The sequence below is a fragment of the Paenarthrobacter sp. JL.01a genome, from assembly GCF_025452095.1.
Lineage (GTDB): Bacteria > Actinomycetota > Actinomycetes > Actinomycetales > Micrococcaceae > Arthrobacter.
In genome coordinates this window covers 3,435,174-3,492,844 of the sequence record NZ_CP104877.1, presented here as the reverse complement: position 1 = coordinate 3,492,844, position 57,671 = coordinate 3,435,174, and the positions used below count along the sequence as shown (strand labels likewise).

General features: G+C 63.7%; 49 protein-coding genes (2 of these 49 cut by a window edge). 30 read left to right on the top strand and 19 right to left on the bottom strand.

What is annotated here, in order from left to right; genetic code table 11:
* The 8 genes from N5P29_RS16395 to N5P29_RS16360 form a co-directional block, all read left to right on the top strand.
* Nucleotides 1-164, top strand: the final stretch of a protein-coding gene (locus N5P29_RS16395) for a cytochrome c biogenesis CcdA family protein (RefSeq protein ID WP_144659159.1). 592 nt of this gene lie to the left of the window's left edge; 164 of the gene's 756 nt are visible here — the last part of the coding sequence; its start codon lies beyond the left edge, outside the window; its stop codon occupies nucleotides 162-164.
* Nucleotides 164-1,867: a cytochrome c biogenesis protein ResB gene (locus N5P29_RS16390; RefSeq protein ID WP_262275873.1), complete on the top strand. Its 1,704-nt coding sequence runs from the start codon at nucleotides 164-166 to the stop codon at nucleotides 1,865-1,867. Before N5P29_RS16395 ends, N5P29_RS16390 begins: the two co-directional genes overlap by 1 nt.
* A complete protein-coding gene (gene ccsB, locus N5P29_RS16385) occupies nucleotides 1,867-2,934 on the top strand; it encodes a c-type cytochrome biogenesis protein CcsB (RefSeq protein ID WP_262275872.1) in 1,068 nt (355 codons plus the stop codon). The genes N5P29_RS16390 and ccsB overlap by 1 nt, the downstream gene beginning before the upstream one ends.
* 178 nt (nucleotides 2,935-3,112) lie before the next feature.
* On the top strand, nucleotides 3,113-5,170 hold the full coding sequence (locus N5P29_RS16380) for an Hsp70 family protein (RefSeq protein ID WP_262275871.1): 2,058 nt from the start codon (nucleotides 3,113-3,115) through the stop codon (nucleotides 5,168-5,170).
* A 3-nt stretch (nucleotides 5,171-5,173) separates the two neighbouring features.
* Complete coding sequence (locus N5P29_RS16375) at nucleotides 5,174-7,219, top strand: LuxR C-terminal-related transcriptional regulator (protein WP_262275870.1); 2,046 nt, start codon at nucleotides 5,174-5,176, stop codon at nucleotides 7,217-7,219.
* A gap of 173 nt (nucleotides 7,220-7,392) precedes the next feature.
* Nucleotides 7,393-8,709 (top strand): IniB N-terminal domain-containing protein, encoded by a 1,317-nt coding sequence (locus N5P29_RS16370; RefSeq protein WP_262275869.1) that lies wholly within the window; start codon nucleotides 7,393-7,395, stop codon nucleotides 8,707-8,709.
* Nucleotides 8,710-8,821: 112 nt separating this feature from the next.
* Nucleotides 8,822-10,708, top strand: a complete 1,887-nt coding sequence (locus tag N5P29_RS16365) for a dynamin family protein (RefSeq protein ID WP_262275868.1) — start codon at nucleotides 8,822-8,824, stop codon at nucleotides 10,706-10,708.
* Nucleotides 10,705-12,183, top strand: coding sequence for a dynamin family protein (locus N5P29_RS16360; RefSeq protein ID WP_262275867.1), 1,479 nt, complete (start codon nucleotides 10,705-10,707; stop codon nucleotides 12,181-12,183). The genes N5P29_RS16365 and N5P29_RS16360 overlap by 4 nt, the downstream gene beginning before the upstream one ends.
* On the opposite strand, the gene N5P29_RS16355 is transcribed toward N5P29_RS16360, so the two are convergent.
* The gene (locus tag N5P29_RS16355) at nucleotides 12,164-12,754 is read right to left on the bottom strand and encodes a hypothetical protein (RefSeq protein WP_262275866.1); all 591 of its coding nucleotides are present in this window, start codon (nucleotides 12,752-12,754) and stop codon (nucleotides 12,164-12,166) included. The two genes, N5P29_RS16360 and N5P29_RS16355, sit on opposite strands and share 20 nt — an antisense overlap.
* A gap of 6 nt (nucleotides 12,755-12,760) precedes the next feature.
* Nucleotides 12,761-13,195 (bottom strand): PLD nuclease N-terminal domain-containing protein, encoded by a 435-nt coding sequence (locus tag N5P29_RS16350; protein WP_262275865.1) that lies wholly within the window; start codon nucleotides 13,193-13,195, stop codon nucleotides 12,761-12,763.
* 87 nt (nucleotides 13,196-13,282) lie between these two features.
* Between N5P29_RS16350 and N5P29_RS16345 the strand changes: the two genes are divergently transcribed.
* Nucleotides 13,283-13,594 (top strand): DUF4229 domain-containing protein, encoded by a 312-nt coding sequence (locus N5P29_RS16345; protein WP_262275864.1) that lies wholly within the window; start codon nucleotides 13,283-13,285, stop codon nucleotides 13,592-13,594.
* Between the two features lie 63 nt (nucleotides 13,595-13,657).
* Here N5P29_RS16345 and N5P29_RS16340 read toward each other — a convergent pair whose 3' ends face one another.
* The 6 genes from N5P29_RS16340 to N5P29_RS16315 all read right to left on the bottom strand — a co-directional run bounded on the left by N5P29_RS16340 (nucleotide 13,658) and on the right by N5P29_RS16315 (nucleotide 19,326).
* Entirely contained in the window at nucleotides 13,658-14,539 is an 882-nt protein-coding gene (locus N5P29_RS16340; protein WP_262275863.1) for a 1,4-dihydroxy-2-naphthoate polyprenyltransferase, read from the bottom strand.
* Between the two features lie 52 nt (nucleotides 14,540-14,591).
* Complete coding sequence (locus N5P29_RS16335; protein WP_262275862.1) at nucleotides 14,592-15,731, bottom strand: AMP-binding protein; 1,140 nt, start codon at nucleotides 15,729-15,731, stop codon at nucleotides 14,592-14,594.
* Nucleotides 15,732-15,739: 8 nt separating this feature from the next.
* Complete coding sequence (locus tag N5P29_RS16330; protein ID WP_262275861.1) at nucleotides 15,740-16,690, bottom strand: 1,4-dihydroxy-2-naphthoyl-CoA synthase; 951 nt, start codon at nucleotides 16,688-16,690, stop codon at nucleotides 15,740-15,742.
* Nucleotides 16,691-16,711: 21 nt separating this feature from the next.
* Entirely contained in the window at nucleotides 16,712-17,149 is a 438-nt protein-coding gene (locus N5P29_RS16325; protein WP_262275860.1) for a VOC family protein, read from the bottom strand.
* 122 nt (nucleotides 17,150-17,271) lie between these two features.
* A complete protein-coding gene (locus N5P29_RS16320; RefSeq protein ID WP_262275859.1) occupies nucleotides 17,272-18,000 on the bottom strand; it encodes a CPBP family intramembrane glutamic endopeptidase in 729 nt (242 codons plus the stop codon).
* 75 nt (nucleotides 18,001-18,075) lie between these two features.
* Nucleotides 18,076-19,326 (bottom strand): Nramp family divalent metal transporter, encoded by a 1,251-nt coding sequence (locus N5P29_RS16315; RefSeq protein ID WP_262275858.1) that lies wholly within the window; start codon nucleotides 19,324-19,326, stop codon nucleotides 18,076-18,078.
* A gap of 302 nt (nucleotides 19,327-19,628) precedes the next feature.
* On the opposite strand from N5P29_RS16315, the gene N5P29_RS16310 reads away from it, so the two are divergent.
* The gene (locus N5P29_RS16310; protein WP_262275857.1) at nucleotides 19,629-21,092 is read left to right on the top strand and encodes an amino acid permease; all 1,464 of its coding nucleotides are present in this window, start codon (nucleotides 19,629-19,631) and stop codon (nucleotides 21,090-21,092) included.
* A 73-nt stretch (nucleotides 21,093-21,165) separates the two neighbouring features.
* Here the strand turns inward: N5P29_RS16310 and N5P29_RS16305 are convergent, their stop codons facing one another.
* Nucleotides 21,166-21,894 carry a dienelactone hydrolase family protein gene (locus tag N5P29_RS16305; protein WP_262275856.1) on the bottom strand — a complete coding sequence of 243 codons (729 nt, stop codon included), beginning with the start codon at nucleotides 21,892-21,894 and terminating at the stop codon, nucleotides 21,166-21,168.
* Between the two features lie 141 nt (nucleotides 21,895-22,035).
* On the opposite strand from N5P29_RS16305, the gene N5P29_RS16300 reads away from it, so the two are divergent.
* The 9 genes from N5P29_RS16300 to paaZ all read left to right on the top strand — a co-directional run bounded on the left by N5P29_RS16300 (nucleotide 22,036) and on the right by paaZ (nucleotide 30,918).
* Entirely contained in the window at nucleotides 22,036-22,692 is a 657-nt protein-coding gene (locus N5P29_RS16300; RefSeq protein ID WP_262275855.1) for a pentapeptide repeat-containing protein, read from the top strand.
* Between the two features lie 131 nt (nucleotides 22,693-22,823).
* Nucleotides 22,824-24,050, top strand: coding sequence for a thiolase family protein (locus tag N5P29_RS16295; RefSeq protein ID WP_262275854.1), 1,227 nt, complete (start codon nucleotides 22,824-22,826; stop codon nucleotides 24,048-24,050).
* Nucleotides 24,050-24,877, top strand: a complete 828-nt coding sequence (locus N5P29_RS16290) for an enoyl-CoA hydratase/isomerase family protein (protein WP_262275853.1) — start codon at nucleotides 24,050-24,052, stop codon at nucleotides 24,875-24,877. Before N5P29_RS16295 ends, N5P29_RS16290 begins: the two co-directional genes overlap by 1 nt.
* Nucleotides 24,874-25,737, top strand: a complete 864-nt coding sequence (locus N5P29_RS16285) for a 3-hydroxyacyl-CoA dehydrogenase family protein (protein ID WP_262275852.1) — start codon at nucleotides 24,874-24,876, stop codon at nucleotides 25,735-25,737. The genes N5P29_RS16290 and N5P29_RS16285 overlap by 4 nt, the downstream gene beginning before the upstream one ends.
* 26 nt (nucleotides 25,738-25,763) lie before the next feature.
* Nucleotides 25,764-26,360 (top strand): GNAT family N-acetyltransferase, encoded by a 597-nt coding sequence (locus tag N5P29_RS16280; RefSeq protein ID WP_262275851.1) that lies wholly within the window; start codon nucleotides 25,764-25,766, stop codon nucleotides 26,358-26,360.
* Between the two features lie 8 nt (nucleotides 26,361-26,368).
* On the top strand, nucleotides 26,369-26,797 hold the full coding sequence (locus tag N5P29_RS16275) for a hypothetical protein (protein WP_262275850.1): 429 nt from the start codon (nucleotides 26,369-26,371) through the stop codon (nucleotides 26,795-26,797).
* A 368-nt stretch (nucleotides 26,798-27,165) separates the two neighbouring features.
* Entirely contained in the window at nucleotides 27,166-27,870 is a 705-nt protein-coding gene (locus N5P29_RS16270) for an SGNH/GDSL hydrolase family protein (protein WP_262275849.1), read from the top strand.
* 89 nt (nucleotides 27,871-27,959) lie between these two features.
* Entirely contained in the window at nucleotides 27,960-28,688 is a 729-nt protein-coding gene (locus tag N5P29_RS16265; protein WP_262275848.1) for a tyrosine-protein phosphatase, read from the top strand.
* A gap of 130 nt (nucleotides 28,689-28,818) precedes the next feature.
* The gene (paaZ, locus tag N5P29_RS16260; RefSeq protein ID WP_262275847.1) at nucleotides 28,819-30,918 is read left to right on the top strand and encodes a phenylacetic acid degradation bifunctional protein PaaZ; all 2,100 of its coding nucleotides are present in this window, start codon (nucleotides 28,819-28,821) and stop codon (nucleotides 30,916-30,918) included.
* 237 nt (nucleotides 30,919-31,155) lie between these two features.
* On the opposite strand, the gene N5P29_RS16255 is transcribed toward paaZ, so the two are convergent.
* The 3 genes from N5P29_RS16255 to N5P29_RS16245 are packed head-to-tail and all read right to left on the bottom strand — an operon-like array spanning nucleotide 31,156 to nucleotide 33,625.
* The gene (locus N5P29_RS16255) at nucleotides 31,156-31,758 is read right to left on the bottom strand and encodes a TetR/AcrR family transcriptional regulator (protein ID WP_144659187.1); all 603 of its coding nucleotides are present in this window, start codon (nucleotides 31,756-31,758) and stop codon (nucleotides 31,156-31,158) included.
* Between the two features lie 36 nt (nucleotides 31,759-31,794).
* Nucleotides 31,795-33,132, bottom strand: coding sequence for a phenylacetate--CoA ligase PaaK (paaK, locus tag N5P29_RS16250; RefSeq protein ID WP_262275846.1), 1,338 nt, complete (start codon nucleotides 33,130-33,132; stop codon nucleotides 31,795-31,797).
* Between the two features lie 10 nt (nucleotides 33,133-33,142).
* Nucleotides 33,143-33,625 carry a hotdog fold thioesterase gene (locus N5P29_RS16245; RefSeq protein WP_262275845.1) on the bottom strand — a complete coding sequence of 161 codons (483 nt, stop codon included), beginning with the start codon at nucleotides 33,623-33,625 and terminating at the stop codon, nucleotides 33,143-33,145.
* Nucleotides 33,626-33,733: 108 nt separating this feature from the next.
* On the opposite strand from N5P29_RS16245, the gene N5P29_RS16240 reads away from it, so the two are divergent.
* Nucleotides 33,734-34,312 carry a GNAT family N-acetyltransferase gene (locus tag N5P29_RS16240; protein WP_262275844.1) on the top strand — a complete coding sequence of 193 codons (579 nt, stop codon included), beginning with the start codon at nucleotides 33,734-33,736 and terminating at the stop codon, nucleotides 34,310-34,312.
* On the opposite strand, the gene N5P29_RS16235 is transcribed toward N5P29_RS16240, so the two are convergent.
* Nucleotides 34,305-35,843, bottom strand: a complete 1,539-nt coding sequence (locus tag N5P29_RS16235) for a putative bifunctional diguanylate cyclase/phosphodiesterase (RefSeq protein WP_410007928.1) — start codon at nucleotides 35,841-35,843, stop codon at nucleotides 34,305-34,307. The genes N5P29_RS16240 and N5P29_RS16235 overlap by 8 nt on opposite strands.
* A 17-nt stretch (nucleotides 35,844-35,860) precedes the next feature.
* A complete protein-coding gene (locus N5P29_RS16230) occupies nucleotides 35,861-36,913 on the bottom strand; it encodes a hypothetical protein (RefSeq protein WP_262275842.1) in 1,053 nt (350 codons plus the stop codon).
* Nucleotides 36,914-37,019: 106 nt separating this feature from the next.
* Between N5P29_RS16230 and N5P29_RS16225 the strand changes: the two genes are divergently transcribed.
* Entirely contained in the window at nucleotides 37,020-37,190 is a 171-nt protein-coding gene (locus N5P29_RS16225) for a hypothetical protein (protein WP_162239598.1), read from the top strand.
* Between the two features lie 157 nt (nucleotides 37,191-37,347).
* On the opposite strand, the gene N5P29_RS16220 is transcribed toward N5P29_RS16225, so the two are convergent.
* The gene (locus tag N5P29_RS16220) at nucleotides 37,348-38,988 is read right to left on the bottom strand and encodes an ATP-binding protein (protein WP_262275841.1); all 1,641 of its coding nucleotides are present in this window, start codon (nucleotides 38,986-38,988) and stop codon (nucleotides 37,348-37,350) included.
* A gap of 202 nt (nucleotides 38,989-39,190) precedes the next feature.
* Between N5P29_RS16220 and N5P29_RS16215 the strand changes: the two genes are divergently transcribed.
* Both N5P29_RS16215 and N5P29_RS16210 read left to right on the top strand, forming a co-directional pair.
* Nucleotides 39,191-39,574 carry a DUF7793 family protein gene (locus N5P29_RS16215; RefSeq protein WP_262275840.1) on the top strand — a complete coding sequence of 128 codons (384 nt, stop codon included), beginning with the start codon at nucleotides 39,191-39,193 and terminating at the stop codon, nucleotides 39,572-39,574.
* A gap of 19 nt (nucleotides 39,575-39,593) precedes the next feature.
* Nucleotides 39,594-40,397 (top strand): class I SAM-dependent methyltransferase, encoded by an 804-nt coding sequence (locus N5P29_RS16210; protein ID WP_262275839.1) that lies wholly within the window; start codon nucleotides 39,594-39,596, stop codon nucleotides 40,395-40,397.
* 79 nt (nucleotides 40,398-40,476) lie between these two features.
* Here the strand turns inward: N5P29_RS16210 and N5P29_RS16205 are convergent, their stop codons facing one another.
* Nucleotides 40,477-42,696, bottom strand: a complete 2,220-nt coding sequence (locus N5P29_RS16205) for a S9 family peptidase (RefSeq protein ID WP_262275838.1) — start codon at nucleotides 42,694-42,696, stop codon at nucleotides 40,477-40,479.
* Between the two features lie 269 nt (nucleotides 42,697-42,965).
* Here N5P29_RS16205 and N5P29_RS16200 point away from each other — a divergent pair, with 269 nt between their 5' ends.
* From N5P29_RS16200 to N5P29_RS16175, 6 genes are all read left to right on the top strand, one after another.
* The gene (locus tag N5P29_RS16200; RefSeq protein ID WP_262275837.1) at nucleotides 42,966-43,688 is read left to right on the top strand and encodes a glycosyltransferase; all 723 of its coding nucleotides are present in this window, start codon (nucleotides 42,966-42,968) and stop codon (nucleotides 43,686-43,688) included.
* Nucleotides 43,685-45,127: a glycosyltransferase family 4 protein gene (locus N5P29_RS16195; protein WP_262275836.1), complete on the top strand. Its 1,443-nt coding sequence runs from the start codon at nucleotides 43,685-43,687 to the stop codon at nucleotides 45,125-45,127. Before N5P29_RS16200 ends, N5P29_RS16195 begins: the two co-directional genes overlap by 4 nt.
* On the top strand, nucleotides 45,117-48,227 hold the full coding sequence (locus N5P29_RS16190) for a hypothetical protein (protein WP_262275835.1): 3,111 nt from the start codon (nucleotides 45,117-45,119) through the stop codon (nucleotides 48,225-48,227). Before N5P29_RS16195 ends, N5P29_RS16190 begins: the two co-directional genes overlap by 11 nt.
* Entirely contained in the window at nucleotides 48,228-49,364 is a 1,137-nt protein-coding gene (locus tag N5P29_RS16185) for a glycosyltransferase family 4 protein (protein WP_262275834.1), read from the top strand.
* Nucleotides 49,365-50,162, top strand: a complete 798-nt coding sequence (locus N5P29_RS16180) for a PIG-L deacetylase family protein (RefSeq protein ID WP_262275833.1) — start codon at nucleotides 49,365-49,367, stop codon at nucleotides 50,160-50,162.
* A gap of 248 nt (nucleotides 50,163-50,410) precedes the next feature.
* Nucleotides 50,411-51,505 carry a right-handed parallel beta-helix repeat-containing protein gene (locus tag N5P29_RS16175; protein ID WP_262275832.1) on the top strand — a complete coding sequence of 365 codons (1,095 nt, stop codon included), beginning with the start codon at nucleotides 50,411-50,413 and terminating at the stop codon, nucleotides 51,503-51,505.
* A gap of 16 nt (nucleotides 51,506-51,521) precedes the next feature.
* Here the strand turns inward: N5P29_RS16175 and N5P29_RS16170 are convergent, their stop codons facing one another.
* Nucleotides 51,522-52,433, bottom strand: coding sequence for a GGDEF domain-containing response regulator (locus N5P29_RS16170; RefSeq protein ID WP_262275831.1), 912 nt, complete (start codon nucleotides 52,431-52,433; stop codon nucleotides 51,522-51,524).
* Nucleotides 52,430-55,864, bottom strand: a complete 3,435-nt coding sequence (locus N5P29_RS16165; RefSeq protein WP_262275830.1) for a hybrid sensor histidine kinase/response regulator — start codon at nucleotides 55,862-55,864, stop codon at nucleotides 52,430-52,432. Before N5P29_RS16165 ends, N5P29_RS16170 begins: the two co-directional genes overlap by 4 nt.
* 440 nt (nucleotides 55,865-56,304) lie before the next feature.
* Between N5P29_RS16165 and N5P29_RS16160 the strand changes: the two genes are divergently transcribed.
* A complete protein-coding gene (locus N5P29_RS16160) occupies nucleotides 56,305-57,315 on the top strand; it encodes a LysM peptidoglycan-binding domain-containing protein (protein WP_262275829.1) in 1,011 nt (336 codons plus the stop codon).
* A 10-nt stretch (nucleotides 57,316-57,325) separates the two neighbouring features.
* Here the strand turns inward: N5P29_RS16160 and N5P29_RS16155 are convergent, their stop codons facing one another.
* Nucleotides 57,326-57,671 carry the 3' portion of an arsenate reductase/protein-tyrosine-phosphatase family protein gene (locus N5P29_RS16155; RefSeq protein ID WP_262275828.1) on the bottom strand. It continues 251 nt past the right edge of the window, so only the last 346 of its 597 coding nucleotides appear in the window; its start codon lies beyond the right edge, outside the window — the gene reads right to left on this strand; it ends in the stop codon at nucleotides 57,326-57,328.

The window sequence follows — 57,671 nt, the reverse complement described above, 5'->3', positions numbered from 1 at the left end:
GCATGGGTGTGATGTCCTTCTTCCGCAAGCACCGTCTGGCCATCCAGCGGATCGGCGGAGGCATCCTGATTTTGCTGGGTATCCTGATGGCCACCGGCGTGTGGGGCCACTGGGTGACCGAGTTGCAGTACTGGTTCCAAAACGACGTGAAGTTGCCAATCTGATGAGCGGGTCCGTGAAAGCCAACAAGAAGTCTCCAGCCGCCGAAAAGACAGCGGAAGGAAAGCTCCAGCAGGCCAAATCCGAGGCCGCGGTACCTGCGCTCGGAGTCAAAGGCATGCTCAGGTGGGCTTGGACGCAGCTGACCAGCATGCGCACGGCGCTGTTCCTGCTGCTCCTGCTTGCTGTAGGAGCGGTACCCGGATCGCTTTTTCCGCAGCGTGCCGCCAACCCTGTCACGGTCACGGAGTGGATCAAGAACAACCCCGCAACCGGGCCGTTCCTGGATGCCCTCCAGATGTTCGACGTCTACTCCTCAGCGTGGTTCTCGGCCATCTACATCCTGCTTTTCATCTCGCTGATCGGCTGTGTCACGCCGCGCGCCATCGCGCACTACAAAGCCATGAAGTCGCAGCCGCCCAGGACCCCGAAGCGCCTGTCGCGGCTTCCGGAGTACGGCACCCTGGCGCTGCCCGCCGACGCCGGGATCCCGGCGTCGAAAGCCATCAACGATGCCGCCGGGCTGCTCAAGAAGCGCGGCTACCGCGTTGAAGTGCGGGACATCGACGGCGCCCTGCCGTCCCTGGGTGCCGAGCGCGGCTTCCTGAAGGAAGTCGGCAACCTCGTCTTCCACACCTCATTGATCGGGGTGCTGGTATCCGTGGCCATCGGCGGTCTCTTCGGATACAGCGGCCAGCGCATTTTGGTGGAGGGCGAAACGTTCGTCAACACTCTTGTGGGCTACGACCAGTTCACCCCGGGGACCAACTTCCAGAGCAGCTCGCTCCAGCCGTACTCCCTCCGTTTGGACAAGTTCCAAGCGACGTTCGACCGGGAATCGCCCAAGAAGACCGGTCAGCCGATCGACTACACGGCCGAGGTCACCACCAAGGAGAACCCGGACGCCCCCGAACAGAAGCAAGTGCTCAAGGTCAACGACCCCGTTTCCCTGGGCGGAACCAGCCTGTACCTCACGGGCAACGGCTACGCGCCTGTGGTCACTGTCCGGGATGGCGACGGCAATGTGGCGTTCCAGGGACCTGTGACTGCCAAAGTGCAGGGTGCCAACTACTACTCCTCGGTTGTCATCAAGGTCCCGGACAGCAAGCCCGACCAACTCGGCTTCAACGGCTTCTTCCTGCCCACGGCTTTCCAGTCGGATCAAGGAATTTCCTTCAGTGCCGACCCGGCATTGGCCAACCCGCAGTTGACGCTGGACTCCTACTATGGCGACCTCGGCCTTGATGATGGCGCGCCGCAGAACGTCTTTGAACTGGACGTCAGGAACCTCACCCAGCTCAACGGGCGCAAGCTCGAGGCCGGCGGCATCGTGCTCGGACTGGGCCAGAGCGCCACGCTCCCCGACGGCAAGGGAAGCATCAGTTTCGACAGCGTCAAGAAATACATCGGCGTGGATATCCACCACAACCCGGGCCAGCTGTATGCCCTGATCTTCGGCCTGCTTGCCGTGGCAGGCCTGATGGTTTCCCTCTACGTCAACCGTCGCCGCGTCTGGGTCCGTACCGGGACGCATGAAGACGGCCGCACCATGGTGGAGTACGGCCTGCTTGCCCGCGGCGAAGACCACCGCCTTGCCGGTGAAGCCGCAGCATTGCGGGAACTCTTTGCCCGCGAATGGAACATCCCCGACCCGACGGAGCCCCCCGCACCGCGAACCGTCTCTTCCTCAACCTCGAAGGACCAGTAATGCCAGCCATAAACGAAACCCTGGGCCAGTACAGCGAGCTGTTCATGCTGTTGGCCGCCGGCACGTACACCGTGGCGTTCATCGCTTTTGCCTGGGATCTGGCCAAGAGCAGCAAGACCTTCCAGGCGGTGGACCTCAAGGCCGCAGCCAGTTCCACCAGCGAAAAGGTGACCGTGGCCGCCGGTCGCGTGGGGGCTGCTTTGTCAGGTCCCGACGCCGGTGGGCCGGCCGGGCGGGCCGAGCGGCCGACGTCGGGCCCCACCTACGCGGGCGGAACCGCCGCAGGTGACATGAAATACACAGCCGAACGACGCGTTCCGGCGCGTGTGGCCGTCGCCTTGACCGTCCTGGGCGTCCTGATCCATGGCGCTGGAGTGGTGACCCGGGCCCTGGGGGCCGGCCGTGTGCCGTGGGGCAACATGTACGAGTTCCTCACCACGGGTGCGTTCGTGGCGGTGGCCGTCTTCCTGATCACCCTGATCCGCCGCGACCTGCGGTTCCTGGGAACCTTCGTGCTGGGCCTGGCGATCATCATGCTGGTGGCCGCATCCGTGTCCTTCTGGACCCCTGTAGGCCACTTGGTTCCCGCTTTGCAGAGCTACTGGCTCATCATCCACGTCTCCATCGCCGTCCTGTCATCGGCCTTGTTCACCCTGACCTTCGCCATGTCCGTGCTGCAGCTGCTGCAGTCGTACAGGCAGAAGAACCTGGCCGCAGGACGCAAGGACAACCTGTCCTTCATGCGGGTGGTCCCCAACGCATTGAGCCTGGAGAACCTTTCCTACCGCATCAATGCGATCGCCTTCATCGGCTGGACGTTCACTCTCATGTTCGGTGCCATCTGGGCTGAGAAGGCATGGGGCCGCTTCTGGGGTTGGGACCCCAAGGAAGTGTGGACCTTCGTGATCTGGGTTGTGTACGCCGGGTACCTGCACGCCCGTGCAACGCGTGGCTGGACGGGAACCCGTGCGGCCTGGTTGTCGATCGTCGGTTATGCCTGCGTCATCATCAACTTCACCCTCGTAAACACCGTTTTCAACGGCCTGCATTCATACTCCGGGCTTTAGGGGCCAAACCCTGCCCTGAGCAGGAGCTTTACCTGGATAGTCATCACAGGTATCAAGAAATTGACAAATCGGTGTAGCAATTAAGCCTTTTGCCGTTCCGGAGCAGGTGCTAACTTGTTCAGGATCCGCAAGTGAAGCAGCCCGCTCGCGCCGTGCCATGTGAACTTTCGAGGTACCCATGAGCTATGTTCTCGCCATTGACGTCGGGACAAGTTACACAGCCGCAGCTCTTCTCAGGCCCTCCGGGAGTCCTGCACCCACTCCTGAAATCCTGCCGCTTGGGCTGCAGGGAAGCGCCGTGCCGTCGGTGCTTTACTACACAGCTGAAGGCCGGATATTGGTGGGGGAGGCTGCTGAGCGCCGGGGTTTGGACGATCCCGGGCGGATGGTCAGGGAGTTCAAGCGGCGCATAGGGGACGCAGTTCCGCTTGCCGTGGGTGAGTCGTGGTTGGCCCCGGAGGACGTGTACGCCACCCTGGCCCGATGGGTGGTGGACAGAGCCGAAGAGCGTGAGGGAAGCTCGCCGTCGTCGATCATCATGACGCACCCGGCATCGTGGGGCGGGCACCGCACCGCAACCGTCCTTGCGTCGCTGAACCTGGCAGGTTTGACGGACGTCACGCTGATCAGCGAACCCGTGGCCGCGGCCGTGCATTATGCGGCCCAAACCCGGGTGGAGGACGGCAGCACCGTCGCTGTGTACGACCTCGGCGGTGGGACGTTCGATACCGCAGTTCTGCGGAAGACGGCCGCTGGTACCTTCGAGCTCCTGGGCCGTCCCGACGGCATCGAAACCCTTGGCGGCGCCGATTTCGACGCCGCCGTGCTGCGCCACGTGATCGCCCATCTGGGGGAGGCCATGGATGGGCTTGATCCGGAGGACCCTGAAAGCAAGGCGTCGTTGTCGAGGCTGCGGCGGGAATGCAGGGAAGCCAAGGAAGCTCTCTCCATGGACAGCGAAACCAGTATCGCCGTCGCCCTGCCGGGAACCCAGCGGACGCTGCGGCTGGTCCGGTCCGAATTCGAAACGCTGATCGAGGCGCCTATCCGGGAAACGGTGCACGCACTGGAGCGAAGCCTGCGCAGCATCAACGTTGAGCCCGCGGAGCTGAGTGCTGTCCTGCTGATCGGGGGGTCATCGCGCATTCCCTTGGTAGCCGGGATGATTTCGGTGGAACTCGACCGGCCCATCGCCGTCGACGCTGATCCGAAGTCTTCCATCTGCCTGGGGGCAGCTATCGCGGGGGCCGGGATTTCGGCAGCCATGGACGCGCAGGCCGTTGCTTCGGCGGTTCCGGTTGCTGCTCCTTCCGCCGCTCCCGGGGCACCGCAGCCCCACGTCGTCGCCAGGCCCCATCTTGGCGTCATGGCTGCCGCTAAGTCTGCGGCCACACCCGGCCATGCACCCCGCGCCCGCCTCCGGTTGGCGGCAGCAGCCGTCACGGCAGCGACGGCGCTCACCATTGCCACCGCGACGGCAGCACAGACTCCTGAAGGCAACGGCCTATTGGCTTCCATGTTCGGCAACCAGGCGGCAGACGTCATGCGCGGCGACGGTACTACCGGTGCCGGGGCACACGCGAACGGCGGGGGTGGCGGAGCGCCGGGAGCGGCGCCGGCAGTTGGAAGCCCGACGGCGGGACTCGAGGCAAGCGCTGGGGCTGGGGTGACGCGGACGGGGACGGGAAAGAGCCCTGCCCGATCCGGCAAGACAGGAACAGGCGGGCCAGGCACAGGGGCGGGGACCGGCCAGGGTTCGACGGCGGGATCCCCGGCGGGATCCCCGGCAGGTTCGGCGGCGGGAACTGGCGGCGCGGCCGGCTCGGCAGGGACCGGCGGCACAAGCGGCACCCCTGGGACAGGCGGCAGCACCGGGACGAATGGTGCCCCGGCACCCGGAACGCCGGGATCGGGAACCACCACGCCAACTCCTGAACCCACCGGCGGAGCGGCCAGCGGTCCCACGCCACCTCCTGCCACCACTCCACCGACCGTGCCGCCACCTGCGTCGGATCCAACAACGCCTCCAGTCGTTACGGACCCGAGCGTACCGCCGCCGTCGACTGACCCCGTTGTTCCCCAGCCGGAACCGACGGCGCCGCAAAACCCGGTGCCGCCGTCGCCCGAGCCGACCGTGCCCCAGCAGGAGCCCACCCAACCAGCCAACCCGGACCCGGCCCCAGTGCCATCCGAAACCAGCCCGAACCCGGATCCCGCGCTGACCCCGGCGGTCTGACCCATGGTGGGACACGACCACCCGTCCAGACGGTTCCCGTCCGGACGGGACAATCACCTTCCCGGCGATCCTGCGCATGAAGGGGAGACCGCAGCTGAACTGACCGGCCAGCCGGAGGCCGTGCGTGAGCTTCTGCTGGCGTTGTCCGTGGGATTTTCCCTTCCCTCCCTTTTGCCCGGCAGCCTGGTGGATAGTGACCTGAACTCCATAACCGGCGCGGCAAAGGATGCCGGAGTGCTACTGCCGGACGGTTCCGTAGTGGGAACAGTCCAACAGGCCCTGCTGAGGGTGACACCGCCGGTGCGGATCCGGGAGCTGCAGAAGGAACTGTTGGACATGATCTCGGCGCAGGGCCGTCCGCTGGGCGTCCTGGCCCGCCAGCTGGCGCGCCACGGATATCAGGACCCGCGTGTCGTCGCGGACCTCGAACGGGCGGCAGAGGCCGCCGTGGATACCGACCCGGGCCTTGCAGCAGAAATCTATGCCGAGGCGCTGCTGGCCGGGGGTGAGGAGTCCGCCACAGCGGCCAAACGGGCGCAGGCGGCAGCAGCCCTGGGGGACCTGGATACCGCCGGCAGGATCGTGGACCGCCTCTTCGGTACTCCCGGCGCCCCGGACCTTCGCCTGGCTGTTGACGTGGCCGCGGCTGTATGGGCCCAGCGGGGCATGTTGGCCCGGAGCGCCGAAAGCTATGCGTGGTTGGGTCCGGACAGGATCGACAGCTCGGCCCCACTGGCGGCAGTGGCCATGATCGGTTCAGGCAACGTTGCCGGAGCCGAACAGTTGGCAGCTCTGGCATCCCCGCCAGGCTCACCTACTCTGCTGGCCGTGGCATTGTCCTTGACCCAGCAAGGACTGCTCCGGACGCTGGGACCCAGACCACAAACGGCACTTCCCGAATTGATCAGGGCCTCGGACATGATGAATGCCGCCCGGTCAGCAATCCCCCTGTCCGAGACGCCGGCGGCCCTTGCCGCCATATGTGCCCTGCACACGGGCGAACCCGGCATTGCCGAGACCGTGTTGAGTGCGGCACTGGCCGCCGGGCAGGGAGGAGATGTTGCCCGTCCCAGGCTTTTCCTGCTGCAGGCGTGGTCTGCCATGCAGCAAGACAACGCGGATGAGGCCCGTCTGTCCATCAATGCGGCGGTCAAGGCCAACCACTGGGCGCTCTCACCCCGGGACGACTTCCTCCTGGCCGCCCTGGACGTTGGTTTGGCACGCCGCGGCAGCGAAGTCCACGAGCTGGTGCTCGCCTGGGACCGCGCACGGGAGGCCATGATGCACGTCTCCGTGGACCTTTTCAGCCTCCTGCCATGGGGTGAGCTGATGATTGCTGCTGCACGGTTGCGCGAGACACGCAGGGTTGGGCATTACCTGGAGGGTGTGTGGCAGTTCCTCGAGCGGGTATCGGATGCTCCCTTGTGGTCCGTACCTGTGCACTGGGCCGCCGTGCAGGCTGCGCTCCTGGCTGAAAGCCCGGCCGAACTCGCACCACACGCAGCTGCGCTGGTCCGGGCGTCGGAAAACGGCCATGTGGCCGCCGTGCTCGCCGCGGCGGGCAAGGCGTGGGTTTCGGTCCTGGCCGGGCGGTTTGAAGCGTCCGACGTCGAATCTGCCGCCCGCGATTTGGCCACCGTTGGACAGCCATGGGAAGGCGCACGCCTGGCCGGTCACGCCGCCGCACATGCCGACGAGCGGCGGGACATGGTGAGGCTCTTGGCCTGTGCCCGCGATATCCATCCCCAAGGAACTGCCCAAGCTGCCTCTACCGAACGCGCCACCACGCCACCTGAAGTGTCTCCTGCCGGTGACGGCGGCGCTGCCGGGTTGCAGGTTCCCTTAGGGCTCAGCGCCAGGGAACGCAAAGTGGGCCGCCTCATCCTCGAGGGCAAGACCTACCGTGAGATCGGCGAGGCCATCTACATTTCGCCGCGCACGGCGGAGCACCACGTAGCCCGGATGCGCCGCCGTTTGGGGGCCGAAAACCGTTCCGAACTCCTGATCCGGCTGCGCCTGGCATTGGGGGAGGGGTACCCGCCTCCGTAACGGGTACCCCCCGACCCCCTAACGGAAATCCCCTCGATCCCCTAACGCCAGGGCAGCAGGTAGGGGGACCACCCCCGATGCCCGGCCCTTGGCGTCGGCAATACGTTGAATGCAAGCCCGGCAAAGGCGCCGGGCCAATCACCACCCACCACAGAATTTGAGGGAGCAGTCCAATGCCAACACTCGCACAACAGCTCGTGCAGTTCCTGATGAGCCTGTTCAACGACCCCGATGCCGCCGAAGATTTCGTCCGTGATCCGGAAGCGGCCCTCGCCGCCGCAGGGCTGCGCGACGTTTCCTCCGCGGACGTGGACGCCGTCCGTCCGGTGGTCCTGGACTACGCGCCCATCAATGCGCGGTCCTCGTTCGACCGTGAATACAACACCGGTGGCAACCACGCCACTACGGGCGGCGGACGCCCGGAGCACGACGGCGGCGGTTGGGGCGGGGGACGTCCCGAGCACGGCGGCGGCGGCGCCGGCGGTGGTTGGGGCGGTGGCCACGATGACCATGAGCACGACGACGATCACGAGCACGGCGGTGGCGGTGCCGGCGGTGGTTGGGGCGGTGGCCACGATGACCATGAGCACGACGACGATCACGAGCACGGCGGCGGCGGTGCCGGCGGTGGTTGGGGCGGTGGCCACGATGACCACGCCCACGCAGTCCAGCAGCTGGTCCACGTGGTGAACAACTACTCGTACACCACCACTATCGACGACCGCGACACGATCACGGACCAGTCGGTGAACCAGAACATCTGGGCCGATGGGGACGTGACGCAGTTCTTCAACCAGGATGCCGTAACTGCCTCCGGTGACGGTGCCATTGCTGCCGGTGACGACGTCACGAACTCGGGCAACACCACCACCACAACAACTACCACCAACACCGATGACCACTCGGTGGACAACTCCGTCCACGTCAACACCAGCGGCGACAACAACGACGTATCCGTGGGCAACGACTACTCGGACCACTCGGTCACCAAGGATTCGTACAACACGGAAGATTCCTACAACACCAAGGACTCCTACAACACGGACGTCGATGTGGATGTGAAGATCAGGGACTCCTTCAACGAGGACAGCTCCACGCACACAAACACCACCACCAACACGACAAACACCACCAACACCAACACGAACTCCTTCAACGACAACTCCACCGACGTGGATGTGGAGCTGGAGGACGTACAGGTCATCAACGACTCCGTGGTGGTCCAGGACAACGAACTGGATCTGGACTACTCGCCGGACTACTCCACCAACGTGGAAGTGGACGATGTCAATGTCATCAACGATTCGATCGTGGTGGCAGACAACGAGTTGACCTACACCGAGGACAACTCAACCACCGTTGGCGATGTGGACGTGGACTACACCAACGTCGAAGACAACGTTGTGGTGGCCGACAACGAACTCGATGTTGAGTACAACGACATCAGCGATTCGGTAGTGGTTGCCAAGAACGACGTCGAGATCGACTAAGAAAAGGCGCGATACCCCCAGCAGTGCCCGGCAGCCGGACCACGTCCTGCCGGGCACTTCGGGGCCTCCGGGGCATAGGGCAACAGCACATGAAGTGAGCAAAGGAAGAACTGTGGCGGAAACCGTACGCATGACCACCTTGTTGGAGCACGGAATGGCACTGGCGGGTGAGCGGAATGACCTCCGGCGGCGACTGGAGAACACCCACAAGCGCCTGCAGGATCCAAGCGTCAGGGTGATTGTGGTGGGCGAGTTCAAACAGGGAAAGAGCCAGCTCATCAATGCGCTGGTGAACGCCCCTGTCTGCCCGGTGGATGACGATATCGCCACCACGGTTCCCACAGTCGTCAGGCACGGTGATCCGGCGTCGGCTGTAGTCCTGGTTCCGGCGGCCACCGCGGGGGGATCGGACAGCGCCACGGGCGACGAACCGGGCGCCGAGCCGCGGGTGGACCGCCAGCCCGTGGACCTGGCCGCGTTGGCGGATTTCGTGTCGGAAAAAGGCAACCCCGGTAACACCCGGAACATCCTTGCGGCGGAGGTGGGCCTTCCCCGGAAGCTCCTGTCAGGCGGGCTCTGCATCGTGGATTCCCCGGGCGTTGGCGGCCTGGGCTCAAGCCATACCCTGACCACGCTCACGGCGTTGCCTTCGGCCCATGCCATGCTGTTCGTCTCGGACGCATCGCAGGAGTACACCGAACCCGAGATGAGGTTCCTTCGCCAAGCCATGCGCGTCAGCCCCAATGTGGCCTGCGTGCTGTCCAAGACCGACCTCTATCCGGCATGGCGGCAGATAGCTGAGCTGGACAAAGGACACCTTGCCGATGTCGGACCGGACATTCCCCTGTTACCCGTCTCGTCGGAGCTGCGGCTGCAGGCCGCGCGGCTTCAGGACACCGAGCTGAACAATGAATCCGGGTTCCCCGCCCTGATCTCCTACCTTCGGAACAGCATTGTTGGTGAGGCTGCCCTCCTGCAACGCCGTTCCGTGGGCAACGACCTCGCATCCGTCACCGGCAACCTCACGCTGGCATTGCGGTCCGAACTCGCTGCCCTGGAAAATCCTGAGGACACACCCCAGATGATTGCCGGCCTGACCGCGGCAAAGGAGGATGCGGACGCGCTCCGTAAGAAGTCCGCACGCTGGCAGACAACCCTGAATGACGGGATAGGCGACCTCATCGCGGACATGGAGTACGACCTGAAGGACCGCCTCCGCCGCATACAGCGAGAGGCCGAGATAGCAATCGACCAAGGGGATCCGGGCCCGGCCTGGGAGCAGTTCGCCAAGTGGCTTGAACAAAGCGTCGCCGCCGCGGTGTCGGATACGTTCGTGTGGACCAGCGAGCGTGCGCAGTGGCTGGCTGGCCAGGTCGCGGAGCATTTTTCCGAAGACGAAACTGGCCTCCCGGCCCTCCACGTCGCTGATACCGGGGGAGTGCTGGATCCTGTGGCAGAAATCCAAAGCATGGAAGATGGGCGCATGGGGCCGGTGCAGAAGATCCTGATCGGCATGCGCGGGTCCTACGGTGGGGTGCTCATGTTCGGGTTGCTCACCGGCCTGTTCGGTTTGGCCCTGATCAACCCGTTGTCAGTGGGAGCCGGACTTATGCTGGGCCGCAAAGCGTACCGGGAGGAGCAGGAGGCACGGCTCAAGCGGCGGCAGTCCGAGGCCAAGATTTTGGTGCGGAAGCAGATTGACGACGTCGTCTTCCAGGTGGGCAAGCAACTCAAGGACCGCTTGCGGCTGGTTCAGCGCGCTACCAGGGACCACTTCACGGACATCGCCGAGGAACACCACCGTTCCCTCACCGAATCCGTGGCGGCGGCGCAGAAAGCAGCGGCGACGTACGCCGCGGAAAGGGAACTTCGGATCAGGGAGATCAAGAACCAGCTCAAAGCCGTGGACTCGTTGAATGCCGTTGCCCGGCAACTGCAGGAGGAGGGGGTCGCGGCACCCCAAGCCGTTCCGGCGTCGTCGACGGTTCCGGCGGGATGATCCAGTCCGGGATCGCGGGTGCAGCGGAGCTGCTGCGCCAGGCACGGGAGCTGTACCAATGGGACCCGGCCGCCTTGGCAGTGCTCGATGAACTCGACCAACGCCTTGCCGGGCCTTTGCGCATCGCAGTGGCGGGGATGGTCAAAGCGGGCAAGTCCACACTTCTGAACGCCATCATCGGAGAGGAGATCGCTCCGACGGATGCCGGGGAGTGCACGAGGATCGTCACCTGGTACCGCTACGGGCATGCACCGCGGATCACCCTTCATCCGTTGACAGGGGAGCCCCGGGCATTGCCGGTGAACCGTATAGATGGCCGCTTGGTGTTTTCGTTGGGGGAACTCCAAGCGGAGGATGTGGAGAAACTGGTGGTCGACTGGCCATCGGCCAGCCTCCAGGACCTGACCTTGATCGACACTCCCGGCATTGCTTCCTTGTCGAGCGAGGTGTCGGGGAGGTCCACTGCCTTCCTGCTTCCGGAGGACGCGCCCATGGCGGCAGATGCGGTGATCTACCTGATGCGCCACTTGCACGCCTCGGATGTGCACTTCCTGGAATCGTTCAAGGACACAGCCGCCGGGAAGTCCGGGACTGTCAATGCCCTGGCCGTCCTGTCGCGCGCGGACGAGATTGGCGCCGGACGGATCGATGCCTTGATTTCGGCCGCAGTGATCGCGGACCGGTACAGCCGGGACGAGAATCTGAAACCCCTGGCCCTTGGCGTTGTTCCCGTGGCCGGCTTGCTGGCACAAAGTGCACGGACCATGCGCCAACGCGATGTGGATGCTTTCATGGCCCTGGCGCGTCTGGACCGCAACCAGCGCGAGAAGATGATGCTCTCGGTTGACCGGTTTGTGCGGGCGGGCGGGCCGGACAGTTTGGACCCGGAACTTAAGGCATCCCTGGTTCAACGGTTCGGCCTGTTCGGGATCCGGCTGGCGGTGGCCCTGATCCGGGGCGGAATCGACAGCCCAACGGAATTGGCGCACGAACTGGCACGGCGCAGCGGACTGGGCCAGTTGCTTGGCACCGTTGACTCGCTGTTCCAAACACGGGCCGAGGCACTCAAGGCACGTGCCGCCGTCGTGGGTTTGCAATCGTTGCTCAGCGGCTCCCGGTCGGGGCAGGCCGCCGTCCTCGAAACCGCGCTGGAACAGTTGCTCGCGGGGGCGCATGAGTTCAAGGAATTGAAGCTTCTGGGCTTGCTGCGGACCGGCGGGGCCGGGCTCACCCCCGGGCAGTCCCGGGAAGCCGAACAGTTGGTGGGCGGCCGGGGAAATCTTCCGCACCAGCGGCTGGGACTCTCGCCCGAAGCCGGCCTTGACGAAATCGCCCGGGCAACGCGCGACGCCTTGGACCGCTGGCGGCACATCGCGGAAAATCCCTTGCTGGTTGATTCGGCGGCAGTGGATGCATGCCGCGTGGTCCTGCGCAGCTGCGAGGGAATCCTGGCTGCTATGCCCGTCGCCCGGTGAGCAGCCACGCCGTTGTCGAGGGCAGGAACAGCAGCACCAGGCCGGCCGCGGCGAGGACGAACTGGATGGCGAGAAGCACTGTGGCCATGACGCCGTCGGCGCCGGGGGCCGCCACATAGTCCACCGTCATCACGGTGACCACGGCGTGGAGCAGGACGACGGGGGCCAGAACCCAGCGGGGCCATGTGCGTCGCCTGAACAGGACTGCCAATAGGACGGCTTCCACCGCTACCACCGCAGCGATCAGGGCCAGGCTGCCAAGGAAGACGACGGCGGTAGCGCCCTCGACCGCTTTGGCGTCACCGTCCGGGACCATCGACTGGATAACGCCTTTCAAGCGCTCAAAATGGGTGTCCCGGCCAAGGAAGCCTGTGACAACGACGGCGATACCGGCCAGGAAGCTGGCCACCCACAGTGAACGGGACAACCGTGCAGGACCGGGAGCCCTCACAGCAGCAGTTATGGGAGGCGGGGTGGACAGGGAAAAGCCGGGGCGCTGGGGCGGCGCGGGTGGCCCGCTTACTGATGGCGTGGAGTTTGTCTGCCGTGAACCATCAGCTTGCTGGGCCATGTCTGCCTACTTCAGCTCGTCGGTATCGTGCGCATCCGGCCCACCGCTGGCAGCGTCGCCCGAGCCGAAACCCTTGCCATCGCTTGTGCCATCGGATGACTTGTCACGGAGTTTGCGCTCTTTGGCTTCCAGGTCCGCCTTGAGCCTTTTCAGGCGGTCCTCTTCGGCTTTGTTGCGACGCCGGGTTTCGAGGTTGCGGAGGAACTCGGGGTCGTCGTCCGGTGCGGTGGGGTGGCTGCGCACCGGCGCTGCCGTGGGCTTGTTGTACGGGCGGCCGAAAATGAACCACAAGAGGGCGCCCAGCACCGGCAGGACAATCATCACGATGATCCAGGCGGTCTTTGAAATGCCGCGGGTCTGGTGGCGGTCCGTGCGTATGACATCCACCAGGGCATAGACGAAGACAACAAGGACGACGACGACGCCTATAACGCGGAGCATGCATCAAGTCTAGTGCCCGGAAGCCGATCACTGGGTGCCCGGTTTGGGCCGTGATCAGAGTGCAACCATCGGGGCGGCTAAACTTGGATGGTGGCTTTCCTGAAGTATTCCCTCATCCGTTTGGCACTGTTCGTGCCGTTGTTCGTGCTTTTCCTCTTTTTGCAGGTGGGCTGGATCCTGGCAGTGGTCTTCGCGGGCTTGATCGCATTCGCCATCAGCTACCTGTTCTTCCAGAAACAGCGCGACGCCGCCACGGCCGCCATGCGCGAACGTTTCTCCGGGCGGGCCAAGCCCATCCGCTCCGCCGGCGAGGTTGAAGACGCCGACGCCGAGGACAGCCTGGTTGAGCAGAACCCGGACGTTGCCATCAACAACGACAAGCGCCCCGGCACCCCGTAGAGAGCTTTTTACAGATAACGCCCCTAAGAAAGCTTCTTAGGGGCGTTATCTGTAAAAAAACACTCAGAAGCCGCGGCTCAGGATCAGGCCCAGCGAGAACAGCAGGCTGTAGCCGAGGTTGATCAGGCCGGTCTGCTTGAGCACCGGGATCAGGCTCTTGCGCTTCTTTCCGTTCACCATCAGCCAGGCCGGCATGAGGCACGCGGGGATCAGCAGGAGCACGATCAACATCCACGGCTTGGTGGGGGCCAGGACGATCACCAACAGGATGGCCACCGCGAGCATCAGCACGTAGCTTTCCCGGGCATGCCGGTCACCCAGTCGGACCGCCAAAGTCCGTTTCCCCGCTGCGGTGTCAGTGGGGATGTCGCGGACGTTGTTGGCCATCAGCAACGCACACGCAATGAGGCCCGTGCCGATCGCGCCGATGACGGCCGCAAGGCTGACCTGCCCGGCCTGCGTGTACGTGGTTCCGAGCGTGGCAACGAGGCCGAAGAACACGAACACGAACACATCGCCCAGGCCCATGTAGCCGTAGGGGTTCTTGCCGCCGGTGTAACCCCATGCCGCAAGGACGCATCCGATGCCCACCAGGATCAGCCACCACGTCTGGGTGATGATCACCAGGATGAGGCCGCACACCATGGCAGCGCCGAACAGGCCAAACGCCGCCCACTTGACCTGTTCCGGCCTCGCTGCGCCGGAGCCAACCAAGCGCAGGGGGCCCACCCTGTCCTCGTCGGTTCCCCGGATGCCGTCCGAGTAGTCGTTGGCATAGTTGACTCCGATTTGGAGCAGAAGCGCAACAAGCGCAGCCAGGATCGCGTTCGGCAACCGGAAGGCGTGGAGCTCGTACGCCGCTGCCGAGCCGATCAGGACTGGCGCGATTGCCGCGGGCAGGGTGCGGAGACGGGCTCCTTGGATCCATTGTGCAGCTGTCGCCACGTGTTGTACCTCGTGTGTTTCGCGTTTGATGTCAGTTGGGGGACGAACTTGTCTATTGTCCCTGATGCAGATTGGAAAGCAGTTCGATCATGGCCAGCCTGTCCGGCTTTCCGTTGGGGAGCATCAGCAATTCCTTGTCGGCAAGGACTGTTTTGGGTGCCAACGCACCCAGTGCGGCTTGGCGTCGTGCCGTGAAATCCCTGATTCCCTCGCGGCTTGGGTCATCGACCGCGATGTAGGCAGCAACTGCCTGCCCCCACTCCCGCGAAGGCACGCCGGCGACGAAAGCCGCGTTGACGCCTTCGAGCTCTTCGAGCTTGCCTTGGATGTACGCGGCGGAGGCTTTGACGCCGCCGGTGATGATGACGTCGTCGGCACGCCCCAGCACGGTGAGCTTGCCGTCGTCGCCCAGCTCGCCGAGGTCGCCGGTGACGTACCAGCGGGTGCCGTCCTCTTCGAAGAAAGCCTTCCCTGAAGCTTCAGCGGCGTCCAGGTAACCGGCCGCCACCGTGTCGCCACCCAGCAGGACACGGCCTTCCAGTTCGCCCTCGCCAAGGCGGATTTCGACGCCGTCCAACGGCTCGCCGTCGTACACGCACCCGCCGCACGTCTCGGCCGAGCCGTAGGTGGTGACCACGTGCAGGCCCTCGGCATTCGCCGCGGCAAGGAGCTCCGCCGATGCAGGGGCGCCGCCCAACAGGATCGCGTTGAAGCGGCGAAGCGCGGCGAGGGTTTCCGGGGCCGGGGAGTCCAGAAGCCGCTGAAGCTGCGTGGGTACCAGGGACGTGAAGCGGATCTTGTCCGTGAGTTCCTCTGCCGCGGCTGTGAACGCTTCGGAGGTGAAGCCGTTGGACTGGTCCATCACCCACGGGCGCGTTCCGGCGTAGAGCGAGCGGACCAGTACCTGCGCGCCGGCCACGTACTGCAGCGGGAGAGCCAAGAGCCACTGGCCTTCTCCGCGCAGCGCCATGGCCGTTGCCACCGACGACGCCGCCAGGGCATCGATCGTGAGCACCGTCGCCTTGGGCGTGCCCGTGGAACCGGAGGTGCGGACCACCAGCGCCGCGTCTTCGACGCCGGTCTCCACAGGTACCGCGCTGGGCTTGCCATCCGCGTCGGTGACGATTTCGACGGCGGGACCCTCACCGTGCAGGGCGGCGGCGAGTGCTTTGAGAATCGGATCGATATCCACGGCCGGTCCTAGAAGTAGTAGGGGAAGCTGGACCAGTCGGGATCGCGCTTCTGGAGGAAGGCTTCCTTGCCCTCCACGGCTTCGTCCGTCATGTACGCAAGGCGTGTTGCCTCGCCGGCGAAGACCTGCTGCCCGGCGAGCCCGTCATCGGCCAGGTTAAAGGCGAACTTGAGCATGCGGATGGCCTGCGGTGATTGACGGGCAATGTCCGCGGCGTACTCGAGGGCGACTTCTTCCAGGCGTTCGTGGTCCACGGCTTCGTTGACTGCGCCCATGCGGACCATGTCCTCTGCGGAATATTCGCGGGCAAGGAAGAAGATCTCCCGCGCGGCCTTCTGCCCGATCTGGCGGGCCAGCAGCGCAGAGCCGTATCCGGCGTCGAAACTTCCCACGGTGGCGTCCGTCTGCTTGAACTTGCCGTGCTCGCGCGAGGCGATGGTGAGGTCGCTGACGACGTGCAGGGAGTGCCCACCGCCCGCCGCCCAACCGTTGACGACGGCGATGACCACCTTGGGCATCGTCCGCATGAGCCGCTGGACTTCCAGGATGTGGAGCCGGCCGGCGCGGGCGGGATCGATGGTCTCTTGTGTGTCGCCCTCTGCATAGCGGTAACCGTCGCGTCCACGGATCCGCTGGTCGCCACCGGAGCAGAACGAGTGGCCTCCGTCCTTTTCGGAGGGACCGTTGCCGGTGAGCAGAACGGTTGCAACGTCGGGGGTCATGCGGGCGTGGTCCATGGCCCGGTACAGCTCGTCCACGGTTCCCGGGCGGAACGCATTGCGGACTTCGGGGCGGTTGAAGGCGATGCGGACGGTGGGGAGGTCCTTGACCGAGCCGTCGGCAGAACGCTCAACCTGCCGGTGGTACGTCATGTCCTTGAAGTCATCGAAGCCGGAAACCGTGCGCCAGCGCGATGGGTCAAAGATGTCGGAAACCTTGGCAGGGAGATCGTTGTTCACACTCCGAGTCTAGTAATGGCCTCAGCTGATGCAGAACTCGTTGCCTTCCGGGTCTGCCATGGTGTGCCATTCGTGGGGTCCCTGGCTGGCGGTCCACAGGTGCCTGGCGCCGCGGGCTTCCAGTTCCTTGCGTACGACGTCCTTGTCCCGGCCGTCCAGTCGGACGTCCCAGTGCACCCGGTTTTTGACGGTTTTGTCATTCGGGTCCGTCTGGAAGAGGATGCGTCGGGCGGCCTTGGGGTCCGGGTCCTCCGCCGGAACAATCGCGCAGCCATCGGCCCAGACGAGTTTGCCGTTGTGCGTGATGGTCTGGTCCAGCGTGGCGAAGCCCTGCTCGATCATGGAGCGGATGAACGCCTCGTCCTGGGGCTCGACCTTCCATTCAAGGGTCTCGGCCCACCAATCAGCGAGGTCGTGGGGCTTCTTGCAATCGACTACTACCTGGATGTTCAGTGACATGCCCCCAAGCTATTCCGACGGCGGGTGGCTGGGTAGGGGGATGCGGTCACCTTCCGTCCGGGTTACCCAACCAGGGGACAGCAAATGTCGCAATGAGGGCTCAGTGGGACGTTTACTGTCCCTTAGTTGGGGAGGAGCTCCGGGGGGACCGCGTAGATCAAAACAACGGCCATCAGGTTCTTCGCGGCATGCACGAAGTAGGAGAACATCAGGTTCTTCCCCGTCCAGACATACACGGCTACCAGCACCGTGGCCATTCCCAGGTAGGGTGCCAGGGCTGACAACACCAGGCCTTCACGGCCCACCACATGGATCGAAGCAAAGACCACCACGGAGATCACGCAGCAAATCCAGATGTTCACATGCTGCGACAACTTGCCGATGAGCAAGTGGCGGAACAGGTACTCCTCAACGAACGGCCCCAGGACCACCAGCAACGGCACCATGAGCCACGCCGGAACGTGTTGCAGCAATCCCTGGATGCCCAGCTGGTTCTCGGAACTCTGGGCGGTCCCGAAGGCGGCGACCAGGATCGCCGTGAGGATGAGCATCACCACGATCGCGAGGGGAATCATGCCCAGGGTGAACCACGGCCGGGTCGCCAGGATCCTAAGGTCCCGCCCCACCACTCGCCAGGCTGACGCCACGGCAAATATTCCGACGCCGGCATAGAAGATCGCGTTTACCGCATAGGACGCTGTGGCCGGGTCCGCGAACAGCTGAAGCATGAGCCGTTGTACCGCTCCGCCGGCGAAGGTGAAATAGAGGGTGAATCCAAGATAGGCGGCCACGGCAAGGGCATCCAGGGCAGTGAACCTGTACAAAGATGCCTTGGTGTGAAGAGTGCCCATGTGTCCAGCCTAGCTTTGCTGGCTCCATGGTTGCCCAGTCAGGACCGCTCAACTGCCCGCTGGAGTCCTGCCGGCTCAACCCTGCCCGCTCAGGGTCAGCGCGATCAGGACACAGTTCAATCCGACGATCAGGGTGGCGCTTGTCCAGCCGGCAATTTTCAGGGGCGTCGAATCTGTGTGGATTCCCATTACGTCACGCTTGCCGGTCAATCGGATCAGCGGAATCAGGGCGAAGGGGATGCCGAAGCTGAGCAGCACTTGGCTCAATACCAGGGCCAAGGTCGGCTCAATTCCCGCCCCCAGGACAATCAGTGCCGGCACGAGCGTGATGACACGGCGGACCAGCAGCGGAATGCGGATCTTGAGGAGCCCGCCCATGATGGTTGCCCCGGCGTAGCAGCCAACGGACGTCGATGCCAGGCCGGACGCCAGCAACCCGATCGCGAACACGACGCCGATGGCAGGACCCAGTGCCGCTGTGACGGCTGCATGCGCACCGGCGATCGTATCCGTTCCCTCGATCCCGCGCAGGCTGGACGCGGCAAGCAGAAGCATGGAGATGTTGACGATTCCGGCGAGCAACAGAGCGCCCACCACATCCATCCGGGTGGTCCGGATCAGGCGGGTCCGGATCACAGGGTCCGGTGAGAAGCCGTGGCGGTCCCGGGCCAGGGCGGAGTGGAGGTAGATCGCGTGGGGCATGACGGTCGCTCCGAGCATGCTTGCCGCCAGGAGCACGGTGTCGGGACCGTCGAACCGTGGGAGCAGGCCGCCGAGCGCGCTTCCTGCGTCCGGGGGATTGACGAACAATCCCGAAACGAACCCCACGGCGATGATCCCCAAAAGAACAAGGATGGCGTATTCGAAAGAGCGCTGGCCCCGCCGTGACTGCAATGCCAGCAGCAGCATCGAAGCGACGCCGACGATCACGCCGCCTGCCAGAAGCGGCAGACCGAACAGAAGATTGAGGGCGACGGCGCCGCCGATCACCTCGGCCATGTCGGTAGCCCCGGCGACAATTTCGGCTTGGGCCCAGTAGAGGCGGCGACGTTTCGTGCCCAGCCGCTTTCCCAGAATTTCCGGCAGGCTCATGCCGGTGGCGAGGCCGAGTTTGGCGGATTGGTACTGCACCAGGACCGCCATGGCATTGGCAGCTACCAGTACCCAGACCAGGAGGTAGCCGTAGTTCGCGCCGGCGGTGAGGTTCGCAGCAACATTCCCTGGATCGACGTAGGCGATCGCAGCAACAAAGGCCGGTCCGAGCAGCAGGAGCCGCGACCATACTTTGCCGGGAGTGGCACGTGTTTCCAGGGTGGGGGCAGCCATCGGGGTTCCTCGTCGTTGGGGGGGTACTCATTACGAGGATAGCGAAATTTAGGCATACCGAAAAGTTTTATTTAGGCAATCCATTGGAGAACCGCATTGGGGGAGGTGCTGTTGCCTGCGTCACGGGTCCGCCGTCACATGCCGTAAGATGGACGGGTTGCGCGAACGTTCGGCGTTCTGCGGCCTGCATCACACAGCGGATTCCGAAAAGCCGGATACTCCGAATTTTGTGTGCAAAAGCCGCCCGTGCTCCGGCACCGGCGCAACCACAACAGCAATACCCCAACCCACAAGGAACAGCTGTGCCGCAAAGTACCCCCACAGATCTCAAGAACCAGACGGCCTCAACCACCGCCGTCGGTTCCTCCCTCAGCGCCGAGGGATACAAGAAGACCCTGAGCCGCCGCCACGTCACCATGATCGCCATGGGTGGCGCCATCGGCGTCGGCCTCTTCATGGGTGCCGGTGGCCGCCTGGCCTCCACCGGCCCGGCCCTGATTTTCTCCTACGCCATTGCCGGCGTCATCGCCTACCTGCTGATGCGCGCCCTCGGCGAACTCATCATGTACCGCCAGACCTCCGGTTCCTTCGTGAGCTACGCCGGCGAGATGTTCGGCAAGAAGGGCGCCTACCTGTCCGGTTGGATGTACTTCATCAACTGGGCCATGACAGGCATCGCCGAGCTCATCGCGATCGGCCTGTACTTCCAGTTCTTCTTCCCCAACGTGCCGATTGAACTCTCCGCCATCGCAGCATTGGTGCTGCTGGTGGCCGTGAACCTGTTCAGCGTCAAGGCGTTCGGCGAGTTCGAATTCTGGGCATCCTGCCTCAAGGTTGCCGCGATCGTAATCTTCCTGGCTGTTGGCACGTTCATGGTTGTCACCAACGCCAAGGTGGGCGAGGGCCACGCGTCCGTAGCCAACCTGTTCCACGACGAAGGCGGCATGTTCCCCAAGGGCGGCCTCGTGATGATCCTCGTCCTCAACGCCGTGATCTTCGCCTACAACGCCATCGAACTCGTCGGCATCACCGCAGGCGAGATGGAAAACCCGGAACGTGAAGTCCCCAAGGCGATCCGCGCCGTCGTGCTCCGCATCGTGGTGTTCTACGTCGGTTCCGTGACCCTGTTTGCCATGCTGCTGCCCTCCGATCAGTACAAGGCCGGTACCTCGCCGTTCGTGACGGTGTTCGGGCAGATGGGCCTGGGCTGGATGGGCGATGTGATGAACATGATCGTCATCACCGCCGCGCTCTCGTCCTGCAACTCCGGCCTGTACTCGATCGGCCGCATCTTCCGCACCATGGCCAACAACGGCCACGCCCCGCAGTGGCTGACCAAGATGTCCTCCCGCCATGTGCCGTACGCGGCGATCCTGGCCATCGGCGGTGTCTACCTGGTGGGTATCCTGCTGAACATCTGGCTCGGCGGTTCGCACGCTTTCGACCTCGCACTGAACACCGCCTCCATTGGCGTCATCTTCACGTGGGGTTCGATCTTCGCAAGCCAGATCGCCCTGCGGAAGAAGAAGGGTGCCGTGTCCTCCCTGCCGATGCCCGGCTCACCGTGGACCAGTTGGCTCGGCCTGGTGGCTCTGCTGGCCATCACCGTGCTGATCGGTTTCGACACCATGACTGACAAGGCCACCGGCGATGTGTTCCTCCTGGGCCTCTGGACCCTGGCGACCATCCCGTTCTTTGCCCTGGTGCTGTGGCTTGGCTGGCAGAAGGTCAAGAACAACGAGCCCAAGAGCGAACTGTTCAGCTAGCGTCTATTAACGCTCGACGGCGGGTGCCTCCTTCCGGTGATTACGTCACCTTGAGGGGCGCCCGCCGTTTGCGTTAATGGTCCCGAAGGTACTTGGCGAAATGCTCCTCGATGCGCCGCCAGGCTTCCGGGGCAGAGGCGGGATCAGGCTTGATTCCCATGACCCGCATCAGCGGTCGGAGTGGTTTGGGGCCAACCGGCGCGTCGTTCATGAAGGCGTGGCCCGCCGTCGGGAATTCCTTGACGTCGTGCTCAATGCCGAGCTCGGAGAGGGCTTGTTCCAACTTGGCCGCAGCGCCGGGCAGGGTCCGGTCTTTGGCCCCGTAGTTGGCGACCATGGGACAGGCGCCTTCGAGGGCGCTGTGCAGGTCCCGCGGAAGTTGGCCATAGTTCACAGATGCGGCATCGAAGCCGTCGTTGGCGACCAGCAGCGCGAAAGCTCCGCCCATACAGAAGCCGATGACGCCCACCTTTCCGGTGCACCTTCCGTCCTTCCGGAGCCAATCCTGAGCGGTGGCCACGTCCGTGAAGGCCCGGCCTGCGCCTGAAAGCATGGAGCGCATGGTGGCGACCAGGCAGCGTCCTGGACCGCCGTCGCTGTACAAGTCCACCGCGAGTGTGAGGTAGCCGGCCGCCGCCAGGCGATCCGCTTGGCGGCGCATCACATCGTTCAGTCCAAAGGCCTCGTGGATCATCACAACACCGGGAAACGGTCCCGCTCCCGTGGGTTCGGCGAGGTAGCCCTTCAGAGCGGACGAGCCCCCTGCCGCTTGGCTTGGCGTGCTCAAATCAATGGTGACCATGGGTGCGGTTCTCCTTCCGGCTCCAGCGGTCGGAGCTTTTGTCAGGGCCCAACGATAGGCTCGAAGCATGGAACTACCCACCACTTTGACGCAGCATACCAACGCCGAACAGGCGAAGCCCGGGAAGGCGGAGTCACTCTGATGGCGGCAGCGAAGGTTGCAGCCCCGAAGATTTCCCCGGTGCGGTTGGAAGAACTGCGCGACGACGACGCTCCGGAGTTCCAGCGCGGCGAACGGTACGACGGCGTCCGGCTCACCAGGGTTTCCGCCGATGGCGAGGAACTCAGCGGCGCGGATTTCATCGAATGTGAGTTCAACGGGGTGTCCTTAAACGAGGCTCAACTGCGTGGGGCAACGTTCCGGGAGTGCGTTCTGGCCGAGCCGTATGCGCCCGTGCTGATGGCTGCGCGTACCTCCTGGCAGGACGTGGAGATCAGCAACCCACGCTGGGGGTCGGCCGAACTTTATGAGGGCACCTGGCGCTCGGTCCGGATCGACGGCGGGAAGCTGGACTACGTGAACCTCAGGGGCTCCAAGCTCATGGACGTCCAGATCTCGGATTGCATCATCAACGAGCTCGATCTTGGGGGTTGCGTGGGGACGCGGGTGGCTTTGAAGAATTGCACCATCGGTACCCTGGATGTCACAGGTGCCAAGCTCAAGGACGTGGACTTACGGACCTCGGAATTCCGCGGAATCAATGGCCTTGCAGGGCTTGCGGGGGTGGTCATCGACGATTACCAACTGAGCTTAATGGCGCCCTTGCTGGCCGGACACCTTGGAATCCGGGTGATCTGAGGCGGTGGAGGGGCGGTCAGGCGGAGAGCTTCATCTGTTGACCCGCCCGCTGGGCCGTGTAATCTTTATAGAACGAACGGTCGGTATATTATTCCGTGCCGGTCCCTTTCTCTTTCGCGAAGGATGTTCTCATGGTCGAGGCTTTTCTTGTTGGCGGCGCACGTACGCCTGTCGGGCGCTACGGTGGCGCACTGTCCTCCGTCCGACCCGACGACCTCGCAGCATTGGTGGTCCGGGAAGCGGTGGCGCGTGCCGGCGTCGACCCTGACTCCATCGACGAGGTAATCCTCGGCAACGCCAACGGCGCAGGTGAAGAGAACCGCAACGTCGCCCGCATGGCAACCCTCCTGGCCGGACTTCCCCTGCACATCCCCGGAATCACCGTAAACCGCCTCTGCGCCTCTGGCCTGAGCGCCATCATCATGGCCGGCCAGATGATCAAATCCGGTGCTGCGGACATCGTGGTGGCCGGCGGCGTGGAATCCATGAGCAGGGCGCCGTGGGTGCAGGAGAAGCCCGCCACCGCGTTCGCCAAGCCGGGCCAGATCTTCGACACCTCCATCGGCTGGCGCTTCGTCAATCCACTCTTCACCAAGGGCGAGCTGTCCCGCGATGGCAAGATGACCTACTCCATGCCTGAAACGGCCGAGGAAGTCGGCCGTGTGGACAACATCTCCCGCGAGGATGCCGACGCTTTCGCGGTCCGCTCGCATGAGCGCGCCCTGGCAGCCATTGCCGGTGGGCGCTTCAAGGACGAGATCGTTCCGGTCACCGTCAAATCCCGGAAATCCGAAACCGTGGTGGACACAGACGAAGGCCCGCGCGAGGGAACCACCATGGATGTCCTGGCAGGTCTGCGGCCGGTTGTTCCCGGTGGATCCGTGGTCACGGCAGGCAACTCCTCCACCCTCAATGACGGTGCCTCGGCCATCATCGTCGCGTCCGAGGCCGCCATCCAAAAATTCGGCCTGACGCCCCGCGCCCGGATTATCGACGGCGCCTCCGCAGGCTGCGAACCGGAAATCATGGGCATCGGCCCCGTTCCTGCCACGCAGAAGGTCCTCGCCCGCACCGGGCTCACTGTTGACCAGCTCGGAGCCGTGGAACTGAACGAAGCTTTCGCCACGCAGTCCCTGGCCAGCATGCGCCGCCTTGGACTGAACCCGGACATCGTCAACAACGACGGCGGCGCCATCAGTTTGGGGCACCCGCTCGGTTCCAGCGGCTCGCGGATCGCCATCACACTTCTGGGCCGGATGGAACGCGAGCTGGCCTCGGCCACGGGACCCAAGCTCGGTCTGGCCACCATGTGCATCGGTGTAGGCCAAGGAACTGCAATGCTGTTGGAAGGCGTGTAATGGCACTGAATCCCGAAGACTTCACAGCGCTCCTGGTCGAGGACCGCGAGGACCGGCTTATCGTGCTGTTAAACCGTCCCGAGGTCCGCAATGCGATCGACCAGACGATGGTGGATGAGCTCCACGCGGTGTGCGCCGAGCTTGAACGAAACCCGAAAGTGCTGATCATCGCCGGGACCGATGGGGTGTTCGCCTCGGGCGCCGATATCGGACAGCTGCGTGAACGACGTCGGGACGACGCATTGCAGGGCATCAATTCAACGATTTTTGTCCGCATCGCCAAGCTGCCAATGCCTGTCATTGCCGCCCTGGATGGTTATTGCCTCGGTGGGGGAGCGGAGCTGGCCTACGCCGCAGACTTCCGGATCGGCACGCCAAGCGTCAGGATCGGAAACCCGGAGACGGGCCTCGGCATCCTGGCTGCCGCGGGTGCCACGTGGCGCCTCAAGGAACTCGTGGGGGAACCGAAAGCCAAGGAAATCCTCCTGGCGGGCGCGGTCCTCAGGGCCGAAGAAGCACTCCGGATCAACCTCATCACCTCCATTGTTGAAGCGCCGGAGCTGATGGTGGAAGCACACGCCCTTGCCGACCGGATAGGCCGACAGGACCCGATGGCCGTTCGCATCACCAAATCGGTGTTCCATGCTCCGGCGGAGGCCCACCCCCTCATCGACACCCTGGCGCAGGGCATACTCTTCGAATCCCAGGCAAAGTTTGACCGCATGCAGGCGTTCCTCGACAAGAAGTCGGCGGACAAGAAGTCGGCGGACAAGAAGTCGGCGGACAAGAAGGAAGCCGAAGCTACGCAGGATAGGACCCAGAAATGACAGCCGTTCCCTCCATCCCGCACGTTGTAGGAGTCCTGGGCGGTGGCCGGATGGGCGCCGGCATCGCCCACGCCTTCCTCACCAAGGGCGCCACGGTGATAGTGGTGGAGCGCGATCACGAGGCCGCAGCGGGCGCCCACGGACGCGTGGCAGAAGCCGTGGCGAAGTCCGCAGCCCGTGGCACACTCAGCGAATCTGCCGAAGAAGCCATGTCCCGCTTCAGCACCTCCACAGACTACGAGTCCTTCATTCACTGTGGCCTTGTAGTCGAAGCCGTTCCCGAGGATTTCGACCTCAAGGTCACAGCGCTGAAAGCCGTGGAAGACCACTTGTCAGGGGATGCGTTCCTGGCCTCAAACACATCTTCGCTGTCCGTCACGGGACTCGCGAATGAACTCCGCAGGCCCGCCAACTTTGTTGGGCTGCACTTCTTCAACCCGGTGCCTGCTTCCACGCTGATCGAAGTGGTGCTGGCCAAAGAGACGTCTCCCGAACTGGCTCAAGCGGCGAAAAGCTGGACCGAGGCACTCGGCAAGACCGCCGTCGTCGTCAATGACGCTCCTGGATTTGCGTCCTCGAGGCTTGGCGTTGCCATTGCCTTGGAAGCGATGCGCATGGTGGAGGAGGGCGTCGCGTCCGCCGAGGATATCGACGCCGCGATGGTCCTTGGCTACAAGCACCCCACAGGCCCGCTGAAGACTACGGACATTGTGGGGCTGGACGTCCGGTTGGGGATCGCCGAGTACCTGCATTCCACACTGGGCGACCGCTTCGCCCCGCCGCAGATCCTGCGCGACAAAGTGGCGCGCGGTGAGCTCGGCCGAAAATCGGGCAAGGGCTTCTTCGACTGGAACGACTAAGCGTTGGAGCCGGTTAGGCTAGCCGGGTGACTTCAATCGAACCCATCACCCTCACCGGCAAATTCGTGACCCTGGAGCCGTTGGCGCCGGAGCACCACGACGGTCTAGCCGACGCCGCCCGTGACGGTGACCTGTGGAAGCTCTGGTACACCTCCGTTCCCACGCCTGGGGGAATGGCTGCGGAGATCGAACGCCGGCTGTCGCTTCAGGAGGCAGGTTCAATGCTGCCCTTCGCCACGCGGCTCAACGCCACGGGCAAGCTCATCGGCATGACCACCTACATGAACATCGACGCCGCCACCCCGCGGGTTGAGATTGGTTCCACCTGGAACGCGACGTCGGCTCACGGTACGGGGACCAACCCGGATTCCAAACTGCTCCTGCTCAGGCACGCGTTTGAAACCCTGGGGTGCCCGGCCGTGGAGTTCCGCACGCACTGGTTGAACCACCAGTCCCGCGAGGCGATCGCGCGTTTGGGAGCCAAGCAGGACGGGGTGCTCCGGAACCACTCGCGCACCAAGGATGGCGTGCTCCGGGACACGGTGGTCTTCTCCATCCTGGAGCACGAGTGGCCCGCAGTGCGGAACGGCCTGGAGTACCGGTTGTACAAGTACGGGGCGTAGCCGGCGCCGTGACAGCACCCCGGAACCCCAGGTTCAGCCTCCGCTCTGCCGTCATCACCCTTGTCCTGGGGATTTTGTGGTTGCTTATCTTCACCAACGCGCCGGCACCCGAAGGGACCGTCGCCGCGCAAGGGACTGTGGTTGACCAGGAAATAAGCGGCAAAGGTCTGTGTGAGCCCATCGCCACTGTGGTGGTTGACGGTATCAGTTATCGGACGCCGCCAGGCACCAGCGCCAAGCCCTGTGCCTACCGCGTCGGCGACTCCATTGACGTCACCTACCATCCGGATGACGTTGCCGGAACATTGGAAATTCCCCTCGAGGGGTCGTCGAAGAAAGCAGTAGCGCTGTTGCCGTTGGTGGGTGTCGTCATGGTGATTGGCGGCGTTGTCTCGCTGGTGGGAAATATCCTGTACCGCCGGCGGGCCCAGGCCTGAGAACACCATGCTGCGAGGTCTTTTCCCCTCTGCCATGCAGGCGTAATCTGGCCACACATTGCCCCGGTATGCGGCCGACTGGTGGGCGAGCCGCGACATCCGCGAACAGCTGAAGCTTGGATGGCCGGAGCCCCATCACCGCAAAAAGGGGATTAGTCATGGCAAAGCAAAATTCACGACGCCGGATCCCGGCTTTGGTCGGCGGCCTCGCCATCGCGGCGCTCACCTTGGGGTTCACCGCCGCTCCAGCCACCGCGGCGCCCCCGTCCCCGCAGTGTACGAATCACCCAACGCCACATACTTCACCGGCGGCGGGGGCGGGTGGGCCCACGCGAACTGCTGTCTGCTGGCAAAGTGATGGCGGATACGTGGATTTGGTTGATGCTTCCCAACGGGTAGACCTCGTTGCCAATGCCGCTTGCCACGGCTCTATCCTGGCCTTTGATCCGCTCAACCCGAGTCCGTTCTACAACGGGGCGCCGACTGTCGCGGAGCAAATCGCCGGCTTGGCCTTCAGCCAGGCGCTGTCCGGTGACACCGATCTGGTGAGCATCACAGCCGGAGCCATCGATGGGGGCAGCCTGCTGGCACTTCAGGCCTGCTCTACCCCGAACACACAGGCCTGCGCGGCAACCGTGGCTGGAATCATCCAGAACCTCGGGAGTCTCGAAGCCGGACTGGAACTTACCTACCAGTCGATCCAGGCCGCCGCTCCGAATGCGACGATCGTTGTCATGGGATACCCGCGTCTGTTTGATCCGTCCCGGGGGGACATTGTGATCGGCGGGGTTACTGTTGTGCCGGTTAGTAACCAGATCGCGGTGAACGTGGCCGTGAATGCCCTCAATGCCACCATCGCGAAGGCCGTGGCGGAGAACGGGACCAACGCCGTGTTCGTTGATGTGACCAAGCGCTTCCTGGGCCATGCAGTGAATTCGGACAATTCATGGATCGTGCTGGACTTGGCACAGCTGCAGGCGGACTCGAACTTCCATCCGAACGACGCCGGCCATCAAGCGTACGCGTCGGCGTTGCTCTCCACGGTGAGACCTGCCCGGTTGGTGAAGCGCTAGGGACGTTGCCAACCCGCTGATCCGTTGCTGGCCAACAACGGATCAGCGGGTTAGCCACGGCACTGCCGGGATGTGCTTAGCTGGCTCCTATGGACGGGACTTCTTCAGCGCACCAAGATGTCCACTGGGACGGTGCTGTCAACGCCTGGAAAATTGCCGGGGACGTGTACCGGATGGGTCGCCACGAATGGGTCACCGGCGTCGGTTGGCAGCAAATGTACGACGACGGCGTCCGCACCGTGATCGACCTGCGCGCCTCGCGTGAGCGGCGGCAACGCGACACCGATCCCGAGGTGCCGGACCACGTGAAGGCCCGGATCGCCGTCGTACATTGCCCGACGGAAGATCCGGACCACAGCCGGTTCGGCGAGCTGTTCGGCCCGTACTTGAAGGACCCGGCGCACTACGGCGACTATCTGCAGCTGTTCGGTGAGAAGATCGCGGCGGTGTTCAAGGCGATTGCTGCTTCGCCTGGCAAAGTGGTGGTGCACTGTTCGGCGGGCAGGGACCGAAGTGGAATGGTCGCCCTGATGCTGCAGCGGCTGGCGGGATTCACGGATGAGGAAATCCTTCAGGGCTACGAGCTCGCGGCGCGGGGGATCAATGAGAGGCATCGGACCCACGGTGCGCCGCATGCCCACGATCCTTATCTCCCCGACGAGCAGCTCAAAGCGATGCTGGCGGAGCGTCTGGCGAGCCTGCGGCTCTTCCTGGCGTCGGTCGATGTTGCTGGCTTCCTGAGGGCGAACGGTGTCAGCGATCAGGAGTTGAGCGCGATCCGGGCCAAGGTGGGGGCGGGCGCGGGACTGCCCGGCTGAGAAATTCCTGCTGTACTCTCCCCGGCATTCATGTACCCTGTATATATTACCGAACGGCCGGTCAGTAATGTTGGCATCGAGCCAGCATTGACCGAGCCGCTTTCACGTGCCTTGGAAGGACCCGTCGACGATGACCACTACCGCAGTCGCCCCGGAAACCACAGCCGTTGCCACCGTCCCCAGCTTCGTCCGGAATGCCTGGTGGACTCCGGCTGCGGATGCGAAGAAAGTCCCCGTTCGAGATGCCAGCACCGGAGAAGTCCTGGCGAACGTGAGCACCGACGGACTGGATCTGGCCGCCGTCGTCGATTTCGCACGCACCACAGGCCAAGCCGAACTCGGCAAACTGACGTTCCACCAGCGGGCACTGAAGCTCAAAGAGCTCGCCATGTACCTCAACGGCCGGCGCGAAGAACTTTATGCATCCTCGTCGCAGAGCGGCGCCACCAAGATCGACAACATGATCGACATCGACGGCGGCATCGGCGTGCTCTTCACGTTCGGCTCCAAGGGCCGCCGCGAACTGCCCAACTCGCAGGTTGTGGTGGACGGGCCCATGGAGATCCTGTCCAAGGATGGGTCCTTTGCCGGCGAGCACATCTACGCCCGCATTCCCGGCGTTGCCGTCCAGATCAACGCCTTCAACTTCCCGGTGTGGGGCATGCTGGAGAAATTTGCTCCCGCGTTTTTGGCCGGCGTCCCCACCATCGTCAAGCCCGCGACGCCCACGGGTTATGTCGCCGCTGACGCCGTCCGGGCAATCGTCGAATCCGGGATTCTGCCGGAGGGCTCGCTTCAACTCATCTCCGGCTCGGCCCGGACCCTCCTCGATGAACTCGATTACCGCGACCTCGTCTCCTTCACCGGCTCGGCGTCCACTGCCAAGTCGCTCAAATCGCACCCGAACGTGGTTCAGGGCGGGGTCCGCTTCACCTCGGAGACCGACTCTCTCAACGCGGCCATCCTGGGTCCCGATGCCGTTCCCGGAACCCCCGAGTTCGACGCTTTCGTCAAGGCCGTCGTCACCGAGATGACGGTCAAGGCCGGACAGAAGTGCACCGCCATCCGTCGGATCATCGTCCCTTCGGAGCTGACCTCCGACGTGGCCGCCGCCATCGGTGCCCGGATCAACGAGCGTGTTGTGCTTGGTGACCCCCGCGCCGAGGGCGTCACCATGGGTGCCCTTGCCTCGCTGGAGCAGCTCGCCGACGTCCGGGCTGCTGTCCAGTCAATGCTCGACGCCGGCGGCGAGCTTGCGTACGGAAGCCTGGATTCGCCGTCGGTCACCTCCGTTGGAGGCGCCGTAGGCGTTGTCGAGGACGGTGCGTTCATGTCGCCGGTTCTCCTGAGCTGGAGCGACGCCGAGGCCGAAGAAGTGCACTCGTTGGAAGCTTTCGGTCCCGTTTCCTCGGTCCTTGGTTACAGCGACCTCGCGGACGCTGTGCGGCTTGCAGCCCGCGGTTCAGGCTCGTTGGTGGCCTCTGTGTGCACCAACGATCCCGCAGTTGCCCGGGAATTGGTGACTGGAATTGCTGCCCACCATGGCCGGGTGCACATGCTCAACCGCGAAGACGCACGTTCCTCTACGGGCCACGGTTCGCCTGTTCCCCACCTGGTTCACGGCGGACCCGGCCGCGCAGGCGGCGGTGAAGAACTGGGCGGCATCCGCTCCGTCCTGCACCACATGCAGCGCACTGCCATCCAAGGTTCGCCGAACATGCTCACCGCCGTTACCGGTCAGTGGCACACGGGTGCCGACCGGAACTTCACGGTGGAAACCGAAGGTGAGCACCCCTTCCGCAAGTCGCTGGTGACGCTGAGGATCGGCGACGCCGTTCGCTCCGAGCTGCGGCAGGTCACCCTTGAGGACATCACCGCGTTCGCGAACTCCACGGGCGATACCTTCTACGCGCACACCAACCAGGAAGCTGCCGAGGCCAACCCGTTCTTCCCGGGGATCGTGGCGCACGGCTACCTGCTCTTGAGCTGGGCTGCCGGGTTATTCGTGGAGCCTGCTCCGGGTCCCGTTCTGGCCAACTACGGCCTGGAGAACCTGCGCTTCATTACGCCCGTGGCTGCGGGCGACTCCGTCCGGGTGACCTTGACCGCCAAAAAGATCACTCCCCGTGAGACCGACGAATACGGCGAGGTTGCCTGGGACGCTGTCCTGAGCAACCAGAACGACGAGATCGTGGCAACCTACGACGTCCTCACCCTCGTGGAGAAGTAACCCTCTCTCACGGCCCGGGGTTTGGGTCGGACGCTCTCTCACATCCCCCGGGTTTGGGTCGGACGCTCGCTCACGTCCCCCGGGGTTTGAGGTGGGCGCTCGCTCACGTCCCCGGGGTTTGGGGTGGGCGCTCGCTCACACAACCGACGAAAACGCCTTTCCGCGATCTGTGGGAAAGCGTTTTTGCGTTGAACGTGCGTGAGGGTTGGCCGGAAGGGGAGGGGATGTGCGCGAGCGTCAGGCGGCGCTGTGGAGGCCGTCGAAGGCCATGGTGATGACGTCGTCCGCGAGCTTCTCCGGGGACAACGAGCCGCCGGGTTTGTACCACTCCACGATCGAGTTGATGGTGCCGAACAGCAAACGGGTCACGGTGCGGGGGTCGATGTCCTGGCGCAGGGAGCCGTCGTCACGGGCGGCGGAAATCAAGGCCGCAACCTTGTGGTCGAAAGCACGACGGCGTTCCAGGGCGTCACGCTCGATTTCGGTGTTGCCCCGCAGGCGCAGCAGCAAGGTAACGAACGGCAGGCGATCCACCAACACGGCGATGGTCTGCCGGAGCACGAATTCCAGCCTGGCGTCGGCAGGACCGGAGGTAGCGGCGGGCTCCTCCAGAATCGCTTCCAGGCCACCCAGTGCGTGGTCAAGGGCGAGCTTCAGGAGATCGCCCTTGGACGGCACGTGGTGGTAAATGGCTGACTTGGAGATCCCCAGGTTCTCGGCCAGGATGCCCATGGACGTAGCGTCGTAGCCGTGCCGGTTGAAGACGTCGACGGCGATGCGGAGCACCGACTGCTGGTCATAACCGGGCCGTCCGCGCTTGGTGGTGGTCTCAGTAGGCATGCTGGCATTTTCTCACGATCTGTACGGCAGAAGCCGCTAGCCCTTGGGGCGCATGTCGTAGATCCGGCGGAGTTTGCCGTTGGACCGCTCAAGGGAACCGGGCTCCACAACGTCAACGACGCAAGAGGACCCAACGTGAATCTTGATCTGCTCACGCAAGGTGTGTGCCGCCGTCGTACCGGCCTCAACGGGGACGGACTCACGGCGCTCAATGCGGACCGTCAGCGAGTCCATGCGCTTGCCCTCGGGGCGGGTGATTTCCAGCTGGAAGTGGGGGCTGAGCTCCGGGATCCGCAGTGCGATTTCCTCGATCTGTGACGGGAACAGGTTCACGCCGCGCAGGATGATCATGTCGTCGCTGCGCCCGGTGATGCGGCCCATGCGGCGGTGTGCCGGGCGGGCGGTGCCGGGGAGCAGGCGGGTGAGGTCCTTGGTGCGGTAGCGGATGATCGGCAGGGCTTCCTTTGTCAGGGAGGTGAAGACCAGCTCACCGGGTTCGCCATCGCCGAGGACCGTGGAGTGGTCGAACGGATCGATGATTTCGGGGCGGAAGTGGTCTTCCCAGATGTGGCAGCCGTCCTGCGTTTCCACGGCTTCGCCGGCGACGCCCGGGCCCATGACTTCGGAGAGTCCGTAGATGTCCGAGGCCTTGATGTTCATGGTGGTTTCGAGTTCGTGGCGCATCTCTTCGGTCCACGGTTCGGCGCCCAGCACGGCGTACTTGAGTGACGTGGACGTGGGGTCGATGCCCATGTGCGCCATGGCGTCGGCGATGGTCAGCAGGTACGTGGGGGTGGCCAGGATGGCGTCCGGCTTGAAGTCCTGGATGAGCTGGATCTGGCGTTCGGTCTGGCCGCCGGACATGGGGATGACGGTGCAGCCGAGTGCTTCAGCACCGGCGTGGGCCCCGAGGCCGCCGGTGAAGAGGCCGTAGCCGTAGGCGTTGTGGACCTTCATGCCGGGGCGGACGCCCGAGGCGCGCAGCGAGCGGGCCACCAGAGTCGCCCAGTTGGCGAGGTCGTTCTTGGTGTAGCCCACCACCGTGGGGCGCCCGGTGGTTCCGGAGCTCGCGTGGATGCGGGCCACCTGGTCCTGCGGGACGGCGAACATGCCGAACGGGTACTCCAGGCGCAGGTCTTCCTTGGTGGTGTACGGGAACTTGCCGAGGTCACTCAGTTCGCGCAGGTCGCTGGGGTGCACGCCGGCTTCGTCGAACTTGCGCTTGTACAACGGCACGCGGTCGTAGGCGTAGGCCACCGTGTGTTGGAGGCGGGTGAGCTGCAGGGCCTCGAGCTCGTCGCGCGAGATGGTCTCTTCACGGTCCAGCACGGCATCTGAGGGCGATACGGGTGCGGCCACGGTGTTCTGGGTCATTGGGGGGTTCCTACTTCTTGGAGATGGTCCGGCTGCGGCCGCGGAACTCAGCGATGAGCTCCCCGGGCTGGGCGTCGGCGGGGGAGGGGGCGTCGGCAGGGGAGGGGGCGTCGGAGGCGGCAGCGAAGATCTGGATGTCGTACAGACCGCTCCTGCCGGTACTGGCGCGTCGGTTCGCGACGGCGGTAATCACCTGGCCTTGGAAGGCCGGCTTGATGAAGTTGATGTCGACGCCGGAGGCTACCGTGATGGAGGCCGCCTCCTCGGGCGTCGGGTTGGCCGGGTTGCAGGCCAGGGCGAAGGCTGTGTCGCCGAAGGCAAAAATCATTCCGCCGTGGGCCATGCCGAAGCCGTTGAGCATCTCCTGCCGGAGGTGCATGCGGATGGTGGCGTGGCCGTCGTCGAGCTTGAGGACCTCGATGCCCATCCATTCGGACGCGTAGTCGTTCGTCAGGATGTGGTGCGATGCACCGGAGAGGGTTGCTTCAACCATGCGTCATTGCCTCCAGCTTTATTTACCGAATGTTCATTAGGTAATCCCAGATCGCGCCACGTGTCAAGACTGGGCCACGATTCGTCCGGGCCTAGTAGCCTCGAGTGCATGCCCGAAATTGAGCTCCCGATTGTCACAGACCGCCTGATCCTGCGCCGCTTCGAGGTCGATGACCTGGAACGCTTCCACGGATACCAGTCCCTGCCCGAAACCGCACGGTTCCTGTTCCGCCACGAATTGACCAAGACCAAATCCATGGAAGTCCTGGGCCGCTACGCGAACTTCGAGTTCAACCAGGAAGGGGACTGGGTGTGCTTGGCCATCGAGCGCCAGGACCAGCCCGGCCTGATTGGCGAGGTTGTGCTGAAGTGGCTTGAGGGTACCGGGCAGGCTGAGCTCGGCTGGATCCTGCACCCGGATGCCCGTGGCCACGGCTTCGCCACGGAAGCGGCCGAGGCTGTCCTTCGTCTCGCCTTTGAGCACTTGTCCTTCCACCGTGTCGACGCCAAACTTGATGCCCTTAACGAAGGCTCGGCAGGAATCTGCCAGCGGTTGGGCATGCGCCTGGAAGCAGCCCTGGTGGATAACTGGCACTATAAGGGCCAATGGGCCACGGAAAACATCTACGCGATCCTTGACTCCGAGTGGCGCAACCGGCACCGCCCCTGGACCCGCAGCGTCAGCTGACCGGCCATGCCTTGTGGTGCTTGAGTTGTTCCGTCAGTTGGGCCGCGGCCAAAGGCCTGCTGAAGTAGTACCCCTGGCCGCTGGTGCAGCCGATGCCCAACAAGTACTCGGCTTGCTCCGCGGTCTCGATGCCTTCCCACACGGCGTTCAAGCCGCACGCCTTGATCAGCTGCAGCACCGCGGCAAGCAGGGCAGGTTGCGATGGATCGCTGCCCAGGGCTGAGAGCAGCGTGCGGTCTACCTTGACCGTGTCCACAGGCAGTTGCCGCAGGTAGCTGATGGACGAATACCCCGTGCCGAAGTCGTCGATCTCAAGCCCAACCCCCAGGCGGCGCAGGCTGTTCAGTGTGTAGCGGTCCAGGTCGTTGCCCTGGATCACCGCGCTCTCGGTCAGTTCCAGGACCAGCAGCGACGGGTCAAGGCCGGCGCCGGCCAAGGCCTCCCGCACGTCCTCGACGAACTCAAGCCGCTGCAGGTCCGCGGCCGAAACGTTTATCCGCATGCTGAAGTTGTGGCTGGCCGTGAGGGGGTCGCTGCGCCATTGCTTCAACTGCTCGACGGCGGTGCGGAGCACCCAGCCGCCCAGATCGGAGATCATACCCGTTTCCTCGGCGATGGGGATGAACTCGTCGGGCATGATGAGTCCCCGGACGGGGTGGTTCCACCGGACCAGGGCCTCCACGCCTTCAATCTCCCGGGAGTCGAGCCTGATGATGGGCTGATAGTAGAGCACCAACTGGGATCCGGCGATCGCCTCTTTGAGTTCGCCAACCAATTGGTTGCGCATCTGCCGGGCGTGCAGCATCCCGGGCTCGAAGAGCTTCAGCTTGCCGCGGCCGTCAGCCTTGGACTCATACATGGCGATGTCCGCCTCCATCATGAGTTCCTCGGCGCCTTGGCCGGGATCGGCCATCCGGAGGCCCATGCTTGCACCGCACCGCAAGTGCTGGCCCTCGATCTCCATCGGCTCCACAACGCCGGCCAGGATGCGGTTGCCGATGACGGCGGCTTCACTTGGGGTAACGCCGGGGATCAGGACGGCGAACTCGTCACCACCCATCCTTGCCACCATGTCCTGGTCGCGGACCGCGCCGCTGATACGGTGGGCAATGGCCTCAAGGACCTTGTCGCCGATTGTGTGGCCGAGGGAGTCGTTGATGGCCTTGAAGCCGTCCATGTCCAGCAACAGGATAGCCGCCCGCTTCTTTCCCTCGATTTCCAGGTCCTGTGCTTCGTTGAGGGCTACGGAAAACGCCGATCGGTTGCTCAGGCCGGTCAGGGGGTCGGTCATCGCCATGCGCCGCATTGCCTGGTGCGCTTCGTTGAGCTGCTGGGTGCGGGCCTGCACCCTCTGTTCCAGCTCCTGGTAGACGATCTGGAGATCTTCGGCCAGGAGGTTGGTGCCCATGATGACGGCGTCGATCTCGTCGCGGGCATCCGAGAGTTCGATCCGGGTGGTCAGATCCCCCGCTGCGAGCCGGACGATGCCCTCAAGGAGCTGCCCCAAGCGGGGATCATTCCCGGAGTACATGCTTGCCTCGGCCACGGTCACACCCCGCGTGGTCCATCCTGCAGCCCAACACCCTGCTGCAGGTACTCGCGAACGGCTGCGCTTCGCTCGGGCAAAGCGGCTTGGTCAAAGAGCCTGGCAGCGACGTCGGAGGCCGCAAGACCGTCCTCGGTCCTGCCCGAATCCAGCAGTGCCCGGGCCAGGAGGAAATGTGTCTCGGCTGCGGTTTGGGTAGCCAGTACGGAGGAGCGTGTACTCAGCGGCTCGAGGATGGCCACTGCTTCCTTCATATCGCCAATGAGGTAATTCCAGTGGGCCCGGACCAATGACATCTCCAAATGGTCGCGTTCCGAACCGCCCACGATGTCCGTTGCGAGTTCCGCCCTTTCGATGCAGCGCAAGGTGGCGGCGTCGTCGAGCTTGGCCTGGAGGCGCATCTCTGCCGAGGCGCGGTTGAAGCGGGCCCAGAGGTCGACGTCTTTCGACGGCGAGAGCCGTTCCGCGGCGAGGTCGTGGTACCTGCCGCCGTCGTTTACCCGATCGGCGAGGAAGGCCACGTTTCCGATGACCCAGTAGCCTTTGCCCGCGGTGTCCTCATCGACGTCGTCAGTGATCAGCGTTTCCAGTACAAGGCATTCGCGCCAAGCGTCTTCCAGCAGCCGGCTTTCGGCCAAAGCCGCGATAAGAGCCCGCTGGGCGAGGATCTGGACATACACCAGATCGGAGTCCAAGGAGGCGAGCTTGGCGGCATCGGCAGCGGTTGCGGCCGCCTCCGCGAGCCGGCCCAGTCCTTGGAGTGCTACGGCCACCATTGTTCCGGCTTTGGCACCGAGTTCGGGCGATGACGCGGTGAAGTTGTGGTCCTTGAGCTCCGTTGCCAGTTGCAGGAATTCCTCGATCCGTCCTTGATCGCGGAGGCATTCGGCCCGCAGGTACTGCATGTTCCACCACGACTGCTCATCCCCGGCGGCAGAGGCCAGTCCGGCAGCTTCACCAGCGAGTCGAAAGGCCTGGTCAAAGTCCCGTTCCTTCCATTTGGCACGCGCCGTGAGGCCGGCCACTAGATGCGCGGCGAGGTGGGGACTATTCATGTGCCCATTATCCATGTCATTGCCGAAGAAAAGCTCGTATAGTTTGCCCCGTGACTTTATTCAAGTCACAACCAATAATTCGCATCAGTACGAAAGGGCATAGCGGATGAAAAAATTTGCGGCAACCCTGCTCATGGCAGCGGTTCTGGCAGTAACGGGATTCGCTGCTCCGGCAAACGCCGAGCCTTCCCAGGACAGCACGGCAATCGGCTGGTGGCCGAACAGCACCACCACTACGAAGACGAACACCACCAGCATCGGGTGGTGGCCGAACTAAACATTGGGGGAGCCTCTCAAGGCCACTTGACATGAAATTGATGCCCCGGGCCGCAGCCCGGGGCATCAATTTTTGTTTCTGATTGTGTCGCGCATTAGTGACTTCCCGGGTGAGGCCGGGAGCGGACATTGACAGGCCTGTCACAAGCATCCGAAGCCTACGGTCCGCCCACAGGCAGCTCCACGGACACTGTGGTCCCGGAGCCAAGTGTGGAGTCGAAGACCATGCGCCCCATGTGCCGGCTGATGATGTCGTGGGCGATCGCCAGGCCCAGTCCGCTGCCTGGAACGGCGGCCGAGGTGGCATTCGAAGCACGGTAGAACCGGGTCAGGATGTGGGGCAGATCGTGTTCCGGAATGCCCAGGCCGTTGTCCGCAATCTTTACCAGCGCTGCCTTCCCGCCATCTTCCGACGATGACACCGCGCTGCTGATACCCACGCGTCCGCCTTCGGGGGTGAACTTGATGGCGTTGGCCACGATGTTCGTGAAGACCTGTTCCAGCTTGGCCTCATCGGCAGTGACTTCGATGTCCTCAGGGCTTTCGGTCACTGAAACGGACACGTGGCGGGACTCCGCGAGCGGACGCAGCGTAGCCACCACCACCTGCAGGAGCTTGGCGATATCCACGGGTTTGAGGTCCAGGTTGCTGCCGTCCTGCATGGACACCGTCAGCATGTCCTCGATGAGCTTGCGCAGCCGGCTGGAGTTGCGGCCGATGACGTCCAGCATTTTGTTGATGCCCTCGGGAACCGGGCCGCCGGAACCATCCTGGATCATGTCCAGATAGGCGGTGATGGACGTCAGCGGGGTGCGCAGCTCATGGTTTACGGTAGCCAGGAAGTCAGTCTTGGCCTTGTCCAGTTGGCGCAGCTGATGGAGGACCCGTTGCTGCGCGCTGATGAGGTGACCTTGGATCAGTCCGTGTGCCACGTTGCCCGCTACGTGCTGCAGGAGGGCGATTTCGGCCCGGGTCCAGTCGTGGCGCTCCTCCACGGTGGACAGGAGGATAATGCCCATTGCGGATGCGCCTTCGCCCACGGGTAAAAGCACGGTGGAGACTGGGTTGAGTTCGCTGGACCATGCTTTAAGGGCCTTGGCGATCTCCGATCCGGGGTCGTCCCGGTGGTCCGTCACGGCCAGGACATCGGCCTCTGTCCAGAGTTTGTTGGCCACATCGATGATGGTGTTTCCACTGTCGCCGAGTCGGGTCGGAAGCATGGGGAGGCCATCGCGGCTCCACTGGGCACGGATGCTGGGGACCCGTTCGTCCTGGAATGTCGCGAACCACACGTGGTCCACGCCCAGGGCTTCGCCGAAACCACGGACAACGCGGTCTGCGATCTGCTGGGGATCGTTGGTTTCGCGGACCGCCGATGAGACGCTGCGCAGGCTCTCACGCAAGGCCTCGACCTCGCCCCGGGAACGATCCCGTTCCAAGGAGCGGCGGATCAGCGTGTTCACCCTGTGGATGATCTCCCCACCGCGTACCGGTCCAATCACGTAGTCGGCCACACGCCAGGACTCCATGGCCTTGACGTCAACGGATTCATCTTCGCCGAGGAGCAACAGGACGGGGACTCCCGGGCTGCGGAGTGATTGGCCAAGGGCACTTCCGGCCACTATCACCGCGGGCCTATGGTCTTGGAGCTGCAAGGACAGATCGTCGGCGTCCCGTGCACGGAATACCTCGAAGCCTGCAGCACCCAACGCGTCTGCTGCGACCGTCAGCCGGTCCGCATCAGAATCCGCAACAACAGCGGAAAGGGAATGCTGTACGCCGGCGCCGTTCTGGCCCACTATGCCCCTCCCTCTCAACCACCCACCATGGAAATTCCGGATGTGGCAACACCCTATCAGCGGCATGACGCGGCGCGGGCGCCCCGGAGGAAATGCGCCGGATGAGTCGCACGTCACAGCTTTACTTTGTTCAAGGGATTCGACAGCCTTGAAGAAGCACTGCAGCGCCGTGTGACCGGTACTTAATCCCAGGAGGAGCACCGTGGACCACCCAACCACACCGCAGGATCACCAGCAGGTGACGTTTCAGTTGGACCTCGAAGAGTCCGGGATTTTGCGCCTGACCTGGCCCCGGGGCGCCCGGATCAAGGAATCCGACGCCCAACGCGCCATGGACCGGGTCAACGAGCTGTGCGGGCCCGAACGCCACCCCATGATCGTGGACATGGCCACGACCGACGACGTCACCCGTGGTGCGAGGTCGGTTTTCGCGAAGCCGTGCCAGGCCAACCGGATAGCCCTCTGGGGTTCGTCTCCCGTGGACCGCGTCATTGCGAACTTCTTCCTGGGCATTATGAAGCCTCCATGCCCTACCAAATTCTTCACCTCCGAAACGGAAGCCTTGGAGTGGCTGGGACAAAGCTGAAGCCCCTTATATTTGGAGGATGTTCTCCGCGCTGAGGAAGTACCTGCTGATCCCACGCCTCATCAAGCTCTCGGCCGCCGCGCCCAAGGATCCACTCACCGCGTGGGACCAATACTGGGGCAACGTGCGCTCAACGGGTGCCACCGGCGACGTTTTGTGGGACTCGGGAAGCGACAACGAATTGAAGGGCTACCTCCCCAAGCTGGCACAGCTGGACCCATCCCTTCCCATAGTCGACGTGGGATGCGGAAATGGCAGCTTCACCCGGCTCCTCGCGGAACATTTCCCGCTGGCACTGGGACTGGACTACGCGGCCAACGCGGTGGAACGCGCACGTATGGAGTCGGCTGATGTTCCCTCGACGGCGTTTGCCGTGTGCGACATGACCTCGCCTGACGCTCCGGGGACCGTGGCAAAGGCCTTGGCCGATGCCGGCTGGACGGGCGACGCCAACATCTTTATCCGCGGCGTGCTGCACGTACTGGACCGCAGCGGACGTGCGGCCCTGGCAGCGAACCTGCTGCCCGTCGTCGGACGTCGTGGCGGCGTGTTCCTGGCTGAGACCAATTTCCGGGGAACGCCCGTGGACTATGTCACTCACCTCGGCGCCACCCGGAAGTCAATCCCGGCGCCACTTGAGTGGGCCATCCGAGGCTTGCCGATGCCCGGGCACTTTGGTGCCGCGCAACGCGCCAAGGCATTCCCGACGTCGGACTGGAACCTTGTGGAGGACGGCGCGACGAACATCGAAACCCGGCCACTGAGCAACCCCTCGGACCCCGACATCATCCCCGGCTATTACGCCATCCTCCGCGCCCGCTGACCCAACTAGGGGACAGATAACGTTCCACTGGCGGCTCAGAGCGACGTTATCTGTCCCCCAGTTGGGTGAGGCGGGGCGGTTACTTGAGGCCCGCCCCGGGAAGGAGTTCCGTGGCTCCGAGGGAGTCCGCCACGAACGCGTAATCCCAGGCCCGCTCGCGCCACTGGACGTAGCGTCCGGAAGCGCCACCGTGGCCGCCGTCCATCTCGATCTTCATGACGATCGGCTCGCTGCCTGTCGATTCCGCACGCAGCGCCTGGACCCACTTTGCAGGCTCCACGTAAAGAACCCTGGTGTCGTTGAAGGACGTTACCGCGGCGATCTTGGGGTAGGCCACAGAGCGCACATTCTCGTACGGCGTGTACGACTTCATGTACGCATACGCTTCGGGGTCGGTGATGGGATTTCCCCATTCCTCCCATTCCAATGCCGACAGCGGCAGCTCCGGATCCAGGATGGTAGTCAAAGCGTCCACGAACGGGACCTGTGCCACTACGGCCGCGTACTTTTCCGGCGCCAGGTTGGCAATGGCGCCCATGAGGAGGCCACCGGCCGAACCGCCCATGGCAGCAATTCGGTCCGGCGAGACCCAGCCGGAGCCTGCCAGCCAGTCAGTGGCCGCGATGAAGTCCGTAAACGTGTTCCTCTTGGTGAGCTTCTTCCCATCCTCGTACCAGTGCCGGCCGAGTTCGCCACCACCACGGATGTGCGCAATCACCATGACGATTCCGCGGTCCAACAGGGACAGCCGGGCCACCCCGAAGCCGGGGTCCATGCTCACTTCGTAGGAGCCGTACCCGTACACCAGGCCCGCTCCGGTCCCGTCTTGCTGGACAGAAGCGTGCCGCAGCACTGACAGCGGAACCCGGGTGCCGTCGTCGGCCGTCGCCCACTCACGGGTGGCCACGTAATCCGATGGCGAGTACCCGCCCAACACCGGGCTCTCCTTGCGCAGGAGCAAGTCGCCGGCGGGCAGTTCCGAAGTGGGCAGCACGAAGTCGTAGACGCGCGACGGCGTGAAGTAGGAGGTGTAGCCAATGCGGATCACGGGGGCCTCGTAGTCGGAGCCGGAAACACCCGCTGTGTACAGCTCTTCATCGAAGGCAGGCTCGACGGGCGCACCCTGGGCGGCAGTCCCTAGACCGGCGAGCGGCAGCACCTGCACGCGCTCGATCGTGTCCTTCCTGATGGACAGCACCATGTGCGTGGAGGTGACTCCGGCGCCGTTGACGCGCACCTCGTCTGAATGCGCGACGACGGTCCTCCACTGCTGCCCGGACAGCGGCTTGGCCAGTTCTTCCGGCTCGACCAGGCTCACCATAGAGTTGATGGCGTCCTTGTTGTGGGTCAGGAGCAGGGTCTCGCGACCGTTGAGGAGGAAGGGCTCGGCCTCATACAGGATCCGTTCATCCCGGGAGATGACCGTGGTGAGGCCCGCTTCGTAGTCGTCAAAGCGAAGCAGTCGGGTCTCGCTGAATTCCGAGCAGCCGATGCTGAGCACCAGGTGGCGGCGGTCGGAAGCGAGGTCGAAGCCCAGCCACATGGCGACGTCGTCCTCCTGGTAAAGCACCTCATCCTCGGTGACGGGCGTGCCCAGTACGTGGGACTTCACCTGGTACGGCCGCCAGGACTCGTCCACCACAGTGTAGAAAAGGCGGGTGCCGTCGGGGGAGAAGGCCACCCCGTAGAAGATGTTCTCGATAACGTCCGGCAGGAGTTCTCCGGTACGGAGGTCTTTGATCCGCAGCGTGAAGCGCTCGTCGCCGGCGTTGTCCACAGCGTAGGCGTAGAGGTTTCCGTCCATGGTCACTGCGGCGCCACCCACGCTGAAGAACGGCTGTCCTTCGGCCTCGGTGTTGCCGTCCAGGAGCACTTCCTCGCCATCGATAGCGACACCCGGCTCAACAGCCGGAGGCGTCCAGTCCGCTACTCGATCGCCGGTATCCTGCGCACGCACGCGGCACTGGATGCTGTACTCCTTGCCCTCAACCGAGCGGCTGTAATACCACCAGCCGTCCTTGCGCCCGGGCACGGACAGATCCGTTTCCTGGGTGCGGCCCTTGATCTCCTGGAATATCGCTTCGCGCAGTGGTTCCTGGTGCGCTGTCACGGCCTCCTGGTAGGCGTTCTCCGCCTTGAGATGCTCCACCACTTCCGGAGATTCCTTGTCCCGGAGCCACTCGTAGTGGTCCACGAAAACATCTCCATGGTGTTCACGGCGTGTCGGAACGCGCTTGGCGACCGGCGGCTCCAGGGCAGTTTCCGGAACGGCGGCAGATGCAGAAGAAGTGTGGCTCATGGGGCCACTCTATAGATCTGCTCTGACAGTGAACCAGCAATTTCGCTCACAGCGCCGGGCCCGGACCGGGCGAGCTGATAGTTGGCTGTGACTTGAAACTACAACCCTGAATTGGCGTCATGAGTTGAGCCGACCCCTCACTCCATCTATTGCGAGCACGATTTCGTCAGGTGCTCGGAAAGTTGGAGGTTCAGATGGTCACGTTTTATCCACACGGTGCTCTGCCGGGCAGGAAGGGAAATCCCCACGCCCGGCAGCACTCCGACTCCATGCGACGGTCCCTTGTGGATTTGGAAGTCATTATTCCCGCCTACAACGAGGCCTCGAGAATCCCCGGAACCTTGCGCCAAACCATGGAGTTCCTGGCTGCCCAGTCATGGTCCTCGCGCATCGTAGTGGTGGACAACGGCAGCGTCGATGAGACCGCTGCGGTCGTCCGCCGGATCTCCAGGGAGCAGCGTGGGGGAGTCCCGGTCGCCGTCGTGGGCTGCGCCCGGCGGGGCAAGGGTGCGGCGGTCAGGCGTGGCCTCCTCAGCGGAACATCCAAGTTCACCGGGTTCTTTGACGCCGACCTCGCCACCCCGCTGGAAACCCTCACTAAAACCATGGCCCACCTTTCACGTGGGGCGGCGGCTGTCATCGCCTCGCGCCACGCACCGGGATCCACCTTCGTCCGGCCCCAGCATTTGGGGCGCAGGATGGGTGGAACCGCCTTCAGGGTGTTAACCCGTTCCAAGGTCAAAGGGATCCAGGATACCCAGTGTGGCTTCAAGTTCTTTGAGCGTGATGCCCTGACCGCCGCAATGGTGCAGTGCCGCAGTACGGGGTTCGCGTTCGACGTCGAACTCCTCCTGCGGCTTCAAGACAACAAAGCCAGCATCGTCGAAATCCCGGTGGCCTGGACGGACGGAACGGAGTCCACGTTCCGCCCGTTCCAGGACGGCGTGGCCAGCTTCGCCTCAGTACTGCAACTCCAGAAAGCGATGCCATGACGTTCGTACTGCCCGATCTGAACGCTCCCGGCCGGCTGGCCGGGAAGCATGTGCTGGTGCTGAACTGGCGCGATGTCCAGCACTCCCACGCCGGCGGTGCCGAGCAATACATGCACCAAATATCGAAGAGATGGGTGGAGAACGGCGTCAAAGTCACGTGGCTCACGGGTCGCGACGCCGGTCAGTCGCCGGAGGAAGTCATCGACGGTATCCGCATTCTCCGGGCAGGTGGTCCGTTGTCCATTTACGCCAGGACCGCGCTCCGGCTTATGCGCAGCAATGTCCGGTTCGATGCCGTGGTGGACTGTCAGAACGGGATTCCGTTCTTCTCCCCGCTGTTCCTCCCCAAGGACGTTCCGATTGTCCAAGTGGTGCACCACGTCCATCAGGATCAGTTCCGCTCCCGTTTCTCTCCACCCATGGCAGCGGTCGGCCGGTTCCTGGAAAACACGGGTGCCAAACGCGTTTACGGACAGCGTGCCATCGTGGCGGTGTCACCCTCCACGAGGCTGGAACTACGGAAACTGGGCTTTGGCGGTCCGGTCCACGTGGTGCCCAACGGCACCATTGATATCCCCCGAAAAGTGGGGACCAGAACGTCTTCGCCGAACATCGCCGTCGTCAGTCGTTTAGTACCTCACAAGCGGTTGGACCTCCTGCTGGGGCAGTTCGCCGTTGCGGCGCGGAGTGTTCCACGCCTGCAGCTGGACATCGTCGGTGACGGGCCGGAACGGGCACGCCTGCAACAGCTCGCCATGGACCTTGGCCTTGGGCACGCCGTGACGTTCCACGGCTACCAGCCAAATGAAGTCCGCGACCTGATACTCGGCAGGGCTTGGCTGACAGCGTCCACATCCGCTTCCGAAGGCTGGGGGTGCTCGGTGATTGAAGCGGCTGCGTGGGGAGTTCCGTGTTTGGCACTCCGGGTTCCCGGCATACGCGATTCTGTGGTGGATGGCAGAACGGGCTGGCTGGTGGACAGCCCCCGTGAACTGGGCGGTGCCCTGGCCGACGCCATCACGGAGCTAGCAAAGCCCGGCATCGCTGCGGACATCGCGGCGCAGTGCCGGGAATGGGCTCGTTGCTTTACCTGGGAACGCAGTACCAGGCTGCTCACCGGGGTGCTGCTGGAGGAGGGCAAGTTGCGAAAGGACGGCGGGGATCCCCTCGCCGGCCACTCGGATCTTTCCACCTTGGTGAGGTTCGAATTGCCCGACGGCGCGCCCCTCCGGAGCATTCTGCGGCCCACAGACGAAGTAGCCCTGATCGACGACGGGCATGTTGCCGTGCTGATGAAGGGACGCGATGAATTCGAGGCTTTCGCAGCCTTGCAAAACATTGGAGTAGCCACTGCCGAACTGCGCCAGGCAGACCGCACTGCCCTCCTGGCCGGACCGGAAAGCATGCCTATTCCTGCTGATGCCATCGATGGCCATTAGCAGTACCCCATCGTTGGATGGGCCCCAGCGCCCCAAGACCATCGAAGTGCAGGCCAGACCCCTGGCCAGGACACGGACCGAACGTAAGGACAGAACCCCGGAAAACAACAACTCAAAAGTAGCCAGAAACAGTGGCTTTCTCGCCATCTCCGCGGCAGTGGTGGGCGCGGTGAGCTATGCCTGTACCCTGCTGATGGCAACCATGCTTGAAACCACGGAATACACCCACTTCGCTGCGGCCGCCATGATCCTGGGCGTCGTGGGGATTGTTGCCAATGCATTGGTTCCGCTACCCCTGTCACATGTGGTGGCCGTTCACCCGGAAGGCTCCGAGGAACGGCGCAGCGGCATGGCATTCTCCGTATACGTCTCCGGTTTGGTTGGGCTTGCCGCGGCCATCGTCACGGGCGGCGTGACCCTCGCTGTGGCCACGCCCGCCCTGGCTGGAGCCGTAGCGTTGGCCGCGCTTGCAATCTTCGTAGCCAATGCTCCTGCCGGGTGGCTGCAAGGGGAACTCCGCTTCACGTGGTATGCGGTGTCCACCATCGGTGAAGTTGGCCTCAGGTTCATCTTCAGCCTGTTGGTCATTTGCCTGGCCTGGGGCGCCGGGGGAGCGGTTCTGGGCTTCGTCGCAGGGTGCTTGGCGCCGCTGGTTGTCCCGTGGTCGTTCTACCGGGACCTCCGCTGGCGGCCCCGCGTGCTGCTGGAGAAATGGCGATGGTCTGAAACCAGCGATATCGCGCTGGTCCTTTGCGTGGTATCGGTTCTGGTGGGCATCGACGTTGTGGTGGTGGGTTATCTCGACGGCGGTTCCACCGCCGCAGCGGGGTTTCAGGCGCTCGCTACGATCGCGAAGGGGCCCGTCTACGTTGCCGCCGGGACGGCGTTGGTGGCATTTCCACTGCTCCGCACTCCCGGCGTCAGGACCGCCGAGGTGCTCGCCGCATCCTTTGCCTCCTTCGCGCAACTTGCCGTCGTGGCGTTCGCCATCATCGCTACGGCGCCGCCGTTAATGGCCGGCCTGCTCATCCCGCAGAAGTACCACGGCTCATTGGGGCTCTTGCCTTGGCTGGCAGCCTCCGGCCTTGGCTATGCCGTCCTCATGGTGCTCTCTACGGTCCTTCTTGCCCTGCGTGCTTATCGCCGCTGCCAACTCGGCCTGGCGCTCGCCTGCGTCCTGGTCATTGGCGGGCTTTGGGCCGGCTGGGAGCTCAACGCGGTGGCGGGGATGGCGGTGGGCACCGCTATCGGCGCGGTGGCAGCCGGCCTGGTCATGGCAGCGTTGGCGGGTCCGATCCTTGCCACTGCCAGACCAGGAAAGGGATCGGGCCGGTTCGCCGTCGCGGCCACCGCCCTGATTGTCATCCTTGCTGTGGCTGCCCACCTCCAGCCATTCGTTTGGCTTGCGCTTGCCATCGTCAGCGGCGTGGCTGTTCTGGCCCACCAGCGCGGCTTGCTGCCCCACAGGAACGACTTCAGGCTTCGACGACGACGGCGGCGGGTGGGGCGGGCGGCCCCGGGTACCGGCCGCCGGTCCAAGACCAAGTCACCCGCGCCTTTGATACAGGTGCCCGCATGGGTAGGGACGGCGGCAACCAGTACATCGGTTGCCTTCATCGTGGTTGTTGCCGCGGCCCTCGGCGTTCGCGCACTGGGCGTTGAGCGGAGCTTTGAGTTGTGGGTGGACGAGATGTTGTACGTGCGGCTGGGGGAATCCATGACGAACGGCGGCTTCCCCACGCTGCCTGACGGACCGTTTTTCCTGCATCCGCCGGGGTATTTCATGCTCGAAGCCATCGTTGTCAGGGTGTTCGGAATGACAGGCGACATCATCGACGTGACGTTGCTGATGCGTTGGCTCAACAGCGTCTTGGGGGCCGTAACGGTGGGCCTCGGCTTCTTGTTGGTGCATAGATTGGCTACGAACACCGCTGCTTGGCTTACCGCTGTTCTTCTGGCATTTGAGCCTTTCGTCCTGCGTAACAACAGTCATGCATTCCTTGAAACCTCGGCCATGGTTCCTGCCCTGGGAGGGATGCTGATCCTGGTGGGCGCCCGCGTTCCGCGGAACAGAACGCGGTGGTTCCTGAGACTGGCAGCATCCGGGCTGCTGTTTGGCTATGCCATTTTGTGTAAGGACTTCTTCTTTATTTGCACACTGGCTCCAGTGGGGGCCGCCGTTGTGTGGAAGAAGACCTTGCCGTGGCGGGAAGCGCTGGTGGTGGTGGTCTTCGGGTTCGTGCCCTACGGAACCTACCTGCTGGTGGTTGCGGTCAATGGCCATTTTGCCGATTGGTTGTGGGCCAAGACCAACGGCGTGGTGCGCATGTCCGGGCTGGAGAAGAGCACTGGGTTCACCGCTGAAGGCTCACCAAGCCTGGTGTCCCGTCTTATCGAACAAAGCGGCCACTTTGGTACGAGCTACATCCTGCTGGGTTTGTGCCCATTGGTGGGTCTCCTTCTGTGCTTCAGCCGCCACCCTTCGAGACGCCTGGTCGGCTTGGGCGGCCTGGCTCTTGGGGTCGCCGGTATCTACAGTGCTGCGTTCGGCACCTTCGAGGAACAATACGGATACGGCGTGATGGTGGCTGGAGTGCTGTGCTCAGTACTTGTCGTTGTGGAGTTCAAGGAACGGTATCCCCGGATGCGCAAAGCGCTCGGCATCGTGAGCGTCGTATTCGTGGTGGCGACCATGATGCTGGGACTCCGCACGGAGCTGACACCCGATGACGGCTTTCCCCGGGCCAACGAGTGGATCCAGGCCAACTTGCCTGCAAACGCAAGAGTGAGCGTCACGAACAGCACGGGCCAGTTCGCTTATATGGATGATCCGCGGTTCGGAATCTGGCCATCGGCCCCGCTGATGCAAGAGAACGGGGTCAGCTACATACTGACCCAGTCCACGCCAACCAGCCAAGGGTACGGCTATGCCAATCCCACCATGCTCGCTTGGTTGAAGCAGCATGCAACCCCCATGATCACGACGCTTGGCCCGACCAACGGCGAAACCACCATCTGGTTTGTCGACCCGGCTGATCTGGAGTCTGCGGCGCTGGCCAACATCGGTGAGCCGTCGAAAAGCTACGGAACGGAACGATAAATGAGAGTGCTGCATTTGGGCTTCGAAGATCCGCTCATGCCAGGTGCGGGCGGGGGCTCCGTACGGACCCACGAGATCAACCGCCGGCTGGCCGCACAGGGCTTCGACGTTGCTGTGCTGACAACCCGGTATCCGGGGTGGCAGGAACGCGTGCAGGAAGGGGTGCACTATGTCCCGATCGGCTTCGGGAGGGGAGCCAACCGGCTGACCCGGCTGGCCGGCTACGTCATGCGTTTGCCTTTTGAGGTTCGCAAGCGCCGGTCAACGACAGAGCTGGTGGTGGAGGACTTTTTTGCTCCATTCTCAACGATGGCTGCACCAATGTGGACGCGTCGCCCCACGATCGGCGTCGTTCAATGGCTCCACGCGGCGGAAAAAGCGCGGCAGTACAAACTGCCCCTGCACTGGATCGAACGATTGGGTGTCCGGGCGCACAGCAGGCTCATCGCCGTCTCGGAGGGAGTCAGCGAGCGACTGAAAAAGCTGAACCCGGACCTCCACGTTGATGTCATCGGCAACGGTGTGGACCCTGGTATATGGGCGACTACGCCCCACCTGGGTCAGGACGTCCTTTTCGTCGGCCGCCTTGAAATAGGGCACAAGGGATTGGACCTCCTTTTGCAGGCGTGGGCCGACATCCGGGGACGGATAGATGGGAAGCTTCTGATCGCCGGCGCCGGTCCGGATGAGGAACGGTTTCGCGCGTCCATAGAAGATGCGGGCCTTTCGGACTCCGTACAGATGCTCGGCTGGCTGGCCGGTGAAGAAAAGTTCCGGACATTGAGCAGTGCACGGTTGCTGGTGGTGCCCTCGCGGCATGAGACTTTCGGGTTGGTGGCCATCGACGCACTTGCAGCGGGCACACCGGTGGTCGCCTTCGACATCCCTTGTTTGCGGGAGATCATTCCCCGTGGCGTTGGGTGGCTCATCGAGGCGTTCAATGTCAAAGAATTCGCAGAACAAGTAGTCCGCAGCTATGCCCAGGACGGACTGGAAGAAGTAGCTGCCCGAGGTCGCAAGTTCGCTGCCGCCTACAGCTGGGACGCGCTCGCCGCCATGCAAGCCGAGGCCTATCGCGCCGCTCTTGTCGAAATGCGGAATGGCCAAACTCGAGCCAACCAGGCGAGGAGGCCATAGATGCCGATGCAATCCCGCGTTGAAAAGTCCATGGCAGGAGACGCCCCCTGGCTGGTCCTGTCGCCCCATCTCGATGATGCGGTGTTGTCCTGCGGCGCACTGCTTGAGGCACAGGCCCGGGAACGCGAGATCATCGTGGTCACGCTGTTCACGGAGGCACAGACGGCGACGCACACGCGGGCAGCCCGTTCCTTCCTGCGCCAATGCACCGTAGCGGACGCCGGGGAACTGTTTGAGGCGCGGAAAAGTGAAGACCTTGCCGTCCTGGAAGCGATGGGAGTCCAGGCCATCCATCTCGGCGAAGCGGATGCGCTCTTTCGCCGACGGCGCAAGCCACCGATGGTGGGCAGCAGCGCTTGGGACAGGCTCCTTCCGGAGCTGACCCACCGTTACCCCACCTACCGTTTTGACATCGCGAAGGGCAGGATCGCCACGGGCGACCAGGCACTCATACACCGGCTCCAAGTCGCCGTCGCCGGGCTCATTTCCCAGACCCAAGCGGAACTGCTGTTTTGTCCTGCGGGAGTGGGCAAACACGTAGACCATCTCATAACCCGCGCGGTGGGTTTGGGGCACCTGCACAACGTGGTGATGTACTCGGATTTTCCCTATGACGTGGCGGCGGCTCCGGATCAACGGAAGATGTCGAGAATGGGCTTTATGCCGTGGACGTGGGACACGGGACTGGACACCAAGCCTGCACGGATCAGCCAGTACGCAACGCAGGTGGATGCCCTGTTCCCCGGCCGAAAGATCCCGCAGAAACCGGAAACCTACTTTGTGCCCAGGCCCGGCTGACGGTGCCCCAGGACAACCCGGCGGAAGTTATCCACAAGGCAACGCATTGGGGTTTTCGCGGTACGGGTGTCCAAATGTAGGCTCCAGCCAACGGTGCGCAACGAAGCGCCACGAAACTATGGGGGATTGCAGTGGGAACAGTTGCCATTAATTCCGGACTACCGACGCGCAGTACTTGGGCCGAACCACGACGGCGGTGCTCTGCTTTCGCGGTTGCTGCCACAATCGCGTCACTCGCCTTGGCTGGGGTGCCTGCTGCGCCCTCCACAGCCGCCACCGCGCCGTCGTGCACCAAGAGCGGCGCGACGGGCAGCAATGCCACCACCACCTACACGGTCACCACCACCGTCAACGACGCCGGGGACGATACCAGCGCCATTCAGAACCGCATCAACGCCGCAGGAGCAGCTGGGGGCGGCGTCGTGAAACTCGTAGCCGGGACCTACATCATCAACGGCAAACTCCGGATGGCCAACAACGTCAAACTGGAGGGCGCAGGCCCTGCCACGATCCTCAAAGCCGGCCCCAATTTCCTGTCTACAAGGGGACCTTGGGGCGGCTACCCCATCGTCACCACCAACTTCGCGACGAACACCACCATCGCCAACCTCACCGCAGACCATTCAGGCAACACCCTCCCCGTGAGCATTAACATGGGCGAGCGCCTGGACGAGTACGTCGTTGACGTCCGGGGAGGCTCGAACAATGTCGTGGATGGAGTGAATGTCAGGAACCCCTTTACCTACTCCATCGTGGCGGCGGGAACCACCAAGTTCTGCATCAAGAACAGCAGCACCATCGTTGCTACGAGTGGCAAATATGACCAGCTCGACGGGATTCACGTCCTGGACTCATCGTTTGGTGACGTCATCAGCAACACCATCGACCAGCGCGTCGGAACCGACGGAGATGACGGCCTGGTAGCCCACACCATCAACGGGACCACCCATGACATCAACTACATCGGGAACAAGGTCCGGGGCGGACATCGGGGCAACAGCATGCAGTTGGCGGTCGGTAACTACTCGATCTACAACCTGACAATTGCCGACAACGAGTTCTACGGGGCGCCTTACGGTATCCGTACCGGATACTACGACAACGGCACCGGAGCGGTCACCGGGGTGAGCTTGACCGGCAACTACATCCACGACCTGAAGGCCGGTTTTGCATTTCCCGACGGCAGCTATGACGCCATCCACATAGGCGACTTCGGTGCCCGTGGCCCGATCACGGGCGTTGTCGCCACCAACAACAAGGCCTGCGCAGCCGGGAAGATTTATGTCGCATCCGGCAGCGGCAACCTCAACCAGAGCAATACCGTTCAGACGGCAACCTGCTGACCGATGCACCCAGCTGTCACTCTGCGTGGACGGAATCAGCCAATGCCACCCTGTTCCGGCCCGCAGCTTTGGCTGCGTACAGGGCAAGGTCGGCTTCCCGCAAGAGTTGTTCGGTTCCGGCGCGCCGCCCGTCCTTGAACGCGGAGATCCCTGCGCTGATGGTCAGGACGCCGTCGGGGTCGCCGGAGTGTTCGATCCGCAGATCGTGTACGGCTGAGCGTATGCGTTCCATGACCTTCTCCGCGGTAGCGGCGGTCTGTTCACGGAGCAGCAAGAGGAACTCTTCTCCGCCGAATCGGTAGACGGCATCGGACGCCCGGATCTCGCCGGACAGCGTGGCGGCGATGGCCACCAGCGCGGCGTCGCCTGCCTGATGCCCGTAGATGTCGTTGTAGCTTTTGAAGTTATCGACATCCACCATGGCCAGGCAGTAGCCTCGGCTCCCGTCCTGAAGGTCCCCCAGATCCTCCGACAACTTGAGCCGGTTGTGCACCTTGGTCAGGGGGTCTGTGCGGGCCTGTTCCGTCAGGGCCGACCGGTAGCGGGCCAGGTCCGCGTGCAGGGACGTGATGCGTTGGGCGGCCAGCAGCCTGATGTGCAGGTTGAACGGGTCCAGCGGTTTGGTGACGTAGTCGTCGGCTCCGGCTTCCATCCCGGCGAGGACGTCCTCACGCGAGCCATGGGAGGTCACCAGAATGACGTACGTGTACCGGTCCTCTTCCGCGGCCCGGATCGCACGGCACAGGTCCAGCCCGTTGAGTCCCGGCATCATCAGGTCAGTCACCACAGCTTCGGGGCTGTGCTCTTTGAAGAGCTGCCACGCCGAGTCGCCATCCACGGCCACGATGCACTCATGCCCGGATTGCTCCACGGCTGCCTTGGTGATCATCCGCGAAATTTGATCATCGTCCGCAATAAGGATCTTCACAGGGCCCCCAACTGGATGCGCTCGAGGGCGAGGTCCACCCCGGCCAGTTCCGATGTCAGCCGTTCCAACAGCCGGGATCCTTCAATTTCCAGCCCAGGTGCGGCCTCCCGTCCCAGCATCTCCAGTTCCTTGCACAAGGCCGCCGCTCCGACAGCTCCGATGTTGGACGCTGCGCCGGCCAGCTTATGTGCCGCCGCCTGCACTCCGGCAGCCTGACCGGCGTCGAGTGCGGAACGCAGCGCCGCCACGGTTCCCGCAGCATCCTCCCGGAAGGCCTCAATCGCCGCCGGAAGCAGGCCCACGCCGTCGTCGGGCCCGAGTTCGCGCAGGATCTGCAGCCGCCCGGTGTCCAGAACAACAGCGTCCGACGGCGGTGCTTCCGCCGCCTGCGACGGCTCCCCAACGGCCTCCCCACCGGCAGCCGGCGTGCCAGCGGTCCCGCCTTCCGCCGTCGTCGGTTCGTCAACCTGCCGGACCCAACGCGCGAGGACAGCCCGCAGCGTTGCGAGGTCCACAGGCTTGCTGATGTAGTCGTCCATTCCGGCGGCGAAGCAGCGCTCGCGGTCCTCGTTCAGGGCTCCGGCGGTCATGGCGATGATGGGGATGCGGGCTGAGTGCCCATTGCGGGCGCGGATGGCCCGGGTGGCATCGAATCCGTCCATGACGGGCATATGGCAGTCCATGAGCACCGCCGCGTAGCGCCCGGTCGATGCAGCCGTGACGGCCTGGGCGCCGTCCTCAACGATGTCCACGGCGTAACCGAGCCGGTTGGCCATGCCGCGGGCCACAAGCTGGTTGACTTCGTTGTCTTCTGCCACCAGCAGTGTGCCCAGTCGGTCATTGGGCTCCTCTGACGGAAGCGAAGGTACCGGTGACGGTGGGGCCGATACGCCGGTGGTCCTGGTGGCCATGAGGCGAAGGAGCCGGTTGTAGAACTCGGAACTCCGAACGGGCTTGGTGAGGTACTCCCGGATTCCGGCCGTCGCCAGGTCAACCTTGTCCACCATCATGGTGGAGGTCAGGAGAATGATCGCTGGCTGTCCCGGATGGGAGCTCTCGCTGTTGATCTGACGTGCGAGTTCCAAACCGTCGGTGTCGGGCATGCACATGTCCACCACGGCAATGTCGTAGGGGTGACCCTCCAGGACGGCGTTGCGGTATTCGGTCATCGCGGTGGACGCATCGGCCACTGCGACGGGCGCCATTCCCCAGCTGTCCAGCTGTGTCTCCAGTACGAGGCGGTTGGTGGCGTTATCGTCCACCACCAACACGCGGCGGCCTGCAAGGGTGGCCGGCAGCGTAAGGTTCTCTGCTGCCGCCGGACCGATGGGCAGCGACAGTTCAAACCAGAACGTGCTGCCCTTGCCCAGCTCGCTGTCCAGGCCAATCCGTCCGGCCATCGCTTCGGTGAGCCGCCGGGATATTGCCAGTCCCAGCCCGGTGCCGCCGTAGCGGCGCGTGGTGGACGCATCAGCCTGGGCGAAGGATTCGAAGAGTCGGTGGTGGTCCTCGGAGCTGATGCCGATTCCTGTGTCCCGGACTTCAAAACGCAGCGAGGCGTTGTCGGCGTCGGAGGCCAGCACCGAGACTTTTATTTCGACTTCTCCCGATGGCGTGAACTTCACGGCGTTGGAGGAGAGATTTACCAGGATTTGCCGGATCCGGCCGGAATCGCCCATGAGCCGTCCGGGGACATCCGGGTGGCAGTAGGAAATGAGTTCCAGGTTCTTGCCCTGGGCAGCTTCGGCAACCAGCCCGGCCACTTCTTCCACCAAGGCCCGCGGATCGAAGGCCGTGACCTCCAGATCTACTTTTCCGGCTTCGAGTTTGGAGAAGTCCAGGATGTCGTTGATCAGGCTGAGGAGGACCTCGCCGGCGCCTTTCACGCCTTGGGCGTACTGCCGTTGTCCTTCAGTGAGTGGAGTGTCCATCATGAGAGAGGTCAATCCGATGACAGCGTTCAGGGGTGTCCGGATCTCGTGGCTCATGGTGGCCAGGAATTCCGATTTGAGCCTGCTCGCTTCGAGGGCGGCTTCCCGGGCGGCGAGCAGCTCTGCTTCGGCGGCTTTGCGTTCGGTAATGTCACGCGAAATGAAGGCCACGCCGCGGATGCCCGTCGCGTTCCTGACCGGGGACAGGGTGACGGAAACGGGGATGATCACGCCGTCGCCGCGCTTACGCTGCGTTTCGTAGTTCTGGACGTCACCGGTCTGTGCTGTGGTTTCCAGCACCTGGCGCTCTTTATTCCGCACGCCCTCCGGGATGAAGAAGTCGCCTTTCGTGCCGATCACCTCTGCCGCCGGGTAGCCGAAGATCTTTTCCGCGCCGGGGTTCCAACTGGTGATGACGCCGTCCAGGGTCTCGCCAACTATGGCATCACCGGAGGAATTGACAATCGCGCCGAGCCCCTCAAGCTCGGCCGTGCGTTCGGCCACCTTGGATTCGAGGTCACGGGTCAGTGTGACATTTTCGACGACGATGAGCACCTGGCGTACGACGACGAACGCCAGGACCACCAGCCCGGTGACCAGCAGGACGCGGTCGGCTCCAATGGGGCCTGTCCGTGAGAAGAACACCGCACTGAAGACAGGAAGATACGGGAGCAGTTCCAGAGCTACTGCGTAGCCACGGCCATCGTGCCGGCCGCTGTCTGCTTCAGGAATGAGTGGGCTCAAGGCCACCAGCAGGAAGGCGGACACCCACCCCAGCGCCAGGGGTGAGCCGGTCACGCCCGAGATGCCTTCCAGAGTGAGCCGCATGTAGGCGAGGTCCGTCAGGGCAAGGACCCAGAAGCCGACGCCGAGGCTAAGCCAGGGAAGCCTGCGCCCGCGGGCCGCGCGCATGGTGAGGACGATGACCACGGAAACCATGAAGACATCCGCGATGGGGTAGGCCATCTGGGTGGCACGGGCGAAAGGGTCGCTGTTCCTGGCGCTGGCCAAGGGACCCAGTATGGAACTCCAGGCGATGAAGAAGGTGGAACTTGCCACCACGCCGGCATCGAGGATGGTGCGCCGCAGAGGCAGTCGAAGCCCCTGGCCCCGCAACAGCAGCACCAGGCCAATGGAGGCCGGCAGCGCGTACCAAACAAAACCGACGTCGGCGAATGACGGGAAAGGGTAGTCGTGATCAAGGGTGATGCCGTTGTAGGTCCAGACGGCTTGTCCTGCGGCCCAGAGAGCAAGCCCGGCCACAACGAACCAGCGGCCAGTCGTTGAGTGCTGTTGTTTGAGGGCGGCCCGGGTGTGGGTAACCAAGGCGGTCAGTACAGCGGTGAGGATCGCCAGGTCGCCTGCAAGCTGGGCAGTGGCGGTGCCGTTTCCGCTGGCCAGCCCAACTACCAGCAGCACTGCGCAAAAGCCGGCTGCAATAAGGAAAAACGGCAAACCGCGTCCCGACCAAGAGCGCTTGGACAGAACCTCGTGCTTCACTCCCGCCACTGAACCCCTGCCTTCAAAAGTGGCCCCACCAAAAGCGAACAACGCCGTCTTAGCTGCGCTGAGGAGAGCATACGCTGAAAACACCCGTTCAGGGCACAATAAATGTCCTGTTAAGAATGCTTGACAACACGTACTCCGGTCGTCCGGGTCTGAGTACTGCCAAGTAGTCCATTCACGGAATCTGCGTAATACCTGATGGGCGCTTGCCTGCGCCATGGGGAAAGTCGAGTAGCTCCTACTCGTGCAGGCGGCAATACCCAATTCCTATATTTGAATTTGCAGGGGTTTATTGCAATTCCGTTCCTCCGGCTCAGCGGTGGATCGCACCCCGTCGTTGTGCGGCGGTGCTCCTCCCAATACATAGCTGCGCTTCTCTACCAGGGCCACAAGGCTCCCACGCGCGGTCCCAGCCATGGAGTCCCGGAGTTCCCATGAACATGAATGATGTAGAGCTGCAAACTTCACTGAACAAGAACAGCGGCGTCGGCCGGCAACCACCGTTCAGCAAATCCAAGCTCATGATTGCCGGCGCCGTGCTGGCAATACTGGCGTTGATTCCCGTAATTTTCGGGGTGGTCAATTGGGCTACCCACCCGGCCGGTACCGAACAAGCGGTATCGAATGAGCAAGCAGCCGCACCTGAGGCAGTGCCATCAGCACCGGCAAGCAGCGCGGCGTCAACCGCGCCGGCCCAGGACGCGGGAGCCCAAGCAGCTCCGGCAGCAGCGGCCCCGGCTGCTGACGTACCGGCTTCCGCTCCCGCGGCTGAACCAGCTGCAGCACCAGCCCCGGTCGCTGAAGCAGCGCCGGTCGCCGAGCCGGCTCCTCCGGCGGCCCCAGCGGGTGATCCCAACCTCTACACGGTGGTATCCGGTGACACAGTGGGCAGCATCGCCGCAAGGTTCGGTGTGGACGTCAACGCGATGTTGGCTGCCAATGGCCTGAGCGCCTACTCGGTGATTGTCCCGGGACAAGTCCTGAAGCTCACGGGTCCGCCCGTTGCCCCGGTTGCAGCACCAGCGCCGGCACCCCAGGCCCCGGTGGCACAAGCCCAGGCCGCAGCAGCACCCGCAGTGGTCGCAGCTCCCGCCCCTGCACCCGCGCCAGCACCGGCCGTCAGGACCATCTATGTTGCAGGCGCCGGCGGCCAATCCCTGGTGGATGCCTGCATCGGGCCCATCAATTACACCCCAACCAACGCTTATGCCGTGTTCATCACGGAACACGACTTCTGCGGAGGGTGGGCCCGCTTCTCGGGAATCGGTGTAGGAGAGACCGTGTCCATTCCAGGCTATGGAACGTTTACCGCCACGGGCAGGGGACAAGTTCCCAACCCCGGAACCACCAATGATGTGGCAGCAGTGTTCGGCGGCTTCCCCGCCGTCGTCCTGCAGACCTGCATCCCGGGCACCAACCAGATGCTGGTGATCGCCCTCAACTAATAAGTGACACCTAGGCCGGCGCCGTCAGGCGCGCGAACCGGAGGATACCCAGGATGGCCGGGGCCAACTGATCCTCCATCTGGTGGTAGACCTCTTCCGCTCGTCGGTAGGGGTCTACCACGTCGTTGTCTGAAGGAGCGGACGGTAGTGCCAGGTGCCGCACCGAGGCGGCCCGGGCGGGGAGGCCACGCCAGAAGTCAACGATGTTCCCGGTGGCGGCAGCGTCGTCGCGGTTTTCCAGGACGGCCAGCATGCGGGCGAATTCGCGGACGGTGAAGGTGCGCTTCAGCAGCGACGCGTCCAGTTGGAGAACTTCGCCGCGGTGTTTGGAGGTCATGGCCAGCACCAGGTCGGTT

Coding starts and splice junctions, on each gene's coding strand:
- N5P29_RS16390 (WP_262275873.1), top strand. CDS start 164: ATGAGCGGGTCCGTGAAAGCCAACAAGAAGTCTCCAGCCGCCGAAAAG.
- ccsB (WP_262275872.1), top strand. CDS start 1,867: ATGCCAGCCATAAACGAAACCCTGGGCCAGTACAGCGAGCTGTTCATG.
- N5P29_RS16380 (WP_262275871.1), top strand. CDS start 3,113: ATGAGCTATGTTCTCGCCATTGACGTCGGGACAAGTTACACAGCCGCA.
- N5P29_RS16375 (WP_262275870.1), top strand. CDS start 5,174: ATGGTGGGACACGACCACCCGTCCAGACGGTTCCCGTCCGGACGGGAC.
- N5P29_RS16370 (WP_262275869.1), top strand. CDS start 7,393: ATGCCAACACTCGCACAACAGCTCGTGCAGTTCCTGATGAGCCTGTTC.
- N5P29_RS16360 (WP_262275867.1), top strand. CDS start 10,705: ATGATCCAGTCCGGGATCGCGGGTGCAGCGGAGCTGCTGCGCCAGGCA.
- N5P29_RS16355 (WP_262275866.1), bottom strand. CDS start 12,754: ATGGCCCAGCAAGCTGATGGTTCACGGCAGACAAACTCCACGCCATCA.
- N5P29_RS16350 (WP_262275865.1), bottom strand. CDS start 13,195: ATGCTCCGCGTTATAGGCGTCGTCGTCGTCCTTGTTGTCTTCGTCTAT.
- N5P29_RS16345 (WP_262275864.1), top strand. CDS start 13,283: ATGGTGGCTTTCCTGAAGTATTCCCTCATCCGTTTGGCACTGTTCGTG.
- N5P29_RS16325 (WP_262275860.1), bottom strand. CDS start 17,149: ATGTCACTGAACATCCAGGTAGTAGTCGATTGCAAGAAGCCCCACGAC.
- N5P29_RS16320 (WP_262275859.1), bottom strand. CDS start 18,000: ATGGGCACTCTTCACACCAAGGCATCTTTGTACAGGTTCACTGCCCTG.
- N5P29_RS16315 (WP_262275858.1), bottom strand. CDS start 19,326: ATGGCTGCCCCCACCCTGGAAACACGTGCCACTCCCGGCAAAGTATGG.
- N5P29_RS16305 (WP_262275856.1), bottom strand. CDS start 21,894: ATGGTCACCATTGATTTGAGCACGCCAAGCCAAGCGGCAGGGGGCTCG.
- N5P29_RS16300 (WP_262275855.1), top strand. CDS start 22,036: ATGGCGGCAGCGAAGGTTGCAGCCCCGAAGATTTCCCCGGTGCGGTTG.
- N5P29_RS16295 (WP_262275854.1), top strand. CDS start 22,824: ATGGTCGAGGCTTTTCTTGTTGGCGGCGCACGTACGCCTGTCGGGCGC.
- N5P29_RS16290 (WP_262275853.1), top strand. CDS start 24,050: ATGGCACTGAATCCCGAAGACTTCACAGCGCTCCTGGTCGAGGACCGC.
- N5P29_RS16285 (WP_262275852.1), top strand. CDS start 24,874: ATGACAGCCGTTCCCTCCATCCCGCACGTTGTAGGAGTCCTGGGCGGT.
- N5P29_RS16265 (WP_262275848.1), top strand. CDS start 27,960: ATGGACGGGACTTCTTCAGCGCACCAAGATGTCCACTGGGACGGTGCT.
- paaZ (WP_262275847.1), top strand. CDS start 28,819: ATGACCACTACCGCAGTCGCCCCGGAAACCACAGCCGTTGCCACCGTC.
- N5P29_RS16255 (WP_144659187.1), bottom strand. CDS start 31,758: ATGCCTACTGAGACCACCACCAAGCGCGGACGGCCCGGTTATGACCAG.
- paaK (WP_262275846.1), bottom strand. CDS start 33,132: ATGACCCAGAACACCGTGGCCGCACCCGTATCGCCCTCAGATGCCGTG.
- N5P29_RS16245 (WP_262275845.1), bottom strand. CDS start 33,625: ATGGTTGAAGCAACCCTCTCCGGTGCATCGCACCACATCCTGACGAAC.
- N5P29_RS16240 (WP_262275844.1), top strand. CDS start 33,734: ATGCCCGAAATTGAGCTCCCGATTGTCACAGACCGCCTGATCCTGCGC.
- N5P29_RS16235 (WP_410007928.1), bottom strand. CDS start 35,843: ATGTACTCCGGGAATGATCCCCGCTTGGGGCAGCTCCTTGAGGGCATC.
- N5P29_RS16230 (WP_262275842.1), bottom strand. CDS start 36,913: ATGAATAGTCCCCACCTCGCCGCGCATCTAGTGGCCGGCCTCACGGCG.
- N5P29_RS16225 (WP_162239598.1), top strand. CDS start 37,020: ATGAAAAAATTTGCGGCAACCCTGCTCATGGCAGCGGTTCTGGCAGTA.
- N5P29_RS16210 (WP_262275839.1), top strand. CDS start 39,594: ATGTTCTCCGCGCTGAGGAAGTACCTGCTGATCCCACGCCTCATCAAG.
- N5P29_RS16205 (WP_262275838.1), bottom strand. CDS start 42,696: ATGAGCCACACTTCTTCTGCATCTGCCGCCGTTCCGGAAACTGCCCTG.
- N5P29_RS16200 (WP_262275837.1), top strand. CDS start 42,966: ATGCGACGGTCCCTTGTGGATTTGGAAGTCATTATTCCCGCCTACAAC.
- N5P29_RS16195 (WP_262275836.1), top strand. CDS start 43,685: ATGACGTTCGTACTGCCCGATCTGAACGCTCCCGGCCGGCTGGCCGGG.
- N5P29_RS16190 (WP_262275835.1), top strand. CDS start 45,117: ATGGCCATTAGCAGTACCCCATCGTTGGATGGGCCCCAGCGCCCCAAG.
- N5P29_RS16185 (WP_262275834.1), top strand. CDS start 48,228: ATGAGAGTGCTGCATTTGGGCTTCGAAGATCCGCTCATGCCAGGTGCG.
- N5P29_RS16180 (WP_262275833.1), top strand. CDS start 49,365: ATGCCGATGCAATCCCGCGTTGAAAAGTCCATGGCAGGAGACGCCCCC.
- N5P29_RS16160 (WP_262275829.1), top strand. CDS start 56,305: ATGAACATGAATGATGTAGAGCTGCAAACTTCACTGAACAAGAACAGC.